This window comes from Martinezella miluonensis, from assembly GCF_900094545.1.
GTDB classification, from domain to species: Bacteria; Pseudomonadota; Alphaproteobacteria; order Rhizobiales; family Rhizobiaceae; genus Rhizobium; species Rhizobium miluonense.
The window spans coordinates 1-57,015 of record NZ_FMAH01000029.1 but is presented as its reverse complement, the minus strand read 5'-3'; the positions used below and the strand labels follow the sequence as shown (position 1 = coordinate 57,015).

Here is a 57,015-nt window from a genome sequence, read left to right as displayed (position 1 = left end):
CAATCGCACGGACGACCTGCCGACCGCGTTGTCGGGCGGACAGCAGCAGCGCGTAGCGCTCGCCCGCGCCCTGGTCTTCGAACCGCAGGGTCTTCTACTCGACGAGCCGCTATCGGCACTCGACGCCGGACTGCGCGTCGAAATGCGCGACGAGATCCTGCGTGTACAGCGCGCCTCCGGTATCGCGACGCTGCTCGTCACCCACGACCAGGAAGAGGCGCTCTCGATCGCCGACAAGGTGGTGGTGATGCGCGAAGGGCGCCTCATCCAGATCGGCAAGCCGCGCGACCTCTACGAAACGCCGGTCAATGCATATGTCGCTGCCTTCGTCGGTCAGTCCAATCTCTGGCAGGGAAAGATCGCGGCGGACGGCCTTGTCGAGACTGCCATCGGTCCGCTTGCCTGCGAGACGCGAGGCAGGTCGAACGGCGATCAGGTGACAGTCTTTGTGCGTCCGGAGCGGATCGAGCCTGTCTTCGGGTCAACCGGCGGTGGTCTTCCGGGCCAGTTTGACGGAACCATTGCAGCCGACCGCTACCTCGGCCCGATCCGGCGTATCGATTTGGCCGTGTCCGGCGGGCTCATCCGTCTTGAAACCCATCTTCGCGAGCCGGTGACCTCCGTGGCGATCCCGCCCGATGCCGTGCGTCTTCTTCCAGCCAACTGAACCTATCAACCCAGTGAGGACTTTCCATGAACAGACGGCAATTCATCAGCACCGCCGCAGCCGCCGCAATGGCGCTGGGCCTTGCTCAGACAGCTTTCGCATTCGACGGCGCTGAACTCTACTCGGGCGAGAAGGCGCTCTACGAGAACGCTCTCAAGGAAGGGCTTATCGTGTCCTTCGACACAGGCCCGACCTGGGCCAACTGGGCTGGCCAGTTCAAGGCTTTCCAGAAGCGCTACCCGGGCGTCGAAATGGTCTATAACGACCTCGGTTCGGCAGCGACCGTCGTCGCCCTCGACAAATCGCGCAACCGGCCGCAGGCCGATACCGCATATTACTTTGCCGCTTCGGCGCTCGATGCTGCCAAGACCGGTGTTGTCGAGGGCTTCAAGCCGACCAACTTCGACCGCCTGCCCGAGGCGCTGCGAGAAAAGGACGGCCGATGGTTGACGGTTCACACACTGAGCGTCGCTTTCCTCGTCAACACCAAGCTAGTGAAGAACGTGCCGCAGAGCTGGGCTGACCTTTTGAAACCCGAATACAAGAACGCGATTGTCTATCAGGATCCGCGCTCGACAGGTCAGGGACAGGTGGTCACCTTCGCCGCTACCTTTGGCAATGGCGGCAGCATGGACAATATCACCCCTGGCATCGACTATCTCGGCAAGCTGACCAAGGCCGGCAACGTGCTGCGCACCGTCGGCACCACGCCCTATGCCCAGTTCCTCAAGGGCGAGATCCCGATCTGGATCGGCTATGAGAACGATGGTCTGAAGGCGAAATTCGTCGATGGAATGGGCGACGGCGTCGCAGTTGTTATCCCCAAGGAAGCCTCCGCCGCTGCGCCCTACGCGATTTCGCTGGTCAAGAACGGCCCCAATCCGAATGCCGGCAAGCTGTGGCTGAACTTCATCATGAGCGACGAAGGCCAGAAGATCTTCGCCGAAGGCTATGTCCGCCCGGCCGTTACCGGCATTGCTCTGCCAGAGACCGTTGCGGCGAAAATGCCCACGGCGCCGCAGGTGGTTCCGCTCGATATCGCCAAGGCGACCGCCAAGAAGGGCGAAATCGACGCGGGCTGGGCCAAGGCCATTCTCGGCCAGTAGGCCGCTGACACCATGGCCGTCCGCGCAGGTTATGCGTGGACGGCGCCTGTTTCTTCATCCGTTCCAACGAGAGACGATCATGAGCACCCGCGCTTCAACATCCACGCTCGCTGCCTTTGCGGCGCCGGGTATAGTCACGCTTTGCCTGTTCTTCCTCGTGCCCGTCTGCGCCGTTCTGGTTGGCGCGGTTTCGGATGGCGGCAGCGCCTTCGTGCGCCTTGCTGCCGATCCGGTCTTCTGGAACGGTCTTCGGGGCACGCTGATCCTCGGAACCGCAGCACCATTGTTTTCTCTCGCCATTGGCTTCTGCGTCGCGCTGACACTATCGCGGCTGGCGCCGGGACTGCGCACCGCCGCCCTCATCGCCATATCGCTACCGTTGACATTCTCCGGCCTGATCGTTGCCTACGGTTTCATTCTGCTTCTCGGCCGCTCCGGCTTTGTAACGCTGCTGCTTGCAGAACTTGGTCTCGATCCGGCCGTCACCGGCGCATTCATCTTCTCGCCGATCGGGCTCGGGCTTGCCTATTCCTACTATCTCGTGCCGCGCGTCGTGCTGATCGTCTTGCCTGCGATCAGCAATTTCGACCGCAACCAGCTCATTGCCGCCCGCTCGCTTGGTGCTGGCGGAACTCGCGCGCTGTTCGACGTCATGCTGCCGCAGATCATGCCGAGTTTGGTCGCCGCTTTCTGCCTGACATCCGCCGTCGCCATCGGCGCCTACGGCACGGCACTCGCACTCGTCGGCACTCAGGTCAACATCCTGCCACTCGTCCTCTACAGCAAGGTCTCGGAGACCGGCACCGACCTTCCGGCCGCCTCGGCCGCCTCTCTTGTTCTCGTCGCGATCTGCGCGGCTGTCGTCGCGTTGGGTGAGGCGGTGGGTGGCAGGCGGAAAAGCTAAGCCTCGGTGGCTCGCTGCCCTCCAGGCTGACATCACCGCCTGCGAACTACGCACCTAGCTGTTTAGTCCGGGGAATTGATGGGTTGGATCGAGCTTGAATTGTTGGGGCTCTTTTGTCCAGCATTTACAGATGTATTCGTAGGGTGTGAGGCCTTGGAGGGTCTTGAGGCGGCGACCGAAATTGTATGCGGATACAAAGTCTGTGAGGCGGTTGCGAAGCTGATCATGGCTCTCGTAGTAATAGCGTTTGACCGTAGCATCCTTGATTGTCAGGTTCATTCGCTCGACCTAGCCGTTGGTCCACGAATGTTTTGGCTTGGTCGTTCGGTGTTCGATATCGGCCCTGGCGCCTGAATATTCGAAGGCATGGGCCCGGAATATCTCGCCATTTGCGATTGCTTCCTTGATAAGCGGAACGGCTGAACCGCGGCCCCCGGCGTGGTGAACTGGATGCCGCTGTCGGTGAGAACGGTATGGATCCTGTAGGGGACAGATTCGATCAGACGTAGCAAGAACTTCCTTTACACGCGCGAAGGCAGGCAATTCGATGTACCTTGTGGGCTTACGTCGTTGCCGCGACATAACTGCGCCATCCGCCATAGTGGGTGATGTCAGTCGCGTCAGCGATGGCGGCGGCTTCGACCAGAAATCCCTTGGCCGAAGTTCCGTCGGATAGGAAGAGGGTGCCGATGCCGAGGGGTGAGGGGATGGCCGCAACAAATTGACCGAAAGCGGCCGGCGTCATTTGCCAGATCTCGACATCGATTTGACCGCCTGTCGCCTGTTCGACGCGGAGAAGCCCTGGCTTCGCCGGTATCTGTCCCGACAGGGCATAAAGCCGGTAGCAATCCGTTGTGCGTGCGTTCCGCACAAAGCGACTGCCAAGGGCAAGCAGTTGTGGGTTTAGCGGCATGCCGGAGAGATGGGCGCCGACGACCGCGATATCGATCAGCCCGGCCTCGTCAACGCTGATCGTATCTTTCGCCTCCGGCTGCAGCCATCCGGTCGCGCCGAGCGTCAAGCCGCTGCTCCCATGAATGTCGAGCGCGAGCGAGGCCGTGAGGCCGTCGCGTCCCGAAGGCGCCAGCAAAGTGATGCTGGCTGGACGACCGTCGCTGCGTGTGCCGGTTGGCACTGCGATGCCGCATAGATCGAGAAGGTTGACGAAGTTGGTGTAGGTCCCGAGACGCGAATTCTCGCGGATCGGTTCGGCCTCGAGATCCGCGCGCGTATAATGCTTTGGGGCGGTCGGCACGCAGAGGAGATCGACCGAAGCGATCAGCGGAGCGACCTTCTGTTTCAGGTCTTGCAGAGCATAGAGGCCTTTAAAGGCGTCTGCGGCCGAAAGCTGTTTGGCACCGCCGTAGATCTTGCGCGTGACAGGGTGAAAGCTTGCCTCGTTGGCGTCGAAGAAATCCTTCACCGCGGCATAGCGTTCCGCGACCCAGGCGCCTTCATAAAGTAGCTCCGCCACTCGGTAAAAATCGCCGAAGGGAACTTCCACCAGGCGATGGCCCAGTTCCGCCAACATGCGTAAGGCGTCGTCATAGGCTGCTTCCATGACGGCGTCGCCGAAAAAGAGCCGCTCCGCCTTTGCCGGCACACCAATGGTTAAGGCCGATGGCGTTCGGCCGAAGCCATCGGTTGAGACGGCCTTCGAATAAGCGTCCGCGGCGTCATGGCGGGCGGCGACCATGAAGACCCGCCAGGCATCTTCGACCGTCAGCGCGAAGATCGATACGCAATCCAGCGTGCGGCAGGCAGGGATGACGCCGCTCGTCGACAACGCGCCAAGGCTCGGTTTCATGCCGACGATATTGTTCAGGCCGGCTGGAATACGACCCGACCCGGCGGTGTCGGTGCCGAGCGCAAAGCTGACGATACCCTGCGCCGTCGCCACGGCCGAGCCGGAACTCGAGCCGCCCGGCACCAGTTCGGCATCGATGGCATTGCGCGGAACAGGATAGGGCGTGCGGACGCCGACGAGGCCGGTTGCGAATTGATCGAGATTGGTCTTTCCGATCACCAGCGCGCCGGCCTCCTTCAGCAGGCGAACGACGGTGGCGTCGGTGTCCGGCATATAGGTGTAGTCGGGGCACGCGGCAGTCGTTGGTATGCCCGCAACATCGATATTGTCCTTGACGGCAAAGGGGATGCCCCAGAGTGGTTTAGCTGCAGGATCAAAGGCCTTGAGCGCGGTCGCCTGTTCAAGCAGGCTCTCCTTATCGGCAAGGTGCAGGAAGATACCGGGGTCGCCGACCTCGGCAATGCGCGCAAAGACGGCCTCTATGACGGCAGCAACGCCGCCGCCGCTCGCATAGAAGGCATGCAGGGAGGAAATGTCGAAGGCGGGGCTCGTCACGCGGTTTCCTCTTCCAATATTCTGACGGGCCGATCCCACTGGATCAGGACGACGCAGCCCGTATCACTCCAGACCGAATGCTCGGTCCCGGCGGCATTGACGATGTAGCAGCCCTTGGCGTAGTCGCCGGCCTCATCCGATTGTATGCCGTCGAGCACCAGTATCGTTTCCAAGCCCTCGTGCCGGTGGCGGGGCACAGAAGCGCCGACCTCGTATTTCAGCAGGGCGACTCCCGGTTGGTCGCCCTTGAAGGGCTGAATCCAATGGACGGTAACACCATCCCGGAACGGACCGAAGGTCAACTCCTTCCAGCCCCCCAGCGTCAACAGTTCGCGTGTCGTTTCAGGCATGGCTGATCGTCTCCAGGATATCGTCGACATGCGCCGTCCAGCCGACGATGGCGCCTTGCGCCCGGATCATCGCGATGGCCGCGGCTTTAAACTCTGGGAAGTAGCTTTCGGTTGCTTCTTCGGCGAGCAAGCATTCATAGCCGCGATCATTGGCCTCGCGCATGGTGGTTTGCACACAGACCTCCGTGGTGACGCCGGCGAAAACGAGCTGCTTGATATCCTTATGGTTCAGGATATCGCCGAGTTCGGTGGCGTAGAAGGCGCCCTTGCCCGGTTTTTCGATGACGATCTCGCCATCGATGGGGGCGAGTTCGGGAAGGATGGCCGTGCCCGGTTCGCCGGCGATGAGGATGCGACCCATCGGTCCCTTGTCACCGATCCTGAGCGAAGGATTGCCGCGGCTGCGCTTGGCGGGCGGTAGGTCGGAGAGGTCGGGCTTGTGGCATTCCATCGTGTGGATAACCGGCAGGCCGGCATGGCGAAAGCCGGCGATCAGCCGCTTCACGTCAGGGATTATCTTCGTGATGCGGCTGACATCATTGCCGAGACTGGCGCCGAAACCGCCGGGCTCGCTAAAATCGCGCTGCATGTCGATGACGATCAACGCTACGGCCTTGCGTTGCAGCGGGAAGGGAAAAGGTTGAGCCTTGATGTCCGTCATCAGTGATGCCCTGCCATATGCGCGCCAATCACAGAGATATCCGCGGTCTGCGCCGGTGTTTCGTAGACGAGCTTGCCTTCGGAGATCACCATGATGCGATCTGACATTTCCAGAAGTTCGTCGAGATCCTCCGACAAGAGCAGCACAGCCGCCCCGGCATTGCGGGCACGCATGATACGGGCGCGGATTTCGGCAACGGCGGAAAAGTCGAGGCCGAAACAGGGATTGGAGACGATCAGCAGATCGACCTCTCCCGTCAGCTCCCGCGCTAAGACGGCGCGCTGGACGTTGCCGCCGGAAAGCGCCGCAATCGGCGAGGAGGATGAAGCTGTCTTCACCTTGAAATCGGAGATCAGCGATATCGCGCGCTTCTTCATCCGGCCCCTGTTCAGCCAGATCGCCTCAATGCCGTTTTCCTTCAGATCGAAGGTGCGGAAGGCGAGATTTTCGCTGACGGTCATGCGCGGCGCACAGGCATTCTGCAACGGCTCTTCGGGAATGAAGCGGACGTTGTTTTTCCGTGTCTCGGCCCGTGTGGCGCCATAGATCTCGCCGTTGACACTGACCGATCCCTCCTGGGTCGGCCGCTGCCCGGCAAGGATCTCCGTCAGTTCCTTCTGGCCATTACCGGAAATGCCAGCGATGCCGACAATCTCGCCTGAGTGGACTGTCAGCCTGTCGATTTCGATGGCTTTCAAACCGGATCGGTCGGGCGCTATGACCCGCTCGACCTGCAACACCGCTTTCGCCGTATCCGTGACGGGAACCCGCGTGTCGAGCTCAGCAAGCTTGATGTCGCCGATCATCATCGCGGCCATATCGTCTGTCGAGAGTTCTCCGACTTTACCGCCGCCAACCAGCTTGCCGCGGCGCAGGATGGAGACCGCATCGGCGAATTTCGTCACCTCATGGAATTTGTGGCTGATCATCAACACGGTCAGTTCGCCGCGCTCGGTCATGTCTCGCACAAGGCCGAGCATCTCGTCGGCCTCAGCCGGTGTCAGCACCGAGGTCGGTTCGTCGAGTATGAGGAAACTGCGGCCGAGATAAAGCTGCTTGACGATTTCGAGCTTCTGCTTTTCGCCGGCGGCAAGCTCGCTGACCCGCCGATCGAGCGGGATCTTGAAGGGCATTCGTTCCATGAAGACGGCAAGCGCCTTGCGCTCGTTGGCCCAGTTGACGATAGCTGGCACTTCAGCGCGGCTGATGACAAGGTTTTCAGCACCCGTCAGCGACGATACCAGCGTAAAATGCTGGTAAACCATGCCGAGACCATAGGTAGCTGCATCCTTCGGGGAGGCAACCGCGACTTCGTGGCCGTCCACCGACAGCGACCCAGAGGTCTGGTGGTAGAAGCCCATGAGGCATTTCACGAGGGTCGACTTGCCGGCGCCGTTCTCGCCGAGCAGCGCGTGAAAAGTGCCGGCGGGAATGCTGACGGAGACATGGTCGAGCGCCGTAAAACTGCCAAAACGCATAGTCATTTCGTGCGTCTCGATGCCGACTGCCTTGCCGACTTGCGGAAGGGGAGTATCGCGGATGACGCTCATGGCAGCTGACTCACGAGGTTCGCGGAATTGGAGACCGAGCCGAAGACGCCACCCTGCATCTTCACCATCTTGATGGCCGCGAGGTGATTTCCATAATCGGTCGCGCCGCAGCAGTCCTCCAGCAGCAGGCATTCAAAGCCGCGATCGTTCGCCTCGCGCATGGTGGTATGAACGCAGACGTCAGTGGTGATGCCGGTGAGAATGATGTTCTCGATGCGCTTCTGGTTGAGGATCAGCTCCAGGTCGGTAGCACAGAAGGACCCCTTGCCGGGCTTGTCGATGATCGTCTCGCCGTCCATCGGCTTCAGCTCGTCGATGATGTCCCAGCCGGGCTCGCCGCGCACGAGGATGCGACCGCAAGGGCCGGCATCGCCAATGCCGGCATTGATGCGCTTCGAACGCCACCGCTTGTTGGCGGGCAGATCGGCAAGATCGGGTCGATGACCCTCGCGTGTGTGAATGATGTGGTAGCCCTTGGCGCGCATGGCGGCCAGAACCCGTTTGATCGGCTCGATCGGCGCGCGCACCAGCGACAGGTCGTAACCCATGTGATCGACATAGCCGCCAGGACCGCAGAAATCCGTCTGCATGTCGATGATGATGAGCGCGGTATTGCCAGGTCGCAAGGCGCCATTATAGGGCCAGACATAGGGATCGGCATCGATATAGGCCAGCGTCTGGCTTGCGGGAGCAATGGCAGGATAGTTCATGGCTGACCTTCCTATTTGGTGAGCGAAAGCGCGCCGGGAGCGCCGCTAAGCGTGCGAGTGGGCGAGGACGCGATGATCATGATGACGAGCGTCAGCACGTAGGGAGCGGCGTAGAACAGATAATATCCTTGCGTCACGCCGACGGATTGCAGCGCCGGGCCGAGCGCCCCGGCACCGCCAAAGAGAATTGCGGCCACGAAGCAGCCGATCGGGTTCCAGCGGGCGAAGATCACCAGCGCCACGGCCATCAGGCCCTGGCCTGATGAGATGCGCTCGTTCCAGGAGCCCGGATAATAAAGCGAGAGATAGGCGCCGCCGATTGCCGCCAGCGAGCCGCCGACGGCGGTTGCCAGCAGCCGGACACGGTCGGGATTGATGCCCATGGCGCGCGCCGCATCCGTGCTGTCGCCGACGACGCGCAGCATAAGGCCGATCCTGGTGTTCCCGAATGCCCACCAGAGCACGAGGGCGAGGACCGCACCGAGAATGAAAAGTATATTGATATTCAACGCCGCCTGCACCGGCTGCAGGCTCGACCAGAAACCGAAGGGGATCGCCGGCAGGTGCGGCGCGACCGGCTGGATGAAGGACTTGCCGAGAAAGAAGGCAAGGCCGAGGCCGAATTGCATCATGGCGATGCCTATGGCGATGTCGTTGACCTTCGGCCACTTGCAGATCCAGCCGTGCACCGCGCCGAAGGTCGCCCCGCTCGCCATCGCAGCCAGAACGCCGAGCCAGGCGGAGCCGCTCATCACGGCGACGGCATATGCCGTCATGGCGCCGAAGACGAGCGTGCCCTCCAGGCCGAGATTGATGCGGCCGGACCGTTCGGTGATCGTCTCGCCGAGGCTGACGAAGATGAAGGGCGTCGAGACGCGGATAGCGCCGGCAAGGATGGCAAGGGGTACGCCCCAGAGACCGATTGCTGTATCGTCCATCATGCATTCCTTTTCCAGAGATCAGGATTGAAGATCTTGAAGCGGCCATAGAAGGTTTCGCAGAAGAGGATCACGATGAAGAGCGTGCCCTGTAGGACGAGGACCGTCGCGTCGGGTAGGCCCATGCGGCGCTGGATCAGGCCGCCGGACGCATCGATACCGCCAAGAAGAATGGCGACAGGGATGATCGCCAGCGGATTGTGCCGCGCCAGAAAGGCGACGAGGATGCCGGTATAACCATAGCCGGCGGCAAGTGACGCATTGGCGCTGCCCTGGACCGCGGCGACCTCGATCATGCCAGCAAGCCCGGCGAAGCTGCCGGCAATCGCCGTGAAACCGGCGATCAATCGTCCCACAGGCAAACCCTGGATCTGTGCAGCGCGGACGTTACCGCCGGCGATGCGAGCGGCGAAGCCATAGCTGGTCATCTCGAGCAATATCCACGAGACGATACAGGCGATGATGCCGATAACGAGGCCCCAGTGCACATCCATGCCTGGAATATTGCCGAGCATATAGTCGTGCGGCAGCGGCTTGGTGGAGGGTTTGTTGAGGCTTGCCGGATCGCGCAGCGGCCCTTCAACGAACTGGTTCATCAAAGCGATGGCGATATAGGCGAGTAACAGCGAAGAGATGGTTTCGTTGACGCCGCGATAGTGGCGCAGGAATCCGGCAAGGCCGATCCAGATGCCGCCCATCACCATGGCGGCAACCGCCATGAGAGCAAGAGCGATGATCGGCGGTAACAGGCCGACGATCGGCAGTGCGATCGCTGCTGCCGCCACGCCGCCGAGAACGACGGCGCCTTCGCCGCCGATGATGACGAGACCGAGCCTCGCCGGCAAAGCGACGCAGAGCGCGGTGAGCAGCAGCGGAGAAGCGCGGCTCAGGCTGTTCTGGACGGAAAACCAGCTGCCGAAGCCGCCGGCGTACATGAAGCGATAGAGGTCGGCCGGCGATTTGCCGACCGCCAGGATAAACAGGGAGAACAATGCCAGGCCGACCAGGATTGCGCCAAGCGTGATCACCAGTGGCTCGGCCCGCCGCGCGATCCATTCGAGGGCGGGACGCAGCAGCATCTGTCTTTGCGCAGCGATGGACAATGCGGACTCGTTGACTTCAACCGTCATGACGCTTCTCCCTCGATGTTCAGGCTGTGGAGCCGGCGACGCCTTCGACGAGATAGTTCATGCTTTCGAGTTCGATAGCGTCCTCGGCGAAGCTCTTGTCCGCGGTGATGACGACGTTGCCCTTATTGTCCTTAATCGGGCCCTTGAAGACCGAAAAGCCGCCGGCCTTCATCTGGGCAAGAGTCGCCTCGAATTTCTTGCGGGATTCGTCGGAAACGCCAGGTCCGAGCGGGCTCATCTTGACGAAGCCATCCTTCAGCCCGCCGCGGACGAAATTGCCAAGCTTTTCACCGGCCTGCGCCTTCTTGACGAAGTCCGAGTAGACATTGCCCCAGGCCCACTCCGCGCCGGTCAGGTACTTGGCCGGAGCAAGGGGGCTCTGGTTGGCGTGGTAGCCACAGACGAAGGCACCACGGCCGGCGGCGGTTTCGACGACGACCTTCGGGCTATCGACATGGCAGGTAATGACGTCTGCCCCCTGGTCGATCAGCGCGTTGGTGGCCTCGGCCTCCTTGACGGCCAGCGACCATTCGCCGGTGAAGATCACCTGGCAGGTGATGGCCGGATCGACGGAGCGGGCACCGAGCAGAAAGGCGTTGATGTTCTGTAGAACCTGCGGAATCGGCTTGGCGGCAACGAAGCCGATCTTCTTGCTCTTCGTGGCATAACCGGCAGTCACGCCGTTCAGATACTGGCCCTGGAAGATGTAGCCGAAATAGGAGCCGGTATTGGCCGGATTCTTGCTAGCCTGCCAGAGGCCACCGCAATGGCGAAACTGAATGTTGGGATATTTGGCGGCCATGGCCAGCATATGCGGATCGAAATAGCCGAATGAGGTCGGGAAGATCAGCGTGGCGCCGTCAAGGTTGATCATCGATTCCATCGTCTTTTGAACGTCGACGGTTTCGGGGACGTTTTCCTCTTCGACAACATTGACGCCGGGGAGCGCCTTGACGACGGCAGCACCTTCGGCATGGGCCTGGTTGTAGCCGTAATCATCTTTCGGACCGACATAGATGAAGCCGACGGTGAGCGCGGTCTGTGCGTAGGCGCGAGATGCCAGAAGGCCCGGCGCGACGCTGACAAGTGCGCCTGCTGCCGATGCCTGGAGAAAGTTGCGGCGATTCATGCGAAGGAGTCTGGTCATGGGAATGCTCCTTGAGGGCGGGAGCCCGGTTCGTGAAGAGAGTTGCAGGAAAGTGTATGCAATACCCATGCCAGATAGTAAGACATTGATATTATTGAATTAAAATTTCTGAGAATGCTTATCGGCGAAAAGTGTATGCAGATTTTCTTCATGTTGTGCTCATTAGTAGGCAATGCCCTTTTTTTAATCCAAATTTTGAGAGGTGAATGCGGACGAGCTGCGAGAGAAGGTTTCTGTGTTAAAAAATATCTTTTAAAAACAAAAGATTAATTCGATAATTGACTTTGCTAACCGAGTGCATACATCTGTATGCACGAACTGAGGATTCGCGTATTCCTGTGAAGCAGATCAAGCGCAAGGAAATTGTCAGGGCCGGAACGACCGTCGAACAGATGGTGCGGGCAGTTGCGGATATGATTGTAACGGGTGCGCTCCTGCCTGGGGAGAAGCTTGACGAAATAACACTCGCAAGCCGCTTCGAGGTATCGCGGACCCCGGTTCGCGAAGCGCTACGCGAACTTGGCGCGATGGGTCTTGTCGGCCGCGAACCGAATCGTAGCGCTGTCGTGACGAATGTTAGTGGTGCCTATCTGCATTCGATGTTTGAGGCGATGGCGGAGCTGGAAGCCATTTGCGCGCGCCTATCTGCGGAACGAATGACCGTCGATGAACGTCGAACGCTGGAGCTCGAACATCGCGCTTCCGCACGGCTGGTGCGTGCCGGCGCCGAGGAAGATTATGCTACATACAATGTCGAGTTTCATAACCAGCTCTATCGTGGCGCGCATAACGACCACATTTTCGAGCTGGTGACACAGACCCGCGCCCGACTTGCGCCCTTCCGTCGCGCGCAGTTCCGTCTTCCCGGGCGCCTGGCCAAGTCCTTCGATGAACACGACATTATCGTCACCGCGATTATGCGCGCGGACGCTCAGGCGGCCAGGCAGGCCGCCTATTCCCATGTCGCCAACGTCAGCGATGCCAGCGTTGTCTTTGCTGAACACCGGTAGCACCTTTTCGTCTGGACGGCGGAAAAGGCCAAAGTCTAGACTCTAGCGATCGTGGCGCGTTGGGCTATTGGAACAGCGCCTGCAGCGGATCGCAAAGCTCTCTCCACACCTCTTTTGCATCAACGTCATAGCGTGGATCGCGCGTTCGTTTTCCTTCAAGAGCTATAATCTTAATTGATGAACGTGAGTGTTGCGCGTCCATATGTCTATCGAAAACGAGCGTGTGAGTCTCTTTGGTCGACCTTTCATATCGAGGGAGGTAGCAGCGATTGAATAATTAGGAGAGCCCAGACCCTCGGCAGGGACAGGGCTGGCAAGATTGACGGTCGCCACGACCGACGAGCTTTTCAACTATATCCGTGATCGTCGGACTGAAGATTTTGTCGTCAGCCCAATTACCGGTTAACCTGGAGGTCTTGGCTAGCACCGCACCAATGTTGCTTTCTTTCAGAATTTGTAGCTTGCGCCAACGAGGATCTTGTTCTGTGTGGCGCCAAATTTCCCGAACGCCGACCCGAAATCCTTGTTTCCGAAATCCGAATAGCGGTATTCGCCGCGAACGATAACGTTGCCGGTGACGGCGTGCTCGATGCCGCTGCCAGCCGTCCAGCCGATCAGGATGTCGTCTTTCTTGCCGACAGCTGGGACGTCAACCTTGCCGCCGGCGGCAGCGACACCGGCTGTCGCGAAGAACAGCGTTCGATCCAGGGCGTAACCGACGCGAGCGCGACCGGACGCATCCCACTCGAGATTTGTCTCCTTCTTGTCCTTAAAGCTGTAGTTAAAATCGTTTTCGATCCCGTAGACGATCTTGCCGGATTGGAAATTATATCCGGCATGAACTCCGGCCGTGCCGTCGTCGAGATTCCGGTCTGTGCCGAGACCTGTTCCCTTATTCCAGACGTAACCACCCTGCGCACCGAGATAGAAGCCAGACCAGTCATAGGCTGAATAACCCTGCTCGGCGGCCGGCGCAGAATGTTCGTAGGTGAGATCGGCTGCCAAGGCCGGGGCGGCCAGAAATGACACCAGAGCGCCAACGACGAAGAGTTTGATATGCATAGTGGAAGTGCCTCATGTATTGCACCAACGGAAAGGCGTTCGCGTGTCGCATCGGCCCGGCTCATAAGGTGACTATGCCGTCCGCACGATTGCTGAGTGTGCTTTCATGTTCAGTTTTGTTGCGGCGGCGAAAACCACGTCTGTGCAGCCATAGAACGCAAGGCCGGCCAGTTGCCGGATCTAAAAGTGCTGCCACGCGTCCACCGCACCCGTGGCCACAAGTTTTCGCAATGATTGGCGATCACACGCCGTGTCTAACGTGGCAGCCTGATCAAAAAGGCCCTTTCAATTGTCCAGATTGCCGCCCGTCATGAGCAATATGTGGACACTGTCGAGGAGGAGTTTCGTAACAGGCAGGGTGCGGGCGCGCCGCCGAGCGAAGATGGTTGAGAACAGTATGAACTTACACCCATCGTATATCACCTTCCCGGCTAGGTCGGCCGCCGGTGAACACCGAAGTTCGTCAGGAATATTGATGTCGAACCGGCGCGCATGTGTGCTGATCTTTGTCAGTCTTGATCATGGACCACACCGACGATCTCGCCCCCGCGCGAGACGCTCACCAGTAGATCATCGCCGTCACGCCAAGCCCTGATCAAAAAGCGCTCGCCGACATCCCTTACGTCTCTGACGCGATAGCCCCGTCGCTCAAGCAGGCGAACCGCATCGTTCGGCCCGAAGTTTGCCCGGTGCGGTGCCCATTCGCCTCGCCGGTCATGATCGCTGTTCCATCGCTGAAGGAAGTCCGCCTCTACCTGGGCATCGTCGTCATAAGATCCCGAATCCTGGCCCTTATGAATGACGACCTGTGCCCTGGCAGGCACCACAGATGAAGCCATCATGATCACGGCAGCGGCCAATGCAGCTTTGCGTAGTTTCATCGTTCGATCCTTTCCGTCGCTAAACCGGTAAACGTCCGAGGGCTCTCAGCCGTCGGTTCGCCGATCCTGGCCCCTTCCGTTTTGTTCTGTGTGCCTTTTGATTGAGAAATGTTGCGAAAAAAATGAGGGGTGGGATCAGTAATGATCCGGCCTCGACCGGCTGGACGCCTTAGATGATGGCGTTGGAAGAAAAGCTGTCGATGAACGCGGCCGCGACATCGCAGGCAATCAGCATATGAAGCAAAAAAATCAGAAACGCTCGCCGGGCGGATAGGTTTGCGGCATCGCGCTCCTCGTCCTGTCTCGCGGTTCGGCCTGCGTACCTGACCGCGACTGTCGCAAGGCAGAGAATGTTGAGGATCGCGAATTGCCACGGGCTGGCGACAAGAACACACAACAATGCGTTTCCAATCAAGCAGATCGGGAAATCCGGAGATTTGCGAGCGTGGAGGATGCGTTTGGCGTCTCTCAGCGAGAAGACGGCATCTTTCAATTGCCTAATGTTCGCCATGAGTTTCTCCAGACGCAATTTCATCGCATCCATCGAAACGGATTCTCGGAGGACAGGGTGTTCTTTTGTGTTGCTGCAGATTTCATTTGATGACGAAGGTTCTGATGGTTTGAACGCAATAAAGGCTAACAAACCAAAACACGTTGCTGCGAGCGCAGCTTCAGAATTGGCGGAACCGGCACGGGATCTACCATCAACGCATGCGTGGCTGCGAACCTCCAAACTCCAGCCTGATAAAGTGCTGCGAGGACCGAGCCGAGGCTGCCTTGACCGGGAAACGTTGCAAAAGCGCGGATCCCAACATTTCCCAACATTTCAGAACAGAAGATCACGACAGTTTGGCTATTCTAGCCGGAGCATTTTGTCATGTGCGACATAAAGAGCTTCGAGAGCACTATCGAAACAAGGCAGGAAACGTTGCCGGCTTCATCGCGACTGTCGCTGGACGCTGACGATTGTGCCAGAGTTCTGGCGTGACACATCCGTACTCGGGTGAGATGATCGTCTTGACGGGTGCTGAGCCCTTGATCACTCGAAAACACATGATGGCCACTTGAATGTCGTTAGTTGAACGAACCGCAAGCATCCCGAATATTCTCATCGTGGAGGACGATTCCGATATCGCCGGCATGCTGGTCGACTTGATGAAGGCCAACGGCTTCGATGCGTATTCCGTTGGCAATGGGGCCGAGATGGATCGGCAGCTCAACCGCCGCAAGTTCGATCTGATCGTGCTCGACGGGATGCTGCCAGGCGAAGACGGGTTCAATATCTGCATGCGGTTGCGGGCATCGAGTTCGATTCCTATGCTCATGCTCACTGCCCGCCGAGAAGATATCGACCGGATTCTCGGGCTTGAACTCGGCGCCGACGACTACGTCACCAAGCCGTTCAATTCTCGCGAACTGCTGGCCCGCGTAAAAAGTATTTTGCGCCGGAGCTCTCTCTCGCAGCGGAGGGAAGACGTTTCCGCGACAATGACGTTCTCCGGGTGGCGGATTGATGGGAACAGCCGACAACTGTTCGATGCGGACGGCGACGAAGTCTCGATGACCACGGCCGAGTTCGATCTGCTTTGGGCGTTCTGTTGCAATCCCAATAAGGTTCTGACACGCGAACAGCTCTTGTCGATGACCCATGCCGGCTCAGCGGGCCCGATCGAGCGTAGTATAGATCCTCACATCAGCCGCATCCGTCAGAAAATCGAACCCAATCTCAAGGAGCCTGCCTTCATCAAGACGGTGCGCCTCGGCGGTTATTTGTTTGCAGCCACCGTCCGGAGGCTTCCGTGAACAGTCTTCGTACCGCTTCCATCCGGACGCAGATCCTTGTCCTGGCGATCCTCCTGACGCTCCTGGTGTCGGTTATCGCTGCGACTACGGAGCCCTTCATCTTTGGCCGACACGACCAGGGAATAAGGATTGGCCTGCTGGCCGGACATATCGAGCGCGTTGTCGATGAATTCACGCAGGCCCATTCTGCCGATGCCACTGCGAACGTGTCGCGCCTGGCTGAGCAACTGGGCCTTTCGGTGGAGGTTCTGTCTGCGAAAAATCTTCCGGCCGGCGGTTTGACCGTGGCGAGTGCCACCAACGTCTTGCAGCGGGTTCGAAGCGCGCTGGAGGATGGCTTCCTCTATACTGTTGGTCATCTGCCGGATAAGGAAGACAGATCGCGACCGCTAATCGTGAAGATCGATGAGGATAGGGCTCTCCTTTTCCACCTGCCGACGTTTCCTCGGTATTTGTGGTTCTTCCCTGCCGTCGCAAGCGGGATCCTCAAGATCGTTCTTCCTCTGATTATTCTCGCTTATGTGAGCAGTTGGTTGATCACGAAGCCACTCATTCGCTTCGCGGCCGATGCCAAGAGGGCTAGCACCGATGATGGTCTGGAAATGCCGTTCACGGTGACAGGCTCTTCGGAACTGAGAAGCCTCGCAACCTCTCTCAACGTCATGCGCGGCAGGATCTTGGAGATGGCCGAAGCGCGAACCAGAATGCTGAGCGGCATGAGCCATGATTTGCGCACGCCGCTCACGAGGTTGCGCATGCGAGCGGAGCGTTGCGAGCCTGCTGAACTGCAGAAGAAAATGATCGAGGACCTGAGGGTTCTGGATTCGATGATTGACGAAGCTCTCGCATTTCTTTCAAACACAGCCTATTCGGCGCCTTCCCGCAAGGTCGATCTTTCCAGCCTGCTCCAGACGATCGCGACCGATTTCTGCGAAACCGGCGCCAATGTCAGCTTTTCCGGGCCTCGCCGCCTCAAATACGTTTGTCGCCCGCAGGCGATCACTCGCGCGATCTCCAATCTGGTCGAGAATGCGTCTCGCTACGCCACGAAGGTTGATATCGAGCTCAGAGAGGCGGTGGACGGCAGCGTCTCAATCCGCGTTAGCGACAATGGGCCAGGCCTTAGCGACGATCTCAAGGTCAAGGTCTTGCAGCCCTTCTTCAAGGTTGAAACAGCGCGGACGACCGGGACGGGAGGCGGTTTTGGTCTCGGCCTCCCGACCGCCGAAGGAATCATCCGGAAAGGGCATGGCGGCAGTCTCGTGCTCCTGGATGGAAAGCCCAAAGGCCTCGTTGCGGAGATCCGGCTTCCGCCGCTTGGTACGACAGAAAGCCGGGGCCTGACGGCAATCAGCAGTGCCGGCGGCATGCGCAATATCTCCTAACATTAAAGCAAACACTGCAATGCGCGGCCCGATAGAACTCGCTTCCGGTGACGTCCGATACCGTGGAGCCTGAATTGAACAAAACCCGTTACGCCAGTATCCTAGCCTCCTTCGCCGTTGTGGTTCTCGCGGGATGCACGACCGCGGATCCGACCGTATATGCGGGTCTTTCATCAGCCGCCGAGCTTCGGCCCAACCCTCAGGACAAGACGGGTCGGGTCCCCTATACATATCGGGGCGATGTCAACTGGCAGCGATACGGTAAGATCATGGTGGATCCCGTAACAATCTATAGCGGTAGCGACAACCAGTTCGTCAAGCTCGAGGCGGCGGACAAGTTCGAGCTTGCCAGCTACATGCGGAATGAGTTCACTGAGAAGCTGAGGTCTCGCTTTGCGATCACCAATACGCCGGGACCCGGAACCCTGAGGCTTCGCCTGACCCTGACAGGCGCCAGAAAAACGACAGCTGTTCTTGGCCCGCTCTCCCACATTGACATAGCAGGCGGCGTTTACAACACCGTGCAGGCAACACGTGGCGGCGAGGGGAGTATGACCGGTTCGGTAAGTTATGCGGTTGAGGTTTACGACACGCAGACCAATCAACTGCTCTATGCCTATGTCACCAAGCAGTATCCGAATGCGCTGAATGTTGGCGCCACATTATCTGCGTTGGAAGCATCGAAAGCCGGTATCCGCAAGGGCGCTGACGCTCTGCTTGGCGAGTTGAAATGATACCGACGTCACCGGTGTGGCGGTCTATCAATCGGCGTCGTAACGGGGTTCTGACTCATATGTGGAACGTATATGGACCCCGCCGTTATCAGAACAAGAATGACGGCATTCGCCAAACAGAGAAGTTCAAGCGCACGCTTCGTTTCGCGTTTGTGATTGTGCTTTAGCATTGGTAGTGGGAAATAAACGCGATGCCCTACACTGCGCAGCGTTGCTTCACTTTCGGCGCTGCACAGCCCAAGCCGGCTCGGACAGACGTTCCGCCAAGAAATCCGCCAATGCCTCGACCTTCGCCGGCCGCGCACGGGCTGAAGGCGTAACGAAGTAAAGCGCGCCTTTTGGGAGCGTCCAGTCCGTCAGGATCGCTTCCATGCGGCCGTCGGTGAGATATTCCGCCGCGATGAACTCCGGCAGTTCGGCGATGCCGATGCCATCTAGTACCGTCGGTATCAGCGCATCGACATTGGTGACGCGCAATGGCCCCGTTGGCGTAACGGTCTCTTCCTCCCCCGCCGCGTTGCTGAAGCGCCAAATATCCTGGCGGGGACGGTAGGCATAGCCGAGGCAGTGATGGCCGTCGAGTTCGCGGGGATGCGTCGGGCGGCCATGCTCCGCGAGATAGGCCGGCGACGCGACGATAAAGGGCGCGACCGGGCACAGTTTCCTGGCGACGAGCGAGGAATCCGGCAGAACGGCGATGCGCAAGGCGGCGTCGAAGCCGTTTCCGACGAGGTCGACCACGGCATCGCTCAAGTGCAGGTCGACCGCCACCTCCGGATAGAGCCGGAAGAAGGATGGCAGAATTGGCGCGACCCAGCGCAAGCCGAACGACATCGGCACAGCGAGACGAATGAGCCCGCGTGGCCGGCTGGAAAGTTCGCGCGCTGCGTTTTCTACATCCTCCGCTTCGCAATAGATCCGTGTCGCCCGTTCAGCCAAGGTATGCCCGAAATCCGTCAACGCCAGTTGGCGGGACGTGCGATTGAACAGCCGGGCGCCGAGGCGCTCCTCGAGCCGGGTGACGCCACGCGAGACGGTCGCGACCGAAACGCCCATGGTGCGGGCGGCGGCGGCGAAGGATCGCTCCTCCGCTACCTTGGCGAACATCGCCAGTCCCTCGAAATCCGGCATCCTCGACATCGACAATCCTGCAACAATAGTTTGCAGTCATTTCTATTTTAGAAATTGAGACATGTCGATACCTCTGTTGGCGACAGAAACGCCAACGGAGATCATCAGATGGCACAGAAACTCGAAGGTAAGGTCGCGGTCGTCACCGGCGCGACCACAGGTATCGGTCTCGCAACCGCCAAGCAATTCGCGGACGAAGGCGCACATGTCTTCATCACCGGCCGGCGCAAAGCCAAACTTGACGCGGCGGTTGCGGCGATCGGCCCGAACGCCACCGGCGTCCAGGCAGACTCCGCCAAGCTCGCCGATCTCGACGTGTTGTTCGAGACGGTGAAGATCGCCAAGGGCCGCATCGACGTGCTCTTCGTGGCGGCCGGCGGCGGCGCCATGCTGCCGCTCGGGGCGATCACCGAGGAGCATTACGAGGACACCTTCGGCCGCAATGTGAAGGGCCTGATCTTTACCGTGCAGAAGGCCTTGCCGCTGCTGGTCGACGGTGCCTCGGTGATCTTGACCGGTTCGACCACCGGCATCACGGGCACCGCGAATTTCAGCGTTTACAGCGCCTCGAAGGCCGCCGTGCGCAATCTCGCGCGGAGCTGGATTCTCGATCTCAAGGAGCGCCGCATCCGGGTCAACGTCGTCAGCCCCGGTCCGACCCGGACGCCGGGTCTCGTCAACCTGGCCGGTCCCGACGAGGCAAACCAGAAGGGTCTGCTCGACTATCTGGCGACCCAGGTGCCCGCCGGCCGGGTCGGTGAGCCCGAGGAGATCGCCAAGGCGGCCGTCTTCCTCGCTTCGGACGATTCGAGCTTCGTCACCGGCGCGGAACTCTTCGTCGATGGCGGTACGGCGCAGGTCTGAGCCGCAACACCAGGAAAGCGGCCAGCCTCGGCGGCTGGCCGCTTTCACGGCAAATGTCTTACGCAGCGAGAACACCGTGAGCAGCATTGAAGAACAAGCCGTGACTGGCGGCCGGAGGCTGGGTCTTGCGCTCACGGTCCTCGCCTGCGCCCAACTCGTCACGGCGCTGGATTTCAACATCGTCTATGTGGCGTTGCCGGAGATCGGGATGCGGCTCGGCTTCTCGCCGCAGTCTCTGCAATGGGTATTCAGCGCCTATTCGGTGATGTTCGGCGGCGTCCTGCTGCTGGGCGGTCGGGCGGCGGACCTGTTCGGGCGGCGACGAATGTTCATCCTCGGACTGGCGCTCTATGCGTCGTCGTCGCTGCTCGGCGGCCTCGCGCAATCGCCGCTCGCCATTGTTGCGGCGCACGCCATTCAAGGCCTGGGGGGCGCCGTTCTCTTTCCGGCCACCGTCTCGCTGATCAACACGCTGTTCGAAGAAGGGCCGAAGCGCAATCGCGCGCTCGGCCTGTGGAGCCTTGCCGGCTCAAGCGGCCTGACGCTCGGCTCTCTTGTCGGTGGCGTTCTGGTCGGGACGCTGGGTTGGCCGTCCGTCTTCTTTGTCAACGTGCCGATCGCTCTCGCCGTGGCCCTGGGAGCGCTCAAGGCCATCCCACGCGACGAACCTGTCTCCAAGCACGAGGGCTTCGACCTGCCCGGGGCCATGACCTCAACGGCTGGCATCACGCTGCTCGTCTTCACGCTGGTTCAGGCCCCGGAATGGGGATGGGCGTCCCGGCCTGTCCTATTTAGCGCGGCCGCCGCGATCGTCCTCCTCGTCCTCTTCGTCCTGATCGAAGCGCGCAGTGCCAGTCCCATCATGCCGCTTCGGCGGGTCATGCGCAGCGGACTGGCGACGGCCATGACGCTGACCTTCCTGTTCATGGGCACCTTCATGGCGCTGCCCTATTTCACGACGGAGCTATTCCAGCGCGTCTATCGGTTCAGCCCGCTGGTGACCGGCTTTGCCTTCCTGGTTCCCTGCGCCGCGACCCGCTGGCCTGAACGGGAAACCGTCACCGACTGGTCCCAGGGCGTTCCTCTAGCGAAGCTTCAAGCGCTCGTGAACTATTGGCGAAGCGGGTATGACCTCAACCGGGTTGAGAAGAGGCTGAATTCCTTTCCTCAATTTCGCACCCGGATAGACGGTCTCGGCGTCCACTTCCTGCATGTTCGCTCGAAGCACGAGAATGCCTTGCCGATCCTCCTCACGCACGGCTGGTCAGGCTCGGTCGTCGAGTTCCTCAAGGTCATTGGGCCGCTGACCGATCCGACGGCGCATGGCGGCAAGGCCGAGGACGCCTTCCATGTCGTCGTGCCCTCGCTGCCGGGCTTCGGCTTCTCCGACAAGCTGATCGACAAGGGCTGGAACCTCGTGCTATCGCCCAGGCCTGGGTGACGCTCATGCATCGGCTCGGCTATTCGAAATGGGTGGCGCAAGGCGGCGATTGGGGCGCGGGAGTTACTACGGTCCTCGGCCGCATGAGGCCCGCAGGGCTCGCGGGCATTCATCTGAACTGGCCGTTCGTTTTTCCCGAGAAGATTCCGACCGAGGAGCTTTCGACAGACGAACAGCGCACGGTGGCCGCCGCCGGATCGGCGGTCGCCAAGCTTGCGATGACCTTGGCGCTGCGCAAGGGGCTGTCCGTTGTCGGCGTCGTTCGAACGCACGCAAGCGCGGTTTCCCTGCGGTCGTCCTTCCCGGATGCCGCCATCGTGACGACGGAAGATCACGATTGGCGCGATCGGGTTCGTTCCGCCGCTGCGGGAAAGCCGGTACGCGCGGTGCTCGATCCGGTCGGCGGTGTTCTCGCCAGCGACCTCATCGCGTTGCTTGCCGATGGCGGTTCGTTCATCGGTTATGGCGACCTGTCCGGCCAACCCATCAGCATCCCACCGCTCTCCTTTCCCGCGCGCGGTCTGACCATGAAAGGTGTCTCGGTCGGACGTTGGGCCGGTTTGCCGGAGGCTGTCCGGACTGCGGATATCAGGACGGCGATAGAATTGGCGCGCACCACACCGGATCTGTTTCCCGTCGCTGCCGAATATGACCTCACCCAGATCACTGACGCCGTTGTCCATGCCGAACAACCGGCAAGAACCGGCATCGTGCTGCTGACGTCGATTCAGAGCAATCAAAGGACTGAAAGATTATGAGTATTGGCATCATTGGTGCAGCAAACGTCGCCCATGTTTTCGCTCGCCATCTCTTGAAGGCGAAGATTGAAGTCACCCTGAGCAATAGCCGGGGACCGGATTCCCTGGCGTCTCCTGTGGCGGAGCTTGGTGCAGGCGCTATCGCCTCATCGGAGGTCTCGTCGTTTCGATGGAATGACGGGTCCGAGAGGTCGAGTCCACCAAAGACGATGTATTGTGCGCTGAGACGGGTGGCAAAATTACTCGCTTAGACAGGCTGGGCTCTTCTAGAGCTATCATTCCAATTGCTCTCGCGCTAAACCTTCGCCATGACCGCATTGGCGCAGTGGTCTATGACGAGGTTGTGCAGACTATCATCCGATATCCAATGAGCATCGGTTTAGTAGGCCGTCGCACCGAGAAGATCGTGGATATCACGCCTGACGACAATCATTTGTCGTCGCGGGATGTTAGGGATTGCCAACACGGCTGCTTCGGGCTCGACTAAAAGTCTTAATCGCAGGCTTTGTAAATATTCGCCGATATCGACGTGGCGAACAACGTAGTTGCGGCCATCTGCCTTACACACCGAGCCCTTGCCTTCCAACCGTTGCAGGGCTTCGCGCAAAGAGGTCCGGGAAATATCCAGGGCCTCTGCAAGTTCGCCTCGACGAAGACCTGGCCACCTTTCAGTCGGCGATGGCGGACCATTATTTTGGGCGCGCGATGGACTGGTCTTCCAATATGACGCCCCTGTGGTGCAAGCTCTTCCCGCAATTTTACCGCATGTAGCTGTTCTTTAATGCAGGTGTTGCGTGCGTAACGCTTTTGCAACGCAACTCATCAATCGAAATGTGTCAATCTCTCCCTATCAAATTAGTTTGTTGAGCTTTTCAGGGTGACCAATTTTGAAGAACAGGAACGTCAGGGCGAGATCTTGGCGCTTGTCAGAGTGATGCACGATGCCGGTGATGTCGCCAGTGAGCTCGACACACCGCAAGTGGCGTCTCTTATAAAGGCAGCACAAGCTGCTCTTCTTTCGGTTCTAGAGGTCGAGTTCCCGATGCTCTCAAGTGTGCATTCGCACGGGGTTGCCAGCATTCTCGCCACGGGGAAGATGATGGAAAGGTTGAAACGCCACGCACAAGGCGATTTGTCGCAAAGCGAGCTCGAAGTCATAAAGCGAGTATTTGACTTTGCTACGACGCAGAGCTGGTTCGATGATACTCAATACAGCCGAGAGGGTTTTGCTGCCGCGCTGGTCGACTTGTTTCGATGCGGAATGGTAAATCCGACCCAGCTGGAAAGGATCGCAATGTTTTGGGCATTGAGCGACTTTTCCCAGAGCATGTCGAATGCCCAACGAGCTAAACTGAGATCACTCTACGGCCGATGCGAGGTCGAGCGGTAAGTGTAGCTATTGAGAGAATGCGCACCGTCGCGATGTGTCGGTCTTGTTGGCTGGAGGCGTCGGTGGCCGGTCCTTCTACCGCGATGCTGCATGGTGGAATGACGACCATGGCGCCAGCGCTGTGGTTGGTGACGGCGTCGTAGGTTGGTTTGCCATCATGGGCACAATCGGTGGTGAATTGGCTGATCGGACTGTCGATCTGGTCCAGTAGTGGCTCCATCCGTGAGGCGTCGCCGGTATCCTGGTCTGTCATGACGTGAGCGATGATCTCGCCGCTGTCGGCATCCAGCGCCAGATGCAGTTTGCGCCAACTGCGACGCGACCTGGCACCATGCTTTTCTTCCAGCCACTGGCCAGCGCCGTAGATCTCGAGCCCGGTACTGTCGAGGAGGACGTGCACAGGTCCTTCTTCTGCGGAAATAGAGCGCCGTCGCCTTCTCTCAGACAATCGACCTGTCCGTGCCCGTCGGCTCAGCGTCGTGTGATCGGGTACGGCAAGGTCCAATTCCATCAGACCCAGCACCGATGCCAGCAAGCCATCTGTCTGACGCAGCCGCAGGCCGGACACCACGCCCAGCGTTAGAGCAGTCTCGATGCCCTGATCGGAATAGCGCGGTTGGCCGCGGCGGGTCGCGCGCTTCGGCGCCTGTCACTGCGACAAAGCTTCCGCGCTCATCCACAGCGTCAGGCTGCCTCGCCGGCGAAGGTCAGCCTCATACTCCGCCCAATTCGTCACCTTGAACTTCATCTTGCCGACATGATGACGGCGGACAGTATCGTGTTTGAAAGGCATAGCGGTGACTGGGCGTTGCTTCGATCGCCGCTCCGTAAAGCATAACCGCTAAACGATCGGTGCACCAATGCCGTCTCTAACGACATGTGTCGACATAAGTCGCCCCGAGCACGGCCGCCTCGCCGACAGTCTCCCTAGGGCGGCCTGAACCAATCTCCCCTGGCGCTTTCTCAATTTGCTGGATCGGTTCGCGAACCAGGGCGCGCTTGGTTTCGTCAAGCGGCCGTTGCTGGCACTATTTCTCGATGTTGTGTGAATGCAGGAGGGTTTCTCGCCTTACAGTTTGGCTACGCCACCATATATTATAGAACATGGATATTCAGCGATCTATAGCGCCGCACTTGAGACCTTGGCGTCGCATGTCGTCCGTTCTCGCTTTGGTGCTGGCTTTGGTATCCGCATTAGGCCTGACCGCCTTGCCGACCCAGGCGGTGGAGCGCGTGGCTATCGTTGTGAAGATCAATGGCGCCATCGGCCCGGCAATGGCCGACTATGTGAGTCGCGGCCTTGAACGGGCCGGCGAACGCGGCGTGGGCCTGGTCGTGCTGCAGATCGATACTCCAGGCGGTCTCGACACGTCGATGCGAGACATTATCCGGGCAATCCTCGCCTCGCGCGTGCCTGTGGCGGGATTTGTCGCACCGAGCGGGGCAAGGGCCGCCAGCGCCGGCACCTATATTCTTTACGCCTGCCATATCGCGGCGATGGCGCCTGGCACCAATCTCGGCGCGGCAACTCCGATTGCAATCACCGGCGGACCTTTCGGTGGCGGCGCGGAACCCGACAAAGGCACCTCGAATGCTCCGGATAGCACGCGAGGGCAGTCTCCCCGCGATCCAGGCGAAGCGAAGGCGGTCAACGATGCGGTGGCCTATATTCGCGGCCTTGCCGAGTTGCGCAATCGCAACGCCGACTGGGCAGAACGGGCCGTGCGCGAAGCTGCAAGCCTTTCATCGAGCGCTGCCGTGCACGAGCACGTAGTCGATTTCACCGCAGCGACGATCGAGGATCTTCTCAAGCAGGCGCAGGGGCGCACGGTTCGGGTTGGCCAGACGGATGTGCAGCTCGATACGGCGGGTCTTGCCGTCGAGGAATTCGAGCCGGACTGGCGGACGCGTGTGCTTTCCGTGATCACCGATCCGAATATCGCGCTCATCCTCATGATGGTCGGCATCTACGGGCTGATCTTCGAATTTCTCACCCCGGGAACATTCGTTCCCGGGACCATCGGCGGCATCTGCCTGCTGCTTGGGCTCTATGCCCTGGCATTGTTGCCGGTGAGCTACGCCGGCATCGGACTGCTCATCCTCGGCATCGGGCTAACTGTGGCTGAGGCACACTCTCCAACCTTCGGCGCACTCGGCATTGGCGGCGGGGTCGCGCTGGTGCTCGGCGCAGCCATTCTGTTCGATACTGAAATACCCGGCCTGCAGGTGTCCTGGACCGCATTGGGCAGCCTTGCCGCCGCCAGCCTTCTTTTCAGCCTGCTCATTGCCCGTGTCGCATTCATCTCGCGCTGGCGGCAAGTCGTCACCGGCTCGGAGCAGATGATTGGTATCTCGGGCACGGTTGAAAGCTGGACAGACACGTCGGGTTACGTCATCGCGCATGGCGAGCGCTGGAAGGCAGCGTCTACCGAGACGTTCAGCCCGGGCGACGATGTCAAGGTAATCGGGCGAAGCGGGCTGACGCTGGAAGTCAAACGGCGCTCATAGGAGGCCTAACGGTCTTCGGAAACAGGAGGAAAAGTCATGGGTGTGTTCGCAGATCTCGCCTCATATCTTGTGGCCGTCATCGTTTTGCTGATCATCATCGCCGCGGCGATCAAGATCCTGCGAGAATACGAGCGCGGCGTCGTTTTCACGCTTGGCCGCTTCACTGGTATCAAGGGACCAGGATTGATCCTGCTCATTCCTTACGTCCAGCAAATGATACGGGTCGACCTGCGCACGCGGGTACTCGACGTACCCAGCCAGGATGTCATCTCGCATGACAACGTCTCGGTCCGTGTCAGTGCGGTCATCTATTTCAGGGTCATCGATCCTGAAAAGTCGACGATCCAGGTCGCAGACTTCATGATGGCGACAAGTCAGCTTGCCCAAACGACGTTGCGCTCGGTGCTTGGCAAGCACGACCTCGACGAGATGTTGGCTGAGCGCGACAGGCTCAATGAAGATATCCAAAAAATCCTCGACATTCAAACAGACGCCTGGGGCATCAAGGTCGCCAATGTTGAGATCAAGCATGTCGACATCAACGAATCCATGATCCGCGCAATTGCGCGCCAGGCCGAAGCCGAACGCGAGCGTCGCGCTAAGGTCATCAATGCCGAGGGCGAGCAACAGGCGGCTGCCAAACTGCTCGAAGCGGCGGAAATCCTGGCCAGGCGACCAGAGGCAATGCAGCTTCGCTATTTGAGCACGTTAAACGTTATCGCCAACGAAAAGACGTCGACGATCCTGTTTCCCTTCCCGATGGAATTCGCCAGTCTCCTTTCTGCCAAGATGGAACAACCGACGAAGTAGTCGAATGCTGGAGTCTCATTCTACGATTGCTCACAGCCGTCGTCCGCGACTGCGCCAGCGTGTGAATCGGCGCTAAAGGGGTAGCCCACGGTCCATTGGCAATAAGTGTGATCCACATGATGCGCAAACGGCAGGCGAGGTTTGCCTAAAATCCGCGTCCCTCGATCGCAGAACAGTTCGAAATCCTTGCAGCATGAACATTGGCGCGAAGGCGTCCCGTTGTAGCCAAAAGCACGATTTGCGACAGGACCAACGAGTCTTGCGACGAGAATTGCCGAGCGATTTCAGCCTTGCTCGATCCGGGCTGCAAAGTCAGGACTCCGCGACATTGAGCTATCATCCTCGTGCACGCAGGGCCGCTGTCAAAGGCAGCCGCGTGGCTGAAAAGGCGGGGAAGGCACCCCCCACAACACCAATTGCCAACCCCAGAAGGCCGGCTGTCAGCAGCACGCTCTCGTCTATGGTGAGTTGGAAAGACATGCTGGCATTGTTCGCACCGATGGTGCTCGCCTGCCAGCCGTTGAATGCAAGCCATGAGGCAGCGAGGCCGAAGATCACGCCGATTGCCGCCAGCGCAACCGCCTCCGCCCATGTTGCGATGAAGGCTGACAGGCGACTGAAGCCCAAGGCACGTACCGTGGCGATCTCGACGGTCCGGTCAGACACCGAACTCATCATCGTATTCAGTGCACCTGCCGTTGCACCGAGTGCCATCAGCAGCGCCAGCGGCCATCCGAACATGCGAATGAGATTTGCCATGCCGGAAGACTGGGCAGCATATAAGTCGGCTTCGGTGACAGCGTTCAAAGGGGTGGTTGAGATGCTCTCCAGAGCCGTCTTCAGCTTGTCGATTGCGCCAGGCGCTTCAAGTCGAAGGCGAAGGCTCTGGACTTCTCCCAGCCGATCAAAGGCAGAGCGAACGGTATCGAGATCAGCCCATATTTCGGACTCGAACGCATTGCCTCCCGACGAAAAATGTCCGACCACCGTCCAATTCACCGGACCGAGTCGCATCTGTTGTCCAATTGCAAACGCAGGAAATTCCGCGGCTAGCCGTTCGCCGACCACGACTTCGCGCGCACCCGGCCTGACAAAGCGTCCGGCCGTCAAAATGATCCCATCGCGCAAGGAAGGACCTGCTGCGTCCATGCCTCGTAGAGCCAGCATCTTTGCGGCTTCGGCCTGACCGTTCAGCACCTCGACAGGAACCACGATTTCGCGCGACGCTGCGAAGTTGCCCACCGTATCGCGTGCCACGCCGATATCGCCTCGCATTGCCTCAATGGTCCGGATGACATCCGCCGGAACATCGGAACCATTCTCCTGATTGGTGCCGCCACCCAGGATTACCGCCACTGTCGGAGAGCCGGCACTTTTCAGCGCCTTTTCAAATCCCGCTGCCATTGACAGGAAGCCGGCGAGCACACAGACGACGAGTGCCACGGAAAGGACCATGGAAGTTGCGATCGCAAATCGGCGCCGCAGGCTCAGGATGTTCGCCTTGGTCATCACGAGCGTCTGTTTAAATTGGGAGGACATCTGGTTATCTCGCTCTGAAGGCTGCAGTAATCGGTGCGCGCATGGCATTGACGGCCGGTATCAGGCCGGTGACAAGCCCCAGCGCGACGATGAATGAGACGGCCCTGGCGAGCACGGCCGTGGAGAAAGCAAGCCCTAGCGCTGGTCCGGCCAGAACGGTGGCAATCTTCGCCAGGATGAGACCAAGAGCGCCGCCGACTGCGAAAATAAGAAGCGTCTCACCAAGAACGAGGGTAAGGATTTGCCCTGGCGAGAAGCCCAGCGTCTTCAGCACTCCGATCTCAAAGGTGCGTTCGCGCACTGCGAAGACCATGGTGTTGATGACGATCATCAGCAACGTCACAAAGGCTGCGCCTACGACCAGATTGATGATCAGCCCGACGTCAGCGTATTGGCGCAGGAACGCTTCCAGGAATTGCTTTTCTGATTGTGTGCGTGTCGGGGTTGCCGAATTGGCGAACAGGGCATCGATGCGTGCCGCAAGGACGCCGGGAGACATGCCGTCTGCCGGACGCACGATGAAGGCATCCACCGTATCCTCGCCGCGAGCCCGGCCTGCGTTGATGTAATCGTAGTTGGCAAGCATGAAATAGGTGTCCGTGCTGGCGCTCTCGCCTTCGAATATACCCGCAACTTCGAACCGCCAGTCACGACTCCCGTCTTTCCGTGCTGTCTGGAAAGCCGTGACCGTTATGCGCTGTCCGACCGACCACCCTTGCGCTTCCGCCAGTGCCCGACCGACCAGCGCCCGGTCTCGCGTTTTACTGAGAGCAGAAACCAGCTCCGGCGTCAGCCCCAGTTCCTTACCATTAACGCTCGCCATCAGCTTGGGATCAGCCGCACTCACGGCCACCGCGTTTTTCTCGACATTCACGTAGCCCCGCATCCGTGTCATATAGGCGACCGTCTTCACCCCTGGCTCCGAGGCAACGCGGGACATATAGGCCATCGGCAGAGGCTGCGTTCGTCCTGCCGCATTCATTACCCCGAGAAGATCGTCGCTGGCGCCGGCCGAGCCTTGCGAGCCATTCAGAAAGCTTGCAGTCAATCCGTAGATCAGGAAGGCGACCGTCACGCAGGAAATCAACAGGAGGGTACGCAACGGCTTTCGCCAGGCGTTTCGCTTGGCAAGATGGAGCAAGCTCATCACACGGCCCTCTTCTCTTCGGCGAAACAACCTTTGTCCAGATGCAGGGTCCGGCGCGCATGAAGAGCTGCCTGTGGATCGTGGGTCACCATCACAATCGTCTTTCCAAGCTCCCGGTTAAGAAGACGAAGCATATCGAGAACATCGTCTGCGGACTTGCGGTCGAGATCGCCCGTGGGCTCGTCGCAGAGCAACAGATCGGGATCGGCTGCGATTGCGCGTGCTATGCCAACACGCTGCTGCTGCCCCCCGGACATCAGCGCCGGATATTGTTTCTCACGCCCAGCGAGGCCGACCAACTCAAGAACCTTGCGGACGCGAATGCGCCGCTCTTTAGCGGAAATCGGCTTGAGCAGGAGCGGCAGCTCGACATTCTCTGCTGCATTGAGCATCGGCAGCAGGTTATAGAACTGGAAGACAATGCCCATATTGTGCGCTCGCCATGTCGATCGCGCCGTCTCCCCCATTCGGTCAAGCCTGGAGCGGCCGATGTTGATCTCGCCCGCATCGGGGCTTTCGACGCCGGCCAGCATGTTGAGCAGTGTCGATTTGCCCGATCCAGATGGCCCCATAATGGCAACGAAATCGCCCCGGGGAATTTCCAGATCGAGATCGGCGAAGATCGGGATATCTTCTCCTCCGATCCTGTATCCCTTCCGCACGTCTCTCAGAATGATGTATGGCTCTTCCGCAGGACGATCGTTCATGGCTGGGCTTCTCCGATTTGAGCTTGGGATTCAGGGACAGGGATGCGGATGCGCGCCGCCATGTTTGGCCGTATGCCGGCGGGCGGGTTGATGAGTGAGAGCCGAAGTCCAATGGTGCCCTTTTCGGCCGATGCAATCGGCGCCACCCGCTGGATTTCGATGCCAAAGGGCCGGTCGGGAAAGCCGTCGAGCACCGCCTCGCCAATCAAGCCAGGTCGCAGCAGGGAAATATTTGTTTCGGCCATATCGGCATCTATCACCATGCTGGTGGTATCGGCGAGTGCCAGAAGGCTTTGACTTTCCCGAACGCTATCAGCGCGAGCCAGAACGGTGTCGCCAATATGAGCGTTGAGCCGCGTCACGGTCCCATCAAAGGGAGCACGAATGGTCAACTCGTCCACCTGCTCCTGGGCCACGCGGATTGTAATATCCGCTCGAACAACGTCCTGGCGGCTCTGCTCGACATTGTTTAGGGCCTGCTTCACGGCCGTTTCGGCGTCTTCCAGGTCTTTTCTGGACGCTGCAGCGCGCTGCGTCAGAGTTTCGGTACGTCGAAACGAGGCCGCAGCCTGCGCTAGAGTGATTTCCCGGGCAGCAAGTACCAGACCGGCTGAAACCTTGGCCGCCTCTGCTTGCTCAAGGGCCAGACGGGCGCTGGCGTCTTCCATGACGGCGAGTATCTGGCCGGCTTTGACGCGGTCGCCGACTTCGGCAGCTATTCCCGTAATCTTGCCCTCATACTTGGAGAAGACGGCGGTTAAGTGTGGGGCGACGACATAGCCCGAGCCGGTAATGTCGCGCGCGGCTGGTTGAGATGGTCTCGAAATTGGCGGCAGCTCGCCACTCTTGTTCGCGTTGTCGTGGAGCGGGATTGCCTGGGTCAGTTTGGCCGGTTCAGGCTGACCCAGAAGTCCGTTCTTTATGCCGCTCAACGAGTTCGGCGAGACGAGTATGATGACGGCGGAAATTGCTGCGACAAGCAGCACGCCTGTGACCCAGCGCATGCGCTTTCTGCCTGGTTCCGATGCCTCTGCCAGCGGCTCCAGAGTCAGGGACTTGAGCGTTTCGGCAAGTTTGCGGTCGTGTTCGGTGAGCGTGTTCATGTCGCGACAAAGCTCGCTTCATGTCCCTAACTCGACCTCAAACATGATCCAGATCGTACTGAATCACGATTCTGTACGTCAAAACGGCTCGCTCAGGCCCGCTTTGCGCGGCTTTGTCGCCACTCAACAGGGGTCATGTCCGTGACGCGGCGGAATTCGCGATTGAAGTTGGATTTGGTCTGGAAACCCACTTCAAGCATGACCTCTGTTACGGACCTTTCCGTTTCGGTCAGCAGCCGGCATGCCTCCGCAACACGAAACTCGTTGACATATTGCGAGACGTTTTTGCCTGTCGCGCGGTTGATCGCTGTGGAAATTTGCCGCGCTGGAATAATGGCTTTGCGTGCCAGTCGATCGAGGTTGAGGTCCGGATCGCGGTACGAACGCTTTGTCTCCATGAGCATCTGTATAGCGGCAAGTGTCTCTTTGTCACCCACGTCGTCGATGTTCGGGGTAACGGTCTCGACCTCGGTGGGCTCGCTACCCTGGACCGCGACAGCAGCAGCGATCGACAGGATGATCAGCAATATGAGGTTGCCGATCGTCACCATGACAGGGGCGTGCCTGCCTTGCGTCCAGGAAAAATCGAGAAATACAAACAGATCGAGCGTCGCCGATAGCAACAAAGCCAATGCTGCAAAGACAAGCGCCCGATAGACCGGAGCCGCACTTTCGAACGGGGTACGTCTCAAAGCGTCTGGTCCCGAACGCATGAGATGCAGGATCGCCCCAGCATAGCCTATGAAGATCGCCGGTAGAAGGACATCAACTGCGCCCCGCCATTCGGCCATCAGCAAGACCATAGCAATAGCAATGGCGGGAATTGCGTGCAGACCCAGGGATAGACGCCGAGAAGAGCCATTTTTTCGCACCAGCTTTGCTACGCCGCAATAGACGAGCGGCGGCACCAGCGCTGCGCCCACCGGTGCGATATACATCACTTCAAGAATGCCGTAGCCCCACCGCAACCCTGAGAGGAACGCCTGGAATGAACTCAAAAGGATCAGCGCAAGGAAAGGGAGGCTACGCGAATTGTTATCGTTACCCGCCCTCAACACTGTGACGAACAGGACAAGGAGCAGCAGGGCAACGACGAAAGAAAGCGGAATCAAGGGCATCAGAGTTGGGTATCGGAAAAAGAGTGAAGCGATAAGACGATCTTGCCCGTATAAATACCACGCGCGACCTGAAACGCGTTTTAGAACCTGTGCTGTCGCGAAAGTCCCAATAAAAGTTGGACTTCTGCGTCCGTGTTTTTGCAACGAACATTATTGCAGTGATGCGCGGGCAGCGATTTTGCCGAAATCAATTCGGTTGTCCAGATTGAGGTCGAACCGGCCGTAGGGATTGACGTGAGCATAAATTAGTCGGGTGAGACCGCGATAGTCTTCCGGTGTCTGGGCTTGCCTGATGGCGAAAGAGGCACTAGCGCAATATCTGAAGAAATATAACGCTAGTGCGAATATGTCGGTTCTCCTCATCACAAACGGCCTTTTGCGCTTCCGATCGTCGAGCAGCGTCTGGAAGATCGGCCAGTCACTTCGTTAGCATCCGCCAGGACGCAGCGGCTGAAGATCTGGGAACTGTTTAGTCCCTGAGTGTGATGGTGCATCATTGATCCTTAGTCGTCGGGAAGAGGATGCATTATGGGAAGTATTCTTCACGGCAGCGCCCGCACGACGCCGCGTCTTGGAGCCGAGCAGGGTCTGCCGTGCGAGCCTGAAGGTGCGGCAGACAGAGGCTGTGCTGGCGCCGTTGGTCACAGTTCGACGTTCACGCTGGGGAGAGGTCAAGCTTGCGGTACCGGCGGCGCCGGCGTTAGGCCGTGTCGGAGCATGGTTTCGATCATTTTTGCGCGATCGGGCGGACCATCAACGGCCGCATTGAGCGCGGCAAAGGCCTCGCGGAAATATTCCGGCCCGATCGCCGCCGGCGTCACCACGCAGAGCACTTTGGCGGTGTCGGGACCGTTGTTGTCGATGCTGAAGACGCTGGAAGGGATGGGCTATATCACTCGAAGCGCCGCGCCCGACGATGGCGGTGGGAGGAGCGTCCACTTCAGCGACCGCGGGCGCGCTGCCTACCGGAAGATGGCCGACATCCTGCAAGACATCGAGCGAGAATGGGCCGAGGAGCTCGGCGAAAAACGCTTTTCCGAGCTGAAAACGTTGCTCGGCGATCTCTGGGACACACCGCTTGTTCGCTGAGATGCCGAGGGAGGGCAGGAACGCGACAGATCACCGGCGATGTGCGCCGGCTCGCGCCGCTGCGTGCCGGCTAGTTGCTTTTATTGGTCTTCAGGAAAATTAAGCCTTACGTCTTTCTGGATTACAATTTCGTATGCGGTAACATAGTCGAAAAGAGTATTAATAACGGAAAGTATCAAGTTCTCGTAGGATTTAATGACGTATATTCCGAAGCCTTCCCAGAGAGTATACATGCAGAGCTTTAATATCCTCATTGGAGAGGATCGGTCTATGAGAGACGTTTCAATCCGCGCGCGGATGGTTTCATCTGCATTTTGGCTTGTTACATGGACCCTTCCGGCGATTGCCTTCCATGCTTCACCGATTTATTCGGCTGAACACAAAATGGAACTCGCTCAGAATGACATCGTCATCGTTTTTCTCGATCCAGACTCTTTTCCCAAAGCCCCCTCGAAGACAGCAGCGTCTCAATCCCCCAAGACTTCTCACCGCAAGAGTTACTTCACCGTCGAGTGTCGCGAGAATTTTGAGGAGGTAGAGGGGAGGGGAGGGCCAAAGCATAGATTTTCGGCAACCAGAAAGTACACGATCGATACAAAACAACACGTCTGGAATGAGCCTGGTGGCGAACTCAAAAAACTGAAAGTCGAAGGGGACGAACTGGTTCTTGTCGATCATGGATCGGCGCCTAAAAAACACTACCACGAGGCACTCAATCGGGCGACGGGAAAATACTTGCTATATTCGAACCATATGAACGTGGTCTTGGTCGGCCATGGGGCATGCGATAAAGTCGATTTGGTACCTTTTACGCTCGATAAACTTTAAGCGGGGTGAACCCTTTGAGGAAGCCAGTATCGTGCATCACGCATGGCGCTCGCACCGTTAATCGCTGAGCAGTTCGAGATTCTCGCTGCCCGAAAAGTTCACCGCAAATCAACCGCAAATCAATCGTGTCCTTGTGCTGATCGTCGGGTCGTATGTTTGACCCCCATCGAAGAGCTAAGATTTGTATGGCAGCATAGGCAGTTCGACTATGATAGCGAGCTTGGCTCGGCGGAAGATGGGATGCGATGGCTGCCTCGGACCGGGTACGCGACCGGTATGTTCCGTATCGGTCCAGCAATGCTTACGAACGCCAAGCGGTGATGAAAATGCCAGGCGTGCAGTGTCCGTGGCCCTCTCCCTATCAATCAGACGCATGCGACAACGAACGTTCGGTCGAGATTGAATGCCTAAGGAGGATTGGTTAGTGCGGAAGGTGCACAGAATTTAGTCCTATTTGGCAACTGGAAAACTGCCGTACTGGTAGTAGATTTTTGATCCCAGGCGCGAATGTGGAGGGGAGATGCGGCTAAGAGCGCCGGTGCGCTCGTCGGTGAAAATAAGCCGGGATAGGCGGTTCGACTCCGCGGCCGCAACCTCACCTCTCGATGTCAGATAAGCCCGCCGCTTTCTCGATTCTCTGTGTATTCTTGAATAGGTGTTGCGAATGTCGATGGGGAGAATTTTCGGAGCCGCTTCACTCGCTGAATGGAAGGAAATGCCGACGAGTTCCCTCCGGAAAGGCGCTCAAGGCTGGTCGCTGGTCAATGGATGTTTCCTCAACGGTAGGCCAATTTTTCCCAGGAAGGGGTTCCATCCATGGGATGCCAGAATAGCCCAGGCCGTCGCTCCGATATGAGGTAGGTGGTAATATTTGAAGTCGGCAGACGTTTGGTCCGGACCGACCTTCAAGCCGGTCGACAGCTCAGGGCCGACGGTTGCGTATACCAAGCCGTCGGGTCCGATCTGCGATGCAATTGTAGCGAAGAGTGTCTCCGCGCGCACCTCTCTGCCGGCTAGATGGAATACCAGAGCCGCTTGGGCCGTGCCTTCAAGCCATACGCCGTCCCTATCTTCATTGAAGTCGTAGCCGCCCGCTACCTGGTAACGACGATCAATCCAATCAAAGATCTTTTCAGTCCGGCCACGGAATTCAGGGATAGCGATAACGGGCCATAATTCCGCGTCGATTCCGGACTGGTTTAGATTAGGTGCATTGCTTCCGGGAAGGCTGCCGACATGGAAAAAACCTACGTTCGCATCCCACATGTCGTCCAGAAATCCGCCTGCCAAATCTCGCATCCTCTGCCAATCGCCTACCGCGCCGCTCCTGGTCAACCAGTCGGCTGCGGCATAGACATCGAGGTTCTGTTCGGTCGACTTCCACTCCAGTTTTTGCTGGGATGTTTCGTTGCCAAACACACCACCGGTATAACCTGGGCCGCTTGTCGCAGCTGCGTTGAGGTCGATCCAGCGCATGACCCTGGCGGCAGCATCGAGATACCGCTGATCACCAATTCGGTCGTAAGCGGTCAGCAGCGCCAACGCAGCCCAGGCGACGTTTCCCGTCGCACTTCCAACCTGATAGTCGTCCTCGATCCATGAGTTGCTGGCAGCATCCCAGAACCCGGGCAGCAAAATGGCCTCCTTGCCGATCGTGACGGTGCCAGACCGATAAGCGTTGCGCACCCGGCCATCGCGGTAGGTGCGGTCACGATAGACCGCGAGCACAAGAGCATCTGCCACTTGGGTCGCCTTCTCGTTTTCACCACAGGCAAAAAGGGCGATTGCGGCCAGCGCATTGTCGTAGGTAAATCCAGCGTTGCGAAGCATCGGATCGAGACGTGTTCCTTTGTCCGCCTGGTAAAAGCTTTGGACGACAAACGGCGAGCCCGCCTCACCGTTCACCTTTTTCGACAACCCTTCGCAGAGCTTCAGCCCGAGCGCTGATCGCTCGAGGCCGAACGCCTCGCCGTTCATGGCGATCAAACACAAGATTCCAAGTACAAGGGACCAAAGGACCCGTACTCGAACAGCAATCGCGTGATGGATTGTTGGCATTGTCATGGATCGCCATTAACTGAAGGCTCTGGCGAGCAGCGCTTGCATCGACCTGCGCAAATCACCTTTCTCGGCAACGTTTTTGGGCGCGTTTCGGAATATCAGTCTAAGGATGCCGCGATGTTGATCTTCCGAGGGATCCAGCCTCAGTTTTCTCGCTGCAACCGTTAATTGATCCGGATGAATGCGGACCCAGCCGACTTCAGGGACGAAAAGCGCGTTAGGAACGACCGAGTGGCAGCTTGGAAGAGCTGCCAACAAGGCACTTTGCGTGGAAAGCCCGACGATGCGGGCAGGTGCCGTTTCGCCACCGCAGTTCAGCTGGCCGTTTAGCCCGATTGCAATCAGTTCCTCCTGGTCCATGCGCGGCAGTTCGATGCAGCATAACAGACTGGTAAACGCGATGATCATCGCCACGGCTGACCAAATGAGGTTGAGGCAGTCTCGTGCGGAGAATTCGACGGGCGCGTCCCATCCGTAGACGACGACCACCACCGAAATGGCTGACGCGGCCGCAACCAATGCAAAGAACGACGCCGTCGGGCCGTGTATCCGGATTTGGGATCTATCGCCCCCTTTCTCCGTGACCTTGAACGGGCGTCCGAACGGTTTGCGTATGGCTTGAAAGAGCGTGATCGTAATTGGTACGGCGGTCAGTGCGTGGGTTACCTCCGTGAACAGAGGGAGCGTGCGTTTCTCCGATATCCAGGAAGAGTAGACCCAGAACAGGGCGAGAGACGACAGGCCGAGCTTCATGAACATAAGCTCATCCGCCTGCAAGGCGGGGATGCCGGTCAACCAGTAGATCGAAGGAGCAAGCAGCAGGCATAGAATGAATGGTTTAGATAGCCAGCAGAAAAGGCCGTGCAGATAATGCAGTCTTTGGACAATGGTGAAGTTGCCGCGCCAGAGAGGGCCATCGCGCAAAAGACCGATTTGTATCGTACCGAGGCACCAACGCGTTCGCTGGGTCATATATTCCGATAAGCCTTCGGCTGAAAGGCCAACGCTCAACTTTTCATTGAGCCATCTCGTGACATAGCCACGTTCCATGAGGCGGTATGTCAGCAGCATGTCTTCCGAAAGCGCATCATGAGGAAAGCCGCCGATCTCGTTTACCGCAGCGCGGCGGACGACGAAACTCGTACCGACGCAAAAGGCGCAGCCGACGGCGTCCTTCGCAGGCTGAAAGACGTCGAAAAAAATACGTTGATCGTCCACAAACGAGCCGCTGATGCCGAGGTTGTGCTGTATCGGATCGCTATTGAAATAGAATTGCGGTGTCTGGACGACAGCTATCTTGGAATCAGCGAAAAGGCCGATAACCCGGTTTAGGAAATCTGCTTGCGGGGCAAAATCCGCATCGAGGACCATGATGAACTCGGATAGTTCGGGAAGGTCGTTGGTATGGTAAAGCGCATTGTTTAGATTGCCGGCTTTCGCATGCAAATTGTCTGAGCGCGTAAGATAGTAGACGCCCACCATCTCGCAATACTGCCGGACGAAGGCTCTTCTGGTATCATCGCATACAAAGACGCGCAATCGTGGATACTTCATCGACTGCGCGGAAATTATGGACTTCTCAAGCACATTGATAGGCTCATTGTAGGTGCAAATGAAAATGTCGACCAAAGGCGGGTTTTCGGAGGACATGCACTCGAGTGCGGCACGATCTGCCAAGGATGACCAGTCAGTTGATCTCATTAGGATCAATACGGATCCGATGGCATAAAGCACCGAGATCAGCTCGAACGCAAAATAGATGTAGTTCCATATGGATTCGAATGACAGGTCCAACGGTGGAAGTGTATCCAAGGCACGCCATACAATATATGTTCCAAGAGACATCAACATGATTATGCCAAACGCAAATCGATCGAACGATCTCTTGGGGTCTGCGACAAATGCGAACAGTATCGCACAGGCAGCAATCGCTAGATCGAACCAAAGAACCGTCTGCACGTCGCCATCGGAATTGAAGTACATGCAACCCTCCTGAGACCATCGATTGGTGCGATGCGTGCGCGGATAGAAAAACGTCCGCACGTGTGTCAGGAACGAGCCCGTCTCGGGTTCAAGGACGTGTCAAATGCCACCGGCGCATGGCGATCGGTTCGACCTGGCGAGGTGACTGTTGAGTTAGCCAGATCATCCGCCGGATGAGCTTGCCGCGACCCGTAGCCGAATGCTTCAAGAAGTCGATCGCTGGAACTTGCAATCAGATTCCAGGTCATCCACCCGGCTGCCGGAACACTGTGCGCGGATGTGACTGCAAAGCTTGCCAGCGACGTCGCCGCTTCTCCAGCATAGCCGCGCGTCTTTTCCAGCCACGGCTGCGGGAGGCTGACGTTGACCCATGTGCCGACCGGGCAGACACCATTCGTGGAAAGGCTCGACTGCCAAGTCTGTTCCAGACGGATATAAGCATACAGTTCACGCCGCTCCGTTGGCGGGAAGGGCACTGCGTAATCCAGATCGACGCGATCAGTCGTCCTTGGTATCAGTCGCAACACAGTGCCGTCCGCCTCAGCGGACCAATGTTCAGCATTGACCTTGACCTTTGAGCCTACGGCAAGCGCTTGCGCCTGCCGCTCGGAAAAGATTGCCACAACAAATGCATCGCGGCAGTCGAGCGCTTCCGCCAGAGTATCGCCGGCGACGACTTCCCGGCCGGTGGCAGCGATTGGCTTGAAGAGTTCGGTGCCCGCCGGGATGGAAAGATCGGCATGTGTCAGTCTTTCGATACGCGAGCCCTCGGCCAAAACAAGCGTTTGAAGTTCACTCCTGCGGGACCGCATCGTGGTCATTTGAGTCTTGATCTGAAGCAGATCAGCCGAGCGGGATCTTATTTCCTGCTGCAGGTTTTGCAGGGATTGGAGATCCGAGCCGACATAAACCCCGTCGCGCGCAAAGTTCAACTCTTCATTTAATTTGTCGACGGCAAGCTGCGCTGCCTGGAGCTTGGTCTCTTCCAGGTGGATCGTGTCCGAAACCTCATCGGCATTGCCTGCGGCTACTCCCCGCGCGATCAGCCGCAATTTCCTCTGTGCATCGGATTTTGCGATCCGTGTCGAATAGGTCACCATCTGCAAAGCGGCTTCGGCAGCCTTGAGGTCGGCACTCGTGCGCACAAGCAGCGCTGCCTGCTGTTTGGAGAGATCGTCGCGAAGATTCAGGATGCGCCCGCTGTAATCGTCCACGATAGAGTTCTTTTGCAGTAATTCGTTGTCAAGTGCGGCCAATTGGACCTTCAATCCAATGAGCGTGGAATTGTCGACCTTATCATTATCGACTGACGCCTTGCCGGTTTGGTCAGAGATTTTGACGATTCCGTTGATCGGTGTCGTTATAGGAACAAGCGGGGCATTAATCAGTGCACGGGCGGTATTTGAAGTAAATACCGGCGGAAGCACAGAAGAGGAGAAGACCGTTGCCAGTACACCAAGGACGGCATACGAGGCGAGCCTGACAGAGCCGGCACCAGTGTTGTCTTTAGATCTGCTGTGGAAAAACATAGCATCTACACTCCTATTTTGCCTAGCATTTCCCTCCCTCAAGATACGACAAGCTTCACATCAAGTTTTTTTCCATGCAACAGCACTAAGATTGTATTAATATTTCCCTGTAGTTGCCCAAAATATTAGCTACTGCTTCAGATTGCCATTTTCTCTTCCGAGAACTTAAAATCGCCTGTCTAAATTTCAATCAAACCTATCCGATTGCGATGCAAACGCCGTCGCAGTAGTCATGTTGGTATGTCCGTCTTTACTGGTTCTAAGATTCGAAAAATTGTGCGCACAACTTTCGCGCTTATTATTGATACTGAAACAGATCTTTCCTAGTTCGATCGGAGTGGGAAATTAAATTAGGATATATGCTGCATCGGCGATGCATGTTTTCATTTTTCTTGAGTAGTGAAATGAGGCCACCCCTTAACCTCACGACGGATCCATGACGCTCATTGTTTCCGGAGCCGATTGTGCGGTGGTCAGTAGCGATTTGATCGACTGCACGGCTTGAACAGGATGGGATGGCGCGCCAATCTGCGGCCCGCCCCATATCCAAGAAGGCTATCAAAATTTCCGATGACTAGTTTGCGGGAGGTTATCGGCCAGAGGTAGGCTGGCCGCAATGACAATCAGCAGTCAATTTCTGCCAAGCTTCTGTTCCTGCGTTTTGAGGAGCAACTATGTGACCGTCGGAGCTCGACCCGCCGCTAATGCCTTTCAACAAAAGTCCATCTGCGAGGTTCGGTTAGGGGAAATGCTATGCAACTGAGGATCATTTGTGAAATTCCCGTCCATCCCCGTCGAAGCCGCAGTGTTTTGCCGTACGCCGCAGCTTCCCTATAGTACGATGCGGCAGCGGAGGCATCCTGCCGCCGGTTCGAACCCTTTCAAGAGCAGCATATCGCGCTTCTCCTTCGAAATATTCGCTACGCGCCGCTCTCTTGCCGCGGTGGTGATCTCTCGGGTGGCCAGCAGCAGCAATTGGCCATTGGACGGGCCATGGTGACTTGGCCGAAGATCCTGGTGCTGGACGAACCGACCGAGGGCATCCAGCCCTCGATCATCAAGGACATCGGCCGGGCGATCCGCTATCTCAGGGATTCCACCGGCATGGCGATCCTGCTGGTCGAGCAATATCTCGATTTCTGCCGCGAGCTTGCGGATTATGTCTACATCATGGATCGCGGCGAGATCGTGCATGAGGGGCTGGCGGAGACGCTGGATACGCCGGAGGCCCGCAAGCATCTGACCGTCTGAGCGGGTAATATGGCGATGTAAAGGTAGGTCGAAAGGGCCGGCTTCGGCAAGATAACCTCGGCTCAGGCTGCCGTTTCGATCGCGACGTTCCTAAGAGCGAGGTTTGTCAGTGGCGATGCGCTTCGGCACGCTTTCCTGCTTCGTTAAACGTAGGACCGTCTCACAGGAAGCAATAGTGCCTTGTTCCACCGGCTTGGGTTCCTGCCTAAGCAACGTGCCGATCTCCCGCCACTGAGCCGGTGGGGCTGCCTATATGGCGATCGTCTCATCGCTCGAACGCTTCTCTCAAGTCGAAGCTCTTGCGCTCGCGCAAATCGAGATCGGCCTCAATATGCTCGATATGATGAAGCATCAGGTCGCAGGCCGTATCGACGTCCTTGCGCCCCAAGGCGGTGATAATGTCGGCATGTTCCGAATGGCCGCAACTGGAGGCGCTCGATTGCCCGTAGAGTGCGATCACCAATGACGAGCGAGCGACAAGCTCCTCCATAAAACGCTGCATGATGAGATTGCCGGAGATTGACGCAAGCATCAAATGGAAATCGCCCGAAGCCTTGATCTCGGCTCGGCGAGCAGACTGACCGCGCTCGCCTATCAAGCGCCCTTCTTCCAGAAGAAGTTGCCCGAGCTGCTTGAGCTGAGCCGCGGTGATCCGCTCAGCCGCCGATTTCAATATGCCGGGCTCGACCAGACGACGCGCGGCGAATATCTGCCGGGCCTCCTCAGGCGATGGGTAGGCGACGAAAGCGCCTCTGTTCCGTTCGACGTTCACGAGGCCCTCATAGGCAAGGGCCTGCAAGGCGGCGCGCGCTAAAGTTCGGCTGACGTTGAACAGGCCGCCGACATCGCTTTCGGACAGCTTCGTGCCTGGTGCGAGCCTGCGTTCGACGATGGCGTCGCGTATGGCATCGCGGATCTGTTGCGTACCGGTATCCGTGGGATCGCTGGGCGTCAGAAGCATATCTGCTGAAGAATTCATGATTCTTATCCGGGTGGTTGGCGCAAATGATAGCCCGGTTTTGCGCTGATGTTAAACGAAATCCGAGGCAAAGACGCCGTTATATTGCATACAATAATATGCACTCATCGAGCACAATAGCCTATTTTATAAGCAAGAATCCATTTGCCTCCTAATGGGCATGAAACTCCGGTACCTGAAGAAAACATAGAAATTGCAGGTAGTTAGTGCACCGCAGCAAAACTGGCACGATTGATGCAATGTCTTTCTCAAACCAAAGGGGAAGATGATGTCGAAAGCGGCAGAGATCGATATAGTGTCCGTTTCGAAGGTCTACGGCACGACCACGGCTGTTCATGCAATCAGCCTGAAGATACCCGCGGGCTCCTATTGCTGTTTCCTCGGGCCCTCCGGCTGCGGCAAGACTTCGACACTGCGCATGATCGCCGGCCATGAAGGTATTTCCTCCGGTGACATTCGCCTCGGAAATACCGTAGTAACGGATTTTCCGGCTGCCAGACGCGGTACGGCGATGATGTTCCAGTCCTATGCGCTGTTTCCGCACCTCGACCTCATCGACAATGTTGCCTTCAGCCTGAAGATGAAAGGGGTCGCCAAAGAGGAGCGTCGCGCCAAGGCGCTTGAAATGCTCAAGCTCATGCAGATGGAGGCGTATGCGACCCGGCGCCCGGCGCAGCTTTCGGGTGGCCAACAGCAGCGCGTGGCGCTCGCGCGCGCCCTGATCACTGATCCCGAGGCTTTGCTGCTCGACGAGCCATTGTCTGCACTCGATCCGTTTCTGAAGATCCGGATGCGCGCCGAGTTGAAGAAGCTGCAGAAGACGCTGGGCATCACTTTCGTCCATGTGACGCACAGCCAGGAAGAGGCGATGGCGCTTGCCGATATCATCGTCATCATGAATGACGGCCGCATCGAGCAGGCCGCGTCGCCGCGCGAGGTTTTCGAGCATCCTGCGACGGCCTTCGTCGCGCGTTTCATGGGCGACCATAACGTCTTGTCCGGCCGCGTCACGTCAAGCGGGGACGGCGTCATCACCATGACCGTGCCGGAGGGGCAAGGCTTTTCCGTAAAGGGGGCAGGCCGCCAGACCGGTGCGGCTGCCGATATCGCTATCCGCACCGATCGCGTTCGCCTTTCGCAATCCACCGATAGGGGTCTCGGTTTCAACGGCGTCGTCTCCAACATCGAATATCGCGGCGCGACGCTGAAGATCACCGTCATCGGTGCCGGCAGCGACGATTTCACCTTGATCGCAAGCAATGACGATGAGGCCGTCAAATCCATCACGGTCGGCGACGCCGTCTCGCTGAGTTGGGCTCAGGAGGACGCAATCCTTCTTGGCCGTATGTCCGCATGAAAATCCGAAGCATCAAAAAAGGGGAACTGACATGACGACTGAAACGAAGACTACCAAGACAACGAAAGGCATTTCCCGCCGCTCGCTGCTGAAGACCGGCGCCGCCGCTCTCGGTGCCGTGGCTGGCTCCGGGGTCATCACCGGCTTTCCGACCATCTGGGCCAAATCCAACATAACGCTGCGCCAGTTCGGCACCGGCGTTTCGAACATCAATGCGATCGCGGAGAAGTGCAAGGCCGATCTCGGCATCACGCTCGAGATGACTGCGACCGATTCCGACGCCGCCGCTCAACGCGCCGTCACGCAGCCGAACAGCTACGACATCGCCGACATCGAGTACTGGATCGCCAAGAAGGTCTTCCCGACCGGCGTCATGCAGCCGATGGACGTCAAGAAGCTCAAATATTACGACAAGATCGTGCCGCTCTTCATCAATGGCAAGCTGAAGCCCGATAGCGTCATCGCGCAGGGCACTGCGCCGCATACGGTCGGTTTCGTCGAAGCACAGGGCTCCAAGAAATTCGCCAAGGAGCCGACACAGTGGATGACGATGGTTCCGACCATCTATAACGCCGACACCCTCGGCATTCGCCCCGATCTTACCGGCCGTCCGATTAGCAGCTGGGCTGACATTCTAGATCCGGCCTTCAAGGGCAAGACGGCGATCCTCAACATCCCGTCGATCGGCATCATGGATGCCGCTATGATCATGGAAGCCGCCGGCAAGATCAAATATGCCGACAAGGGCAACATGACGAAGGCGGAAATCGACAAGACGATCGAGTTCCTGATCAAGACCAAGGGCGACGGCCAGTTCCGCGCTTTCTGGAAGTCCTTCGACGAAAGCGTCAACCTGATGGCATCGGGCGAGGTGGTCATCCAGTCCATGTGGTCGCCGGCGGTTGCCGCCGTTCGTTCCAAGGGTATTGCCTGCACCTTCCAGCCGCTCAAGGAAGGCTATCGCGCATGGGGCGGCGGCCTTGGTCTTGCCTCGCACCTCAAGGGCGCTGAGCTCGACGCCGCCTATGAGTACATCAACTGGTACACCTCCGGCTGGGTCGGCGGCTACCTCAACCGTCAGGGCTACTATTCCGCCTGCATGGACACGGCCAAGCAATTCATGTCGGCCGATGAATGGGGCTACTGGATCGAGGGCAAGCCGGCGCAAGGCGAGATCCTCTCTCCGGAAGGCAAGGTCATGGAAAAGGCCGGCGCCGTTCGCGATGGCGGCTCCTTCGAGGCCCGTATGGGTGCCGTCGCCTGCTGGAATTCGGTCATGGACGAGGACCGCTACATGGTCCGCCGCTGGAACGAGTTCATCGCCGCCTGAGCCGAAGATCTTTGATTACCTCTCCCTGCCCTTGCAGGGGGAGGCATTCCCAAACGGAGAGCCGAACCATGGCGACGATCGCGTCCTCGGATACAGCAGAGACAACTCGGGAAAACCGGCGCGGATTTGGCGTGCCTGCCTGGGCTGTTGCCTATCTGCAGGCAACGCCGCTGTTTCTCATCCTCGGCTTCTTCTTCCTGCTGCCGATTGCCATGATCGGCGTCGTCAGCTTCTGGGACTATGATTTCGCCGGCCTCTATCCGGCCTTCCTGACTGCGAATTACACCGACACGCTCGGCTCCTGGGTGACGTGGAAGACCTATCTAAACACGTTGAAATTCACCGCTATCGTCTGGACGCTGACGCTGTTTATCGGTTTCTGGGTCGCCTATTTCCTGGCCTTTCACATCAGGCGCACGGCGACGCAGATGATCCTCTTTCTCGTCTGTACCGTGCCGTTCATGACATCCAATATCATCCGCATGATATCGTGGATTCCGGTGCTCGGCCGCAACGGGCTGGTCAATTCGACATTAATCGACATGGGCCTGATCCCGCGGCCGATCGAGTGGCTGCTTTATTCCGACTTTGCCGTCGTGCTCGCCATGGTGCATCTCTACACGCTCTTCATGGTGACACCGATCTTCAACACGCTGATGCGCATCGACCGCTCGCTGTTCGAGGCAGCCCGCGATGCCGGCGCCAGCGGGTGGCAGGTGCTGTGGAACGTGATTATCCCGCTTGCAAAACCCGGCATGGCGATCGGCAGCATCTTCGTCGTCACGCTCGTCATGGCCGACTTTTCCACTGTGCAGATCATGTCCGGCGGTCAGAGCGCGTCGATCGCCCTGATGATGAAGAACCAGATGTCGCTGCTGCAATATCCGGCTGCAGCCGCCAATGCAGTCGTGCTGCTCGTCGTCGTGCTGCTGATGGTCGCCGCCATCCTGCGCATCGTCGATATCCGCAAGGAGCTTTGATATGAGCCGCGAAAAGCGTAGCCTGGAATTCTATGTTCTGGCGATCTTCTTCACCATTTTCGTGTTGTTTCTCTACGGCCCGCTATCGGCTGTTATCATCCTGTCCTTCCAGGGGCCGGACGGCGGTCTGACTTTCCCGTTGAATGGCGTCTCGCTGCATTGGTTTGCCAATCTTTTCGAGAAGCAGGCGGTCGGCGATTTCGGAGCTTCGTTCCAACGCTCCCTGATACTCGGGGTGATGGTCATGATCGTGACCGTCGTCGTGTCGCTGCTGGCCGGTCTTGCCTTTCGCCGCCGTTTCCGCGGCTCAACATTTCTGTTCTATGCCACGGTCGCGAGCCTGGTCGTGCCCTCCATCATCATTTCGCTCGGGATCGGCGTGGTCTTCCAGCAGGGCGGAATCGCGCCGGCCTGGTATTCCTCGGCTTTCGGCGCGCATTTGACCTGGACCTTGCCCTTCGGCGTGCTGATCATGTTTGCCGTCTTCAACCGGTTTTCGCCGGCCTATGAGGAGGCCGCACGCGATCTCGGCGCCAGCTCCTGGCAAACCTTCTGCCATGTCGTGCTGCCGATGATCGCGCCGAGCCTGATTGGCGTTGGCCTCTTCGGCTTCACGCTGTCCTATGACGAATTCGCCCGTACCCTGATGACGTCTGGCACCTACAATACCCTGCCGCTCGAAATTTACGGCATGACGACGAATGTCACGACGCCGGTGCTCTATGCGCTCGGGACGGTGACGACGCTCTTTTCCTTCACAATCATCCTCCTGGCGCTTGCAGTCATGACCATGCTCGGCCGCCGCCAAGCCAAGAAAAGTTGAGATCATGCGCCTGCTGCTCATCAATCCGAACACGACCGTTTCCATGACGGAAAAGGCGGCAATAGCCGCGCGCGCCGTTACAAGCGCCGGCACGCAGATCATTGCCGCCACCTCGCAGATGGGGCCGGCTTCGATCGAGGGCTATTACGATGGAGCAATAGCCGTACCCGGCATGCTGCGCGAACTGAAGGAAAGACAGGCGGCGGGCTACGATGCAGCGATCATCTGCTGCTTCGACGACACCGGCCTCGAAGCAGCACGTATGTTTTGCGATGTGCCCGTCATCGGCCTCTGCGAAGCGGCCGTCGCAACGGCCGGCTTCCTGGCGCAGCGCTTTAGCGTGGTGACGACGCTTGAGCGCTCGCGCATCTTGATCGACAATCTCGTCCAGCGCTACGGCATGGGCGGTCGAGCCAAGGTTCGCGCCTGCGATATTCCTGTCCTCGAACTCGAGGACTCGTCTTCCGGCGCGATTGGAAAGCTGCGGGCGGAAATCGAACGGGCGCTTGCCGAAGATGGAGCGGAAGCCATCGTGCTCGGCTGCGCCGGCATGGCGGATCTCGCAAGGGAGCTGCAATCGATCTATGGCGTCCCGGTCGTGGATGGTGTCGCAGCAGCAGTCAAGCAGGCCGAGGCTTTGGTGTCCCTAGGCCTATCCACCAGCAAGCGAAGCTCATATGCCTCGCCATTGCCCAAGCCTTTTGCTGGTGCAATGCAGGATTTTGCGCCCGCGCCTGTCCCGGCCTAACTTGCTCATGGTCGTTGGCGGGCACACATAGGCAAGATGCCGGTGTGCAACAGTCGGTGCGGAAAGCGGGGACGAAAGCCCAGCTTAGATAGATACTTTCGAAAGCCGCATAATAGGCATATGCCCGCCGACGAGGTAATCGCAGGGTCCGTCGTCCAAATAGTTCTACCTGGCAAATTGGGATAGTCGGCTGAAGGCGTCGAGGTCATTCGAGGGGCTGCCGACTGACGTCGCTTCAAATTGGTAGGCTGCGTTTCAAAGCCACCGATATAAGCAGGCGCCAGCTGTTCAATCCCGGCATTTGATGGATTGGGTTTAACCTGAATCTTTTGGCTCGAATGTCCACTGTCTGCGGATGAACTCGCAGGGCGTGAGGCCCTTGCGTGTCTTCAATCTTCGCCCGAAGTTGTAGGCGCCGATGAAGTTGGCTTAGTTCGTATACTTCTTATATGGGAATTTACTCAGTCCAAGGCTGGCGCGATCCTTTCTGTAGATAGCGATTTGAAGGAGGACGTCACTGTGCCTGTTGATATCGAACTTTTCGAAACGTCAGCCGGGAACCATATGGTCTCTTCGGGTATGATCCCGCTAATCCATGCATCGGTCGCCGCGACGAGACACAAGTCCGAAAACGTACTGCGTTTAAAAGCTGATGGCAGATCAACCGATGATATAGCAAGAGAGGCTGGCGTCAGTCGATCGACAGTGACCAGAATTTTGCGCTATGTCGAAAGAGCGGCCGCCAGTTAGCTGAGGTTTGGCCTAGCGGAAGGTGGCTGAAGGTCTCAAGGGCGTTTGAGGGGGCCGTCTCTAGTTCCATCAAAGCGGTCTTGCAGAGGCTACGTCGTGTCTTCGCGCGAAGCATCCATATGCTCTTCGTAGCGACCTCCAATGGTCGCAGGCACGCCAATGGCGCGCCACATCTTGATCCGTCAGATTATGCCAAATACGAGCACTGGCTGTTCAAGGGCGGGATCGGCGACAACCCGGCGCAGGAAGCGCGAAAGGAATTAATTCGCCGGGGCCGTGATCGACGTCGATCAGCTTTGAGGATCACCACCTAAGCTCAGGACTTCTTAATTTGGCGTGAGATGTGATTCATGGCTTCCGAAAGGAGGCGGTGATGAGTGATTTGTTTTTGCCGCGCTCGCCGCAGAAGGCCCCAAACCTGATCGTATCATGATCGATGCGACGCATCTGAAGACATATAAGGCGGCAGCAAGCTTGCTAAAAAAGGGGCTGTTCCCCGTCGTGCCTGGCGAATCAAAGGCGGACCGAATTCCAAGCTTCATACCGTTTGCGACGGTAAGGGGCGTCCGATCATGATGCTACTCAGCGAAGGGAAGATGAGCGACCATATGGCTCTCCAGATGATCTTTCTCTCTTGCTCCCTATCGGTTCACCGGTTGAGATCTTCATCGGGAAGTGGGTGAAAGAATGGATCGGCGGGGGGCTTACGCAGACGTTCGGTTGCCGAGGACAAATTTGTAGCGTTCCGGTCGAATGAAGAACTCTGACCTTTCGGCGCAGGTACCGTTATCGAAATATGACGTTCGTTCGAGCACCAGTAAGACCGCATTTGCCGCCGCTCCTGTCAGCGACGTAATCCGAGGCGAGACAGCGCGCGCGCCGATCGCAATTTCGGCGGAGGTAATGTTGGTACCGGCTCTGTCTTTGAGAAGCGCATAAGTCGGCTGTTGTTCAGCGATCTCTCGCCCAAGGTCCGACATGAAGGCCGGCAGGAGACTTCTGCCCAAGGCAATAGGGTCGTCGCCCACCATGTGAAGCCGCTCAAGAAGCGCGCATTTTTGTCCGAATAGCTGGACAAAAGCCTGCGGCGTTTCAATGGCGGTCAGATCGACAATCTGCATCGTGGCATCGAAGCCCTGGACTTTCAGCGACTCATGAAAGCTACGCAGCGTATCGATCTGGTGGCGCACCTGCTTGCCGGCGACGAAAGTACCTTTGCCTTTCCGGCGTTCGATCAACTCGTCCTTATCGAGCTGTTCGAGCGCCAGCCGGACGGTGACGCGGCTGACATTGAAGCGGGCCATGATCTGCGCTTCCGAGGGGAGTCGCCCGGAAGGCTCGTACGTCCCTTCGGCAATCTCGACACGAAGGCGATCGGCGATCTGGAGATACATCGCCACCGGGTTGTTCCGTATCAGGTTCATTATTTTCCATCGGGGTTAAAAAGACCACGGACTCTCTGAGCTTTAGAATAGCGTTCCCTCTTGCTGCCGGACAAGGAGAACTCCTCACGTTGATAACATGTATTATAATGTATTAGAAATTGGACAATTCCAATCCGAGATCGTTCGAAGACAACATGACATCTCTACTTGCACCACGGCAGCTTTCTTCAGGTGCCGCCTTCTCAGTGGATGGCATGGCTTTCGCCTATCTTGAAAACAGGCGCCGCATATTCGAACATTTCTCACTGGAAGCCCGTCCGGGAGAATTCGTGGCGATCCTCGGTCCGTCCGGTTGTGGCAAGTCAACGCTCCTTAATCTTCTCTCCGGCTTCCTGCGCCCGCAAGCGGGGTATATCACTATAGACGGCGTGCCTGTTGCGCCGGAACATCCGGCTCTTGGATATGTATTTCAGTCGCCAAACCTCTTCCCTTGGCTGAATGTCTTGGAAAACGTCCGCTTTGGCCTGCGCATGAATCGCCGTGGATCTCCGCAGGAGCAGCGAGCCATCGCGCTGCATTTTCTGCGGCTTGTCGGCCTGGAACAACAAGCGGAGGAGCCGCCTCACCGGTTGTCGGGCGGGCAGCGTCAACGGGTTGCGCTTGCGCGCTCACTGGCGCTCGAGCCACGTCTTCTGCTCATGGACGAACCATTTGCAGCACTCGACGCCATGACGCGCACGGCCCTTAATGACGAATTGCTTCGTATCTGGTCGGATTTGGGACAGACCGTCCTGTTCATCACTCATGACATCGACGAGGCGATCTATCTCGCTGACCGGGTTCTTGTCCTTGGGCTGCCGCCGGTGGGCATCACGGCGGAAGTGGCGATCGATTTTCCCCGTCCTCGCGATCAGCGAGGCACGCGCGCCAATCCATTGTTCGCGCAAATGCGCGAACGGCTCTCGGAGGAAATCGCAAAGGTCATGACCAGCAATCAACGCGTTACCTGAAGGGGACTATCGGATGAAACGCATTCTACCTGCAGTTCTTCTCGCACTTGCGGCGGCTTTGCCGGCCCATGCCGAGGATACGCAGCCGCTTCGCATTGGTTGGGTCCAGGCTATGGCGAATGCGCCTGCCTTGATTGCCGAGGAGAAAGGCTACTTTCGGGAAGAGGGGTTGAACGTCGACCTAAAGGGTTTCGGCGATGGTCCGGTCATCCAGCAGGCGGTGGCCGCGGGCGAAATCGATGTGGCCTATATCGGCGCCCCGCCGGTCTATCAATGGGCGGCACGCGGTCTCGATGCGAAAATCATCGCCAAGGTCAATTATGGTCAGGCTGCCGTGATCGCAAAGGCGGACGGCCCCATCCACCTGCTTTCCGATCTTAAAGGCAAGAGGCTTGCCGGCGTCAACAGGGGCAGCGGCATGGACGTGCTGCTACGTGGCTTCGTCCTGAAAGAAGCCGCCGGCCTCAGCCCGGACACGGACCTTGCGCTGTCGCAGATGCCCGTGGGCAACATGAATGCCGCCCTTGATACCGGCGTCGTCGACGCGGCCTTTTCGTGGGAACCTTTCATCAGCCAATCTGTGCTCCGCGGAACGGGCCGCGTCGTGTTCGACGTAAACAACGCCCTGCCTGGCTATCCGTGGTATGTCGTAGCAGCACCTGCCAAGACGCTGAAGGAACGCCCGGACGATCTCGTGAAATTGTTGCGAGCGAATTCGAAGGCGATTGCCTTTCTACAAGAGCATCCCGCAGAAGCCAACCGGATCATCGCCCGGAGCCTCAAGCTGGAACCCTTGAAGGCCGTGGACGGAAGCGTTGTTCCGCCAGAAGCGATCGTTGCAGAAGCAAGGAAACGCCTTGGCTGGTCGGGGAAAATCGAGCCGTCTGACCGTGCTTTCATCCAGCGCCTCATCGACTACTCCGTCGCCCTCGGCTTTCTCGACAAGCGGCTGAATGTCGACGAGATCATTGATGACAGCTTCGCCGCAAAGGCGACCGCGCAATGATGAGATCCGATCGATGAAGAAGTTGGCAGCGCGGCAGTGCTTTCCGCAACCGTCCTGGCGCTGGGCAGCGCTTCCATTCCTGCTTGTCGTGTGGTGCCTCGCGGCAAGCAGGGTTCCGTCCTATGTGCTGCCGCAGCCGTGGGATGTGGCGGCCGAAGGGTTTCGCTGGCTCCGGTCGGGTGAGTTGGGCCACCAGGTAGTGGCGAGCTTGTTGAGAGAATTCGGCGGCTTCGGCGCAGCCGTCGTGGCAGCGGTGCTCATCGGCGTATCCGCCGGACTTTGGCGGCCCTTCCGTGAATTCGTCCAGCCTCTCCTCGCCCTCTTCATGGCTATCCCTCCGATCGCCTGGGCGCCGCTGTCGCTGATCTTCTTCGGCCTTGGATATCTCTCCATCGCCGTCGTGATATTCATCGCGTCTGCCTTTCCAATGGCCGTGACGATTCAGGAAGGCGTGCTTTCCATCAGCGATGGGGAGGTGCGCGCGGCACGTATTCTGGGTGCAAGGCGACTGCAATTGCTGGCCCATGTATATCTTCCGGCCTCTCTCCCTTTCCTGATTGCTGCATTGCGCATCGGCTTTGCCCAGGCATGGCGCGCGCTGGTGGCAGCGGAAATGATCGGCGCCTCGCAAGGTATCGGCTGGATGGTCGCCATGGGAGGGCAGCTCGGCAATTCGGCGCAGGTGCTTCTCGGCATCGCGATCATAGGACTTACCGCGTGGCTGATGGAGAGCCTCGTATTTCGACGGATAGAGCGCCGCTACGAAGGCTGGCGCGGACAATAACGGACCTTTCCCATGACCGAGATTTTGCCACATGAGATATCCCAAGCCACCGCTCATTCTCCGGTGGGCCTTGCTGATCACTTCGATACTCTACCCTTTCTCGGCCGTCTGATCTGTCAGAGGCAGACGCTGACCGCGGGCGAGTGGACCGAATTGGAGCTCGTTTATGAGGTCGGCGCTGTCGGTCTCGCAGACGGCGCGTGGCTGAAGCTCGCCTTCAAGTTCTATTCCGACTGGGCGCTGTTCCAGACAACGGACCCGACGGGTGCCAATTATGTTTCCGCCGAATACCATGCCGGCCCTCTGGTTTTGGGGCAAAGCCCGAGCACGGTTCAAGCACTGAAGGTGCGTTTCGATCAGAAGGGACACGAACGTCCTTTCCAGAAGGCTGTCATCATCGACGTCGTCGACGGCTATCTCAATCCCGGCGACAGGATCGTCATCCGGCTGGGCGATCGGCGGCAGGGCGGCGCCGGCACCCGTGTGCAGACCTTCGTGGAGAAGGCGTTCCGTTTCCGGCTATTCATCGATCCGCTGGGTAGCTCGAAATTTGCGGAAGTGCCTGGCGACTGCAAGCTGGAAATCTTGGCTGGTCAGCCGCATGCCGTTCAGGTCATCGCGCCGCGGCTGATCGGCCTCGGTCAACCCTTCGATGCGATCGTCCGCGTCGACGACATATGGGGAAATACCTGCCACGATCGCAACTTTCAGGGTGCGCTTGTCATCACTGCCCCGGATGGGGGGCAACGGACAGAGCTGGTGGAATTCGCAGCGGAAGGCTGGACGTTCGCACGGATTTCCGGCCTTTCCTTCGCGGAAGCTGGCGAGTGGAAACTGGAAGCGCGGCTGAACGGGGCCTCCTCCGTTGCTCCGGCTGTCGCCTATGTGCAGAGCGAAGAGGGCGCCTTGCGTCCTCTCTATGCGGATCTGCACGTCCATTCCGACGATACCGTCGGCACGAATGACGCGACTTACAATCTCACCTACGGACGCGACATCGCTGGGCTTGATGTTGTGGGTTACACCGTCAACGACTTCAATATCACCGAGGCGAATTGGGACGAGGCCGTTGGGACCATCCACGATCTCAACGAGCCCGGTCGCTTCGTCTGCTATCCAGGCACCGAATGGTGCGGCAACTCCGCTGCCGGCGGCGACCGCAACGTCGTCTTCCTGCGCGATGGCAAGCCCCGGTTTCCCTTCGACGAGAACGGGAGGTCCCTTCGCTCTTTCGAATGGAATGAGACGACGGCTGGAGCGATCCGCCCTGGTATCTGGCCGGTGGACCGGCTCTATGCAGCGTATGAGGACGATCCAGAAGGTCATTTGCTGATCCCGCATGTCGGCGGCAGGCGCTGCATTCTGGACTGGAATCATCCGGAGCTGGAGCGCCTCATTGAGGTCGGTTCCTCCTGGGGTCAATTCCATTGGCTCTACACCGAAGCTCTAGCTCGCGGATACAGGGTTGGGGCTTCCGCGGCCAGCGACGAACACCAAGGCCGTTGCGGTGGCGGTGCGCCGGCGACTGGGACTTTTGGCTCACGCGGCGGGCTTACCGGCGTCATCACTGACCGTTTCGACCGCTCCGGCGTTGGCAAGGCGCTTCGGGCGAGACGTACTTTTGCGACGACGGGCGAACGTAGTTTCGCCGTTCTATCGCAAGGCACGCATTTCATGGGCGAGGTGTTCAATGCCGCGTCCGAAGAGCCGCTCTCTTACCGTTTGCTTGGCCACGCCGGCTGGGAGGAGGTTCAGCTCTTTGATGGCGACCGCATCGTATGGCATCGCGATCTTCACGCTGAGGCTGGATTTAGCGAACGGAGCGTGCGAATCCGCTTTGGCGGCGCACGGATCAAGGATCGCTATCGGGCGGCCTATTGGAGTGGGGAGGTGGCTGTCACCGGGGCCGCGCTCCTGGATGCACATGGGGTCGGCTTCGACCATCCGGAACAAAGCGTATGGCGTACGGGCCTCGGCACTCTGGGTTTCCGAACGGCAACGCATGGAGATATCGATGGTATCGAATTGAAGCTCTCGGACCTTCGTGACGCGCGCATCGCCGTTGCTGCCAAGCTCCACGGCTATAGCAAGATCGGGGATCCGCTGCAGCCGCCGCCACATGCCCATGCTCCGGAAGTGTTATTGGAGGCAAGCGGAAGCGAGTTGATCGCAAAGGGCTCTATCTCGATCGATCTTGCCGGTGTCGAGCTACGTCTCCTGTTGGAGCGCGTCACCGATTACCATCTCCCACGCGATCTCTCGGGCGAGATACCGTTTTCGGGACTTGGATTGAAAGATGGGCGCGAACACCCGCTTTTCCTTACCGCACGTCAGCGGGATCAATCCCGTATCTGGACGTCGCCGTTATTCGTGACCGCCCAGTAGCTGGAGCTGCCAAGTCCAATCAGCGCTTATGGAATAATGCCGGAAGCGAAGGACTTTGCGACTGTACAAAGCCGCAAGGCTTGATGGGATGCAACACAGGTGCACGACCTGATTATTGAGTCACATCGCCTCTAGTGTTGGGGAGGATCGAGCCCATCTTCACAATTCAACGAACGCCCCGACCTGTGACTATAATGGTTGGGGCATTCCGTGACAGATTGGTGACTGCAAACATAGGTCGCCGGTTCTGTTCCAATCAAGAGAAAGGGACGGAAAACCCGTGAGCATTCATTGCTTGTTTCAGGATTTAGTTGGGCAGGTTCGCCGGTATGTGCATTAAAACGCCGGCCCTTTTGGCCGCAGTCCGAAGCCGTTTGTCTCTGGTCCACAAGGCTGCCCGCTGATCAAGGAGGGCCGATGCCAGCAAGTGGGCGTCCGTGTAGCCAATACCCATGCTGAAAATACCGTGGCGATCGATCATTGTCATGACGTCGTCGTGGGTTGCAACAACAGCTGAACGCTGAGCCGTCAAAAAAGATATCACGCTGCTGCGATCTCGAAGACTGCCGAGCGCAAGCTCGCCGATCACGGCTGGATGGCAAAGTAGGCGATCGTCTTCGATAATCTTGCGCAGCTCTGAATCGGCTTTACGGAAGTGATCTATCCAGATCGAGGTATCCGCCAATATCACTTGGCCGCCGAGCTCCGGCGGCGTGGAGCTGCCTCGGCATCGGGCATGGTGCCTCCGAGCGCAATGAGACGTTTCCCCGATTCTACGCGAACAAGCGTCTCCAGTGCCTGGCGGACGAGCGCTGCGGTTTCCTTAGTGCCGGTTAAAGACCGAGCCTTTTCCATAAGTGCGTCGTCGAGATTGATGGTCGATCGCATGGTGTCACTTCCTCTATCAATGTGTGCAAATTAGCACCATTTGGTGACAAAATCTATGCCTCACTGCCACTCTCATACATTCGGTAGTCCCATAACTGAAGCTTCTGAGCGAGGTGCTTGCCCGATACTGGCACTAAGCTTGTTGCGCGATCAGAGGCGAACGAAGCGAACCTTTCCCGGCGCTCACGAGGCGCCGTGATTTTATCGGGGGCGTCCAGCTGCAAAAGTATCCTTCATGCCATTCTTACGAATTCGCGACCCGACCTCTGGAACATAGATGTTCGGCGCCGCCGGGATAACTCGCCGATCCGGGACTCTACTCAAGGTGTTGTTTTTTCGCTTTTCGACCGGAAGCAGGTTCGGCTTTTCTTAACTATATTGCTGTTTCTTAGGACCATCGAAGCGGCGAGTTAACCTTAACGGATTGGGTTAACAGGCATGATGCTGAATGCCGTTACCGGTTTTAGGTCCGGAATGTCCCTTGATTTAACCACTGCCAAAAGGGGCAAATATTATGACGAGCATTCTTACCAATAACGCTGCAATGGCTGCCCTCCAGACGCTGCGTGGCATCAGCAGCAACCTGCAGCAGACGCAGAGCCACGTATCGTCGGGCCTGCGCATCTCCAAGGCTTCCGACAACGCCGCTTACTGGTCGATCGCCACCAGCATGAAGTCCGACAATAGCGCCATCGGCGCTGTTTCCGACGCTCTCGGCCTCGGTGCCGCCAAGGTTGACACGGCGACCACCGCCGCTACCAGCGCCATCGACATCGTCGGCCAGATCAAGAACAAGCTTGCGACCGCCATGGAACCGTCGGTCGACAAGAAGTCCGTCCAGGAAGAAATCACCCAGCTGCAGCAGCAGCTGCAGAGCGTTGCCCAGTCGGCTTCGTTCAACGGCGAAAACTGGGTCATGGCTCAGAACGGTGG

The 57,015-nt window shown here is 58.4% G+C and carries 51 protein-coding genes and 5 pseudogenes (1 of these 56 only partly in view); 28 read left to right on the top strand and 28 right to left on the bottom strand.

What is annotated here, in order from left to right; all coding sequences use genetic code 11:
• From GA0061102_RS21355 to GA0061102_RS21345, 3 genes are all read left to right on the top strand, one after another.
• Window positions 1–667 carry the 3' portion of an ABC transporter ATP-binding protein gene (locus tag GA0061102_RS21355; protein ID WP_092852967.1) on the top strand. 371 nt of this gene lie to the left of the window's left edge, so the window shows 667 of its 1,038 coding nt (coding positions 372–1,038); its start codon lies off the left edge, out of view; the stop codon is at window positions 665–667.
• A gap of 26 nt (window positions 668–693) precedes the next feature.
• Window positions 694–1,773 carry an extracellular solute-binding protein gene (locus tag GA0061102_RS21350; protein WP_092852965.1) on the top strand — a complete coding sequence of 360 codons (1,080 nt, stop codon included), beginning with the start codon at window positions 694–696 and terminating at the stop codon, window positions 1,771–1,773.
• Window positions 1,774–1,852: 79 nt separating this feature from the next.
• Complete coding sequence (locus GA0061102_RS21345; RefSeq protein ID WP_139115090.1) at window positions 1,853–2,677, top strand: ABC transporter permease; 825 nt, start codon at window positions 1,853–1,855, stop codon at window positions 2,675–2,677.
• Between the two features lie 54 nt (window positions 2,678–2,731).
• On the opposite strand, the pseudogene GA0061102_RS34100 reads toward GA0061102_RS21345, so the two are convergent.
• The 9 genes and pseudogenes from GA0061102_RS34100 to GA0061102_RS21300 form a co-directional block, all read right to left on the bottom strand.
• A pseudogene (locus GA0061102_RS34100) lies at window positions 2,732–3,016 on the bottom strand (integrase core domain-containing protein); the annotation flags it as partial.
• Between the two features lie 223 nt (window positions 3,017–3,239).
• On the bottom strand, window positions 3,240–5,039 hold the full coding sequence (gene atzF, locus GA0061102_RS21335; protein WP_092852963.1) for an allophanate hydrolase: 1,800 nt from the start codon (window positions 5,037–5,039) through the stop codon (window positions 3,240–3,242).
• The gene (locus GA0061102_RS21330) at window positions 5,036–5,389 is read right to left on the bottom strand and encodes a cupin domain-containing protein (protein ID WP_092852961.1); all 354 of its coding nucleotides are present in this window, start codon (window positions 5,387–5,389) and stop codon (window positions 5,036–5,038) included. Before GA0061102_RS21330 ends, atzF begins: the two co-directional genes overlap by 4 nt.
• Window positions 5,382–6,050, bottom strand: a complete 669-nt coding sequence (locus GA0061102_RS21325) for a cysteine hydrolase family protein (RefSeq protein WP_092852959.1) — start codon at window positions 6,048–6,050, stop codon at window positions 5,382–5,384. Before GA0061102_RS21325 ends, GA0061102_RS21330 begins: the two co-directional genes overlap by 8 nt.
• Window positions 6,050–7,600, bottom strand: a complete 1,551-nt coding sequence (locus GA0061102_RS21320; RefSeq protein WP_092852957.1) for an ABC transporter ATP-binding protein — start codon at window positions 7,598–7,600, stop codon at window positions 6,050–6,052. The genes GA0061102_RS21325 and GA0061102_RS21320 overlap by 1 nt, the downstream gene beginning before the upstream one ends.
• On the bottom strand, window positions 7,597–8,310 hold the full coding sequence (biuH, locus tag GA0061102_RS21315) for a biuret amidohydrolase (RefSeq protein WP_092852955.1): 714 nt from the start codon (window positions 8,308–8,310) through the stop codon (window positions 7,597–7,599). Before biuH ends, GA0061102_RS21320 begins: the two co-directional genes overlap by 4 nt.
• A gap of 11 nt (window positions 8,311–8,321) precedes the next feature.
• Window positions 8,322–9,248, bottom strand: a complete 927-nt coding sequence (locus GA0061102_RS21310; RefSeq protein ID WP_092853024.1) for an ABC transporter permease — start codon at window positions 9,246–9,248, stop codon at window positions 8,322–8,324.
• On the bottom strand, window positions 9,248–10,378 hold the full coding sequence (locus GA0061102_RS21305; RefSeq protein ID WP_092852953.1) for an ABC transporter permease: 1,131 nt from the start codon (window positions 10,376–10,378) through the stop codon (window positions 9,248–9,250). Before GA0061102_RS21305 ends, GA0061102_RS21310 begins: the two co-directional genes overlap by 1 nt.
• 19 nt (window positions 10,379–10,397) lie before the next feature.
• On the bottom strand, window positions 10,398–11,525 hold the full coding sequence (locus GA0061102_RS21300) for a BMP family ABC transporter substrate-binding protein (RefSeq protein ID WP_092852951.1): 1,128 nt from the start codon (window positions 11,523–11,525) through the stop codon (window positions 10,398–10,400).
• Window positions 11,526–11,863: 338 nt separating this feature from the next.
• On the opposite strand from GA0061102_RS21300, the gene GA0061102_RS21295 reads away from it, so the two are divergent.
• On the top strand, window positions 11,864–12,535 hold the full coding sequence (locus tag GA0061102_RS21295) for a GntR family transcriptional regulator (RefSeq protein ID WP_092852949.1): 672 nt from the start codon (window positions 11,864–11,866) through the stop codon (window positions 12,533–12,535).
• Window positions 12,536–12,982: 447 nt separating this feature from the next.
• On the opposite strand, the gene GA0061102_RS21290 is transcribed toward GA0061102_RS21295, so the two are convergent.
• The 3 genes from GA0061102_RS21290 to GA0061102_RS21280 all read right to left on the bottom strand — a co-directional run bounded on the left by GA0061102_RS21290 (window position 12,983) and on the right by GA0061102_RS21280 (window position 15,211).
• Entirely contained in the window at window positions 12,983–13,597 is a 615-nt protein-coding gene (locus GA0061102_RS21290) for an outer membrane protein (RefSeq protein WP_092852947.1), read from the bottom strand.
• A 509-nt stretch (window positions 13,598–14,106) separates the two neighbouring features.
• Entirely contained in the window at window positions 14,107–14,478 is a 372-nt protein-coding gene (locus tag GA0061102_RS21285; RefSeq protein ID WP_092852945.1) for a hypothetical protein, read from the bottom strand.
• A 169-nt stretch (window positions 14,479–14,647) separates the two neighbouring features.
• Window positions 14,648–15,211: a hypothetical protein gene (locus tag GA0061102_RS21280; RefSeq protein ID WP_139115089.1), complete on the bottom strand. Its 564-nt coding sequence runs from the start codon at window positions 15,209–15,211 to the stop codon at window positions 14,648–14,650.
• A 335-nt stretch (window positions 15,212–15,546) separates the two neighbouring features.
• Here GA0061102_RS21280 and GA0061102_RS21275 point away from each other — a divergent pair, with 335 nt between their 5' ends.
• The 3 genes from GA0061102_RS21275 (at window position 15,547) to GA0061102_RS21265 (ending at window position 18,400) form a co-directional block, all read left to right on the top strand.
• Window positions 15,547–16,281, top strand: a complete 735-nt coding sequence (locus GA0061102_RS21275; RefSeq protein ID WP_092852941.1) for a response regulator — start codon at window positions 15,547–15,549, stop codon at window positions 16,279–16,281.
• A complete protein-coding gene (locus GA0061102_RS21270) occupies window positions 16,278–17,666 on the top strand; it encodes an ATP-binding protein (protein WP_092852939.1) in 1,389 nt (462 codons plus the stop codon). The genes GA0061102_RS21275 and GA0061102_RS21270 overlap by 4 nt, the downstream gene beginning before the upstream one ends.
• Before the next feature lie 74 nt (window positions 17,667–17,740).
• Complete coding sequence (locus GA0061102_RS21265; RefSeq protein WP_092852937.1) at window positions 17,741–18,400, top strand: DUF3313 domain-containing protein; 660 nt, start codon at window positions 17,741–17,743, stop codon at window positions 18,398–18,400.
• 216 nt (window positions 18,401–18,616) lie between these two features.
• Here the strand turns inward: GA0061102_RS21265 and GA0061102_RS21260 are convergent, their stop codons facing one another.
• A complete protein-coding gene (locus GA0061102_RS21260; RefSeq protein WP_092852935.1) occupies window positions 18,617–19,540 on the bottom strand; it encodes a LysR family transcriptional regulator in 924 nt (307 codons plus the stop codon).
• A gap of 99 nt (window positions 19,541–19,639) precedes the next feature.
• On the opposite strand from GA0061102_RS21260, the gene GA0061102_RS21255 reads away from it, so the two are divergent.
• The 4 genes from GA0061102_RS21255 to GA0061102_RS21245 all read left to right on the top strand — a co-directional run bounded on the left by GA0061102_RS21255 (window position 19,640) and on the right by GA0061102_RS21245 (window position 22,845).
• Window positions 19,640–20,395: an SDR family oxidoreductase gene (locus GA0061102_RS21255; RefSeq protein ID WP_092852933.1), complete on the top strand. Its 756-nt coding sequence runs from the start codon at window positions 19,640–19,642 to the stop codon at window positions 20,393–20,395.
• 76 nt (window positions 20,396–20,471) lie between these two features.
• Entirely contained in the window at window positions 20,472–21,836 is a 1,365-nt protein-coding gene (locus GA0061102_RS33615; protein WP_425348553.1) for an MFS transporter, read from the top strand.
• A 5-nt stretch (window positions 21,837–21,841) separates the two neighbouring features.
• Window positions 21,842–22,594, top strand: coding sequence for a zinc-binding dehydrogenase (locus GA0061102_RS33605; protein WP_425348552.1), 753 nt, complete (start codon window positions 21,842–21,844; stop codon window positions 22,592–22,594).
• Window positions 22,591–22,845, top strand: coding sequence for an NAD(P)-binding domain-containing protein (locus tag GA0061102_RS21245; RefSeq protein WP_245298097.1), 255 nt, complete (start codon window positions 22,591–22,593; stop codon window positions 22,843–22,845). Before GA0061102_RS33605 ends, GA0061102_RS21245 begins: the two co-directional genes overlap by 4 nt.
• Window positions 22,846–22,892: 47 nt before the next feature.
• On the opposite strand, the pseudogene GA0061102_RS21240 reads toward GA0061102_RS21245, so the two are convergent.
• Window positions 22,893–23,350: pseudogene (locus tag GA0061102_RS21240) on the bottom strand (GntR family transcriptional regulator); the annotation flags it as partial.
• A 121-nt stretch (window positions 23,351–23,471) separates the two neighbouring features.
• Here GA0061102_RS21240 and GA0061102_RS33600 point away from each other — a divergent pair.
• Window positions 23,472–23,984 (top strand): hypothetical protein, encoded by a 513-nt coding sequence (locus tag GA0061102_RS33600; RefSeq protein WP_245298096.1) that lies wholly within the window; start codon window positions 23,472–23,474, stop codon window positions 23,982–23,984.
• Window positions 23,985–24,000: 16 nt separating this feature from the next.
• Here the strand turns inward: GA0061102_RS33600 and GA0061102_RS21230 are convergent.
• Window positions 24,001–24,777, bottom strand: a pseudogene (locus tag GA0061102_RS21230) (IS5 family transposase); the annotation flags it as partial.
• A 359-nt stretch (window positions 24,778–25,136) separates the two neighbouring features.
• Between GA0061102_RS21230 and GA0061102_RS21225 the strand changes: the two are divergent.
• A complete protein-coding gene (locus GA0061102_RS21225; RefSeq protein ID WP_092852929.1) occupies window positions 25,137–26,492 on the top strand; it encodes an NfeD family protein in 1,356 nt (451 codons plus the stop codon).
• A gap of 36 nt (window positions 26,493–26,528) precedes the next feature.
• Window positions 26,529–27,302 carry a slipin family protein gene (locus GA0061102_RS21220; RefSeq protein WP_092852927.1) on the top strand — a complete coding sequence of 258 codons (774 nt, stop codon included), beginning with the start codon at window positions 26,529–26,531 and terminating at the stop codon, window positions 27,300–27,302.
• Window positions 27,303–27,638: 336 nt separating this feature from the next.
• Here the strand turns inward: GA0061102_RS21220 and GA0061102_RS21215 are convergent, their stop codons facing one another.
• The 5 genes from GA0061102_RS21215 to GA0061102_RS21195 form a co-directional block, all read right to left on the bottom strand.
• The gene (locus tag GA0061102_RS21215; protein ID WP_092852925.1) at window positions 27,639–28,841 is read right to left on the bottom strand and encodes an ABC transporter permease; all 1,203 of its coding nucleotides are present in this window, start codon (window positions 28,839–28,841) and stop codon (window positions 27,639–27,641) included.
• A gap of 4 nt (window positions 28,842–28,845) precedes the next feature.
• Window positions 28,846–29,988: an ABC transporter permease gene (locus GA0061102_RS21210; protein ID WP_092852923.1), complete on the bottom strand. Its 1,143-nt coding sequence runs from the start codon at window positions 29,986–29,988 to the stop codon at window positions 28,846–28,848.
• Entirely contained in the window at window positions 29,988–30,695 is a 708-nt protein-coding gene (locus GA0061102_RS21205; RefSeq protein WP_092852921.1) for an ABC transporter ATP-binding protein, read from the bottom strand. The genes GA0061102_RS21210 and GA0061102_RS21205 overlap by 1 nt, the downstream gene beginning before the upstream one ends.
• Window positions 30,692–31,681, bottom strand: a complete 990-nt coding sequence (locus GA0061102_RS21200; RefSeq protein WP_245298095.1) for an efflux RND transporter periplasmic adaptor subunit — start codon at window positions 31,679–31,681, stop codon at window positions 30,692–30,694. Before GA0061102_RS21200 ends, GA0061102_RS21205 begins: the two co-directional genes overlap by 4 nt.
• Before the next feature lie 209 nt (window positions 31,682–31,890).
• Window positions 31,891–32,916: a helix-turn-helix domain-containing protein gene (locus GA0061102_RS21195; RefSeq protein WP_092852917.1), complete on the bottom strand. Its 1,026-nt coding sequence runs from the start codon at window positions 32,914–32,916 to the stop codon at window positions 31,891–31,893.
• A gap of 717 nt (window positions 32,917–33,633) precedes the next feature.
• Here GA0061102_RS21195 and GA0061102_RS32970 point away from each other — a divergent pair.
• Window positions 33,634–34,005: a MarR family winged helix-turn-helix transcriptional regulator gene (locus GA0061102_RS32970; protein WP_159432192.1), complete on the top strand. Its 372-nt coding sequence runs from the start codon at window positions 33,634–33,636 to the stop codon at window positions 34,003–34,005.
• Between the two features lie 270 nt (window positions 34,006–34,275).
• Complete coding sequence (locus GA0061102_RS21175) at window positions 34,276–34,833, top strand: hypothetical protein (RefSeq protein ID WP_092852911.1); 558 nt, start codon at window positions 34,276–34,278, stop codon at window positions 34,831–34,833.
• 744 nt (window positions 34,834–35,577) lie between these two features.
• On the opposite strand, the gene GA0061102_RS21165 is transcribed toward GA0061102_RS21175, so the two are convergent.
• From GA0061102_RS21165 to GA0061102_RS21155, 3 genes are all read right to left on the bottom strand, one after another.
• Window positions 35,578–36,810, bottom strand: coding sequence for a hypothetical protein (locus GA0061102_RS21165; protein WP_245298098.1), 1,233 nt, complete (start codon window positions 36,808–36,810; stop codon window positions 35,578–35,580).
• Between the two features lie 96 nt (window positions 36,811–36,906).
• Window positions 36,907–38,877 (bottom strand): glycosyltransferase family 2 protein, encoded by a 1,971-nt coding sequence (locus GA0061102_RS21160; protein WP_092852905.1) that lies wholly within the window; start codon window positions 38,875–38,877, stop codon window positions 36,907–36,909.
• A 65-nt stretch (window positions 38,878–38,942) separates the two neighbouring features.
• The gene (locus GA0061102_RS21155) at window positions 38,943–40,406 is read right to left on the bottom strand and encodes an HlyD family secretion protein (RefSeq protein ID WP_245298094.1); all 1,464 of its coding nucleotides are present in this window, start codon (window positions 40,404–40,406) and stop codon (window positions 38,943–38,945) included.
• Window positions 40,407–41,273: 867 nt separating this feature from the next.
• On the opposite strand from GA0061102_RS21155, the pseudogene GA0061102_RS21150 reads away from it, so the two are divergent.
• Window positions 41,274–41,657, top strand: a pseudogene (locus GA0061102_RS21150) (ATP-binding cassette domain-containing protein); the annotation flags it as partial.
• 265 nt (window positions 41,658–41,922) lie between these two features.
• Here GA0061102_RS21150 and GA0061102_RS21145 read toward each other — a convergent pair.
• Entirely contained in the window at window positions 41,923–42,636 is a 714-nt protein-coding gene (locus GA0061102_RS21145; protein ID WP_092852903.1) for a GntR family transcriptional regulator, read from the bottom strand.
• A gap of 268 nt (window positions 42,637–42,904) precedes the next feature.
• Here GA0061102_RS21145 and GA0061102_RS21140 point away from each other — a divergent pair, with 268 nt between their 5' ends.
• The 5 genes from GA0061102_RS21140 (at window position 42,905) to GA0061102_RS21120 (ending at window position 47,874) form a co-directional block, all read left to right on the top strand.
• The gene (locus GA0061102_RS21140) at window positions 42,905–43,993 is read left to right on the top strand and encodes an ABC transporter ATP-binding protein (protein WP_092852901.1); all 1,089 of its coding nucleotides are present in this window, start codon (window positions 42,905–42,907) and stop codon (window positions 43,991–43,993) included.
• Between the two features lie 31 nt (window positions 43,994–44,024).
• Window positions 44,025–45,323, top strand: coding sequence for an ABC transporter substrate-binding protein (locus GA0061102_RS21135; RefSeq protein ID WP_092852899.1), 1,299 nt, complete (start codon window positions 44,025–44,027; stop codon window positions 45,321–45,323).
• 68 nt (window positions 45,324–45,391) lie between these two features.
• Window positions 45,392–46,303 carry an ABC transporter permease gene (locus GA0061102_RS21130; RefSeq protein ID WP_092852897.1) on the top strand — a complete coding sequence of 304 codons (912 nt, stop codon included), beginning with the start codon at window positions 45,392–45,394 and terminating at the stop codon, window positions 46,301–46,303.
• Between the two features lies 1 nt (window position 46,304).
• Window positions 46,305–47,126 (top strand): ABC transporter permease, encoded by an 822-nt coding sequence (locus GA0061102_RS21125; protein WP_092852895.1) that lies wholly within the window; start codon window positions 46,305–46,307, stop codon window positions 47,124–47,126.
• A gap of 4 nt (window positions 47,127–47,130) precedes the next feature.
• Complete coding sequence (locus GA0061102_RS21120) at window positions 47,131–47,874, top strand: aspartate/glutamate racemase family protein (protein ID WP_092852893.1); 744 nt, start codon at window positions 47,131–47,133, stop codon at window positions 47,872–47,874.
• 235 nt (window positions 47,875–48,109) lie between these two features.
• On the opposite strand, the pseudogene GA0061102_RS21115 reads toward GA0061102_RS21120, so the two are convergent.
• Window positions 48,110–48,303, bottom strand: a pseudogene (locus GA0061102_RS21115) (hypothetical protein); the annotation flags it as partial.
• A 135-nt stretch (window positions 48,304–48,438) separates the two neighbouring features.
• On the opposite strand from GA0061102_RS21115, the gene GA0061102_RS34095 reads away from it, so the two are divergent.
• The gene (locus tag GA0061102_RS34095) at window positions 48,439–48,624 is read left to right on the top strand and encodes a helix-turn-helix domain-containing protein (RefSeq protein WP_425348554.1); all 186 of its coding nucleotides are present in this window, start codon (window positions 48,439–48,441) and stop codon (window positions 48,622–48,624) included.
• A gap of 704 nt (window positions 48,625–49,328) precedes the next feature.
• Here the strand turns inward: GA0061102_RS34095 and GA0061102_RS21105 are convergent.
• On the bottom strand, window positions 49,329–50,018 hold the full coding sequence (locus GA0061102_RS21105; RefSeq protein WP_245298093.1) for a GntR family transcriptional regulator: 690 nt from the start codon (window positions 50,016–50,018) through the stop codon (window positions 49,329–49,331).
• 185 nt (window positions 50,019–50,203) lie between these two features.
• Here GA0061102_RS21105 and GA0061102_RS21100 point away from each other — a divergent pair, with 185 nt between their 5' ends.
• From GA0061102_RS21100 to GA0061102_RS21085, 4 genes are read left to right on the top strand one after another with little or no spacing between them, the layout of a single operon-like run.
• Complete coding sequence (locus GA0061102_RS21100; protein WP_092853022.1) at window positions 50,204–51,019, top strand: ABC transporter ATP-binding protein; 816 nt, start codon at window positions 50,204–50,206, stop codon at window positions 51,017–51,019.
• Between the two features lie 13 nt (window positions 51,020–51,032).
• Window positions 51,033–52,025, top strand: coding sequence for an ABC transporter substrate-binding protein (locus tag GA0061102_RS21095; RefSeq protein ID WP_092852887.1), 993 nt, complete (start codon window positions 51,033–51,035; stop codon window positions 52,023–52,025).
• Window positions 52,026–52,038: 13 nt separating this feature from the next.
• Window positions 52,039–52,809, top strand: a complete 771-nt coding sequence (locus GA0061102_RS21090) for an ABC transporter permease (RefSeq protein ID WP_092852885.1) — start codon at window positions 52,039–52,041, stop codon at window positions 52,807–52,809.
• A gap of 12 nt (window positions 52,810–52,821) precedes the next feature.
• Window positions 52,822–55,194: a CehA/McbA family metallohydrolase domain-containing protein gene (locus GA0061102_RS21085; protein ID WP_092852883.1), complete on the top strand. Its 2,373-nt coding sequence runs from the start codon at window positions 52,822–52,824 to the stop codon at window positions 55,192–55,194.
• Window positions 55,195–55,501: 307 nt separating this feature from the next.
• On the opposite strand, the gene GA0061102_RS21080 is transcribed toward GA0061102_RS21085, so the two are convergent.
• Window positions 55,502–55,885 (bottom strand): type II toxin-antitoxin system VapC family toxin, encoded by a 384-nt coding sequence (locus tag GA0061102_RS21080; RefSeq protein WP_092852881.1) that lies wholly within the window; start codon window positions 55,883–55,885, stop codon window positions 55,502–55,504.
• The gene (locus tag GA0061102_RS21075) at window positions 55,882–56,082 is read right to left on the bottom strand and encodes a type II toxin-antitoxin system VapB family antitoxin (protein WP_092852879.1); all 201 of its coding nucleotides are present in this window, start codon (window positions 56,080–56,082) and stop codon (window positions 55,882–55,884) included. The genes GA0061102_RS21080 and GA0061102_RS21075 overlap by 4 nt, the downstream gene beginning before the upstream one ends.
• A 514-nt stretch (window positions 56,083–56,596) precedes the next feature.
• Here GA0061102_RS21075 and GA0061102_RS21070 point away from each other — a divergent pair.
• Window positions 56,597–57,015 (top strand): flagellin N-terminal helical domain-containing protein (locus GA0061102_RS21070; RefSeq protein WP_458550559.1); only part of this gene is annotated, 419 nt, incomplete at its 3' end.

Excerpts from the sequence above, each read along its gene's own strand:
- GA0061102_RS21350 (WP_092852965.1), top strand. The coding sequence starts at position 694 with ATGAACAGACGGCAATTCATCAGCACCGCCGCAGCCGCCGCAATGGCG.
- GA0061102_RS21345 (WP_139115090.1), top strand. The coding sequence starts at position 1,853 with ATGAGCACCCGCGCTTCAACATCCACGCTCGCTGCCTTTGCGGCGCCG.
- GA0061102_RS21330 (WP_092852961.1), bottom strand. The coding sequence starts at position 5,389 with ATGCCTGAAACGACACGCGAACTGTTGACGCTGGGGGGCTGGAAGGAG.
- GA0061102_RS21325 (WP_092852959.1), bottom strand. The coding sequence starts at position 6,050 with ATGACGGACATCAAGGCTCAACCTTTTCCCTTCCCGCTGCAACGCAAG.
- GA0061102_RS21320 (WP_092852957.1), bottom strand. The coding sequence starts at position 7,600 with ATGAGCGTCATCCGCGATACTCCCCTTCCGCAAGTCGGCAAGGCAGTC.
- biuH (WP_092852955.1), bottom strand. The coding sequence starts at position 8,310 with ATGAACTATCCTGCCATTGCTCCCGCAAGCCAGACGCTGGCCTATATC.
- GA0061102_RS21310 (WP_092853024.1), bottom strand. The coding sequence starts at position 9,248 with ATGGACGATACAGCAATCGGTCTCTGGGGCGTACCCCTTGCCATCCTT.
- GA0061102_RS21305 (WP_092852953.1), bottom strand. The coding sequence starts at position 10,378 with ATGACGGTTGAAGTCAACGAGTCCGCATTGTCCATCGCTGCGCAAAGA.
- GA0061102_RS21300 (WP_092852951.1), bottom strand. The coding sequence starts at position 11,525 with ATGACCAGACTCCTTCGCATGAATCGCCGCAACTTTCTCCAGGCATCG.
- GA0061102_RS21290 (WP_092852947.1), bottom strand. The coding sequence starts at position 13,597 with ATGCATATCAAACTCTTCGTCGTTGGCGCTCTGGTGTCATTTCTGGCC.
- GA0061102_RS21285 (WP_092852945.1), bottom strand. The coding sequence starts at position 14,478 with ATGAAACTACGCAAAGCTGCATTGGCCGCTGCCGTGATCATGATGGCT.
- GA0061102_RS21275 (WP_092852941.1), top strand. The coding sequence starts at position 15,547 with ATGTCGTTAGTTGAACGAACCGCAAGCATCCCGAATATTCTCATCGTG.
- GA0061102_RS21260 (WP_092852935.1), bottom strand. The coding sequence starts at position 19,540 with ATGTCGAGGATGCCGGATTTCGAGGGACTGGCGATGTTCGCCAAGGTA.
- GA0061102_RS21255 (WP_092852933.1), top strand. The coding sequence starts at position 19,640 with ATGGCACAGAAACTCGAAGGTAAGGTCGCGGTCGTCACCGGCGCGACC.
- GA0061102_RS33605 (WP_425348552.1), top strand. The coding sequence starts at position 21,842 with ATGCATCGGCTCGGCTATTCGAAATGGGTGGCGCAAGGCGGCGATTGG.
- GA0061102_RS21245 (WP_245298097.1), top strand. The coding sequence starts at position 22,591 with ATGAGTATTGGCATCATTGGTGCAGCAAACGTCGCCCATGTTTTCGCT.
- GA0061102_RS21225 (WP_092852929.1), top strand. The coding sequence starts at position 25,137 with ATGTCGTCCGTTCTCGCTTTGGTGCTGGCTTTGGTATCCGCATTAGGC.
- GA0061102_RS21220 (WP_092852927.1), top strand. The coding sequence starts at position 26,529 with ATGGGTGTGTTCGCAGATCTCGCCTCATATCTTGTGGCCGTCATCGTT.
- GA0061102_RS21215 (WP_092852925.1), bottom strand. The coding sequence starts at position 28,841 with ATGTCCTCCCAATTTAAACAGACGCTCGTGATGACCAAGGCGAACATC.
- GA0061102_RS21210 (WP_092852923.1), bottom strand. The coding sequence starts at position 29,988 with ATGAGCTTGCTCCATCTTGCCAAGCGAAACGCCTGGCGAAAGCCGTTG.
- GA0061102_RS21205 (WP_092852921.1), bottom strand. The coding sequence starts at position 30,695 with ATGAACGATCGTCCTGCGGAAGAGCCATACATCATTCTGAGAGACGTG.
- GA0061102_RS21195 (WP_092852917.1), bottom strand. The coding sequence starts at position 32,916 with ATGCCCTTGATTCCGCTTTCTTTCGTCGTTGCCCTGCTGCTCCTTGTC.
- GA0061102_RS32970 (WP_159432192.1), top strand. The coding sequence starts at position 33,634 with ATGGTTTCGATCATTTTTGCGCGATCGGGCGGACCATCAACGGCCGCA.
- GA0061102_RS21175 (WP_092852911.1), top strand. The coding sequence starts at position 34,276 with ATGAGAGACGTTTCAATCCGCGCGCGGATGGTTTCATCTGCATTTTGG.
- GA0061102_RS21165 (WP_245298098.1), bottom strand. The coding sequence starts at position 36,810 with ATGAACGGCGAGGCGTTCGGCCTCGAGCGATCAGCGCTCGGGCTGAAG.
- GA0061102_RS21160 (WP_092852905.1), bottom strand. The coding sequence starts at position 38,877 with ATGTACTTCAATTCCGATGGCGACGTGCAGACGGTTCTTTGGTTCGAT.
- GA0061102_RS21155 (WP_245298094.1), bottom strand. The coding sequence starts at position 40,406 with ATGTTTTTCCACAGCAGATCTAAAGACAACACTGGTGCCGGCTCTGTC.
- GA0061102_RS21145 (WP_092852903.1), bottom strand. The coding sequence starts at position 42,636 with ATGAATTCTTCAGCAGATATGCTTCTGACGCCCAGCGATCCCACGGAT.
- GA0061102_RS21140 (WP_092852901.1), top strand. The coding sequence starts at position 42,905 with ATGTCGAAAGCGGCAGAGATCGATATAGTGTCCGTTTCGAAGGTCTAC.
- GA0061102_RS21135 (WP_092852899.1), top strand. The coding sequence starts at position 44,025 with ATGACGACTGAAACGAAGACTACCAAGACAACGAAAGGCATTTCCCGC.
- GA0061102_RS21130 (WP_092852897.1), top strand. The coding sequence starts at position 45,392 with ATGGCGACGATCGCGTCCTCGGATACAGCAGAGACAACTCGGGAAAAC.
- GA0061102_RS21125 (WP_092852895.1), top strand. The coding sequence starts at position 46,305 with ATGAGCCGCGAAAAGCGTAGCCTGGAATTCTATGTTCTGGCGATCTTC.
- GA0061102_RS21120 (WP_092852893.1), top strand. The coding sequence starts at position 47,131 with ATGCGCCTGCTGCTCATCAATCCGAACACGACCGTTTCCATGACGGAA.
- GA0061102_RS34095 (WP_425348554.1), top strand. The coding sequence starts at position 48,439 with ATGGTCTCTTCGGGTATGATCCCGCTAATCCATGCATCGGTCGCCGCG.
- GA0061102_RS21105 (WP_245298093.1), bottom strand. The coding sequence starts at position 50,018 with ATGTATCTCCAGATCGCCGATCGCCTTCGTGTCGAGATTGCCGAAGGG.
- GA0061102_RS21100 (WP_092853022.1), top strand. The coding sequence starts at position 50,204 with ATGACATCTCTACTTGCACCACGGCAGCTTTCTTCAGGTGCCGCCTTC.
- GA0061102_RS21095 (WP_092852887.1), top strand. The coding sequence starts at position 51,033 with ATGAAACGCATTCTACCTGCAGTTCTTCTCGCACTTGCGGCGGCTTTG.
- GA0061102_RS21090 (WP_092852885.1), top strand. The coding sequence starts at position 52,039 with ATGAAGAAGTTGGCAGCGCGGCAGTGCTTTCCGCAACCGTCCTGGCGC.
- GA0061102_RS21085 (WP_092852883.1), top strand. The coding sequence starts at position 52,822 with ATGACCGAGATTTTGCCACATGAGATATCCCAAGCCACCGCTCATTCT.
- GA0061102_RS21075 (WP_092852879.1), bottom strand. The coding sequence starts at position 56,082 with ATGCGATCGACCATCAATCTCGACGACGCACTTATGGAAAAGGCTCGG.